44 protein-coding genes, 4 tRNA genes and 1 pseudogene are annotated in these 50,376 nt (G+C 61.7%); 32 read left to right on the top strand and 17 right to left on the bottom strand.

What is annotated here, in order from left to right:
* Window positions 1-226 precede the first annotated feature (226 nt).
* From hemL to MHY08_RS09760, 7 genes are all read left to right on the top strand, one after another.
* A complete protein-coding gene (gene hemL, locus MHY08_RS09790; RefSeq protein WP_239236481.1) occupies window positions 227-1,537 on the top strand; it encodes a glutamate-1-semialdehyde 2,1-aminomutase in 1,311 nt (436 codons plus the stop codon).
* A gap of 22 nt (window positions 1,538-1,559) precedes the next feature.
* Window positions 1,560-2,168 (top strand): histidine phosphatase family protein, encoded by a 609-nt coding sequence (locus MHY08_RS09785; RefSeq protein ID WP_005327918.1) that lies wholly within the window; start codon window positions 1,560-1,562, stop codon window positions 2,166-2,168.
* Complete coding sequence (locus MHY08_RS09780) at window positions 2,168-2,779, top strand: TlpA disulfide reductase family protein (RefSeq protein ID WP_239236479.1); 612 nt, start codon at window positions 2,168-2,170, stop codon at window positions 2,777-2,779. Before MHY08_RS09785 ends, MHY08_RS09780 begins: the two co-directional genes overlap by 1 nt.
* Window positions 2,780-3,583: a cytochrome c biogenesis CcdA family protein gene (locus MHY08_RS09775; RefSeq protein ID WP_239236477.1), complete on the top strand. Its 804-nt coding sequence runs from the start codon at window positions 2,780-2,782 to the stop codon at window positions 3,581-3,583.
* 7 nt (window positions 3,584-3,590) lie between these two features.
* Window positions 3,591-5,222 (top strand): cytochrome c biogenesis protein ResB, encoded by a 1,632-nt coding sequence (locus MHY08_RS09770; protein WP_239236474.1) that lies wholly within the window; start codon window positions 3,591-3,593, stop codon window positions 5,220-5,222.
* A gap of 94 nt (window positions 5,223-5,316) precedes the next feature.
* Entirely contained in the window at window positions 5,317-6,336 is a 1,020-nt protein-coding gene (gene ccsB / locus MHY08_RS09765; protein WP_239236472.1) for a c-type cytochrome biogenesis protein CcsB, read from the top strand.
* A complete protein-coding gene (locus MHY08_RS09760) occupies window positions 6,337-6,597 on the top strand; it encodes a helix-turn-helix domain-containing protein (RefSeq protein WP_005327923.1) in 261 nt (86 codons plus the stop codon).
* Here the strand turns inward: MHY08_RS09760 and MHY08_RS09755 are convergent.
* Window positions 6,594-6,839, bottom strand: a complete 246-nt coding sequence (locus MHY08_RS09755; protein WP_204610314.1) for a hypothetical protein — start codon at window positions 6,837-6,839, stop codon at window positions 6,594-6,596. The genes MHY08_RS09760 and MHY08_RS09755 overlap by 4 nt on opposite strands.
* Window positions 6,840-6,877: 38 nt before the next feature.
* On the opposite strand from MHY08_RS09755, the gene MHY08_RS09750 reads away from it, so the two are divergent.
* Window positions 6,878-7,204 (top strand): DUF4229 domain-containing protein, encoded by a 327-nt coding sequence (locus MHY08_RS09750; RefSeq protein WP_204610312.1) that lies wholly within the window; start codon window positions 6,878-6,880, stop codon window positions 7,202-7,204.
* Here MHY08_RS09750 and MHY08_RS09745 read toward each other — a convergent pair.
* From MHY08_RS09745 to MHY08_RS09725, 5 genes are read right to left on the bottom strand one after another with little or no spacing between them, the layout of a single operon-like run.
* Window positions 7,201-8,127 carry a 1,4-dihydroxy-2-naphthoate polyprenyltransferase gene (locus MHY08_RS09745; RefSeq protein WP_239236470.1) on the bottom strand — a complete coding sequence of 309 codons (927 nt, stop codon included), beginning with the start codon at window positions 8,125-8,127 and terminating at the stop codon, window positions 7,201-7,203. The two genes, MHY08_RS09750 and MHY08_RS09745, sit on opposite strands and share 4 nt — an antisense overlap.
* 38 nt (window positions 8,128-8,165) lie before the next feature.
* Complete coding sequence (locus MHY08_RS09740; RefSeq protein ID WP_239236469.1) at window positions 8,166-8,993, bottom strand: metal ABC transporter permease; 828 nt, start codon at window positions 8,991-8,993, stop codon at window positions 8,166-8,168.
* Window positions 8,990-9,844: a metal ABC transporter permease gene (locus tag MHY08_RS09735; protein ID WP_239236468.1), complete on the bottom strand. Its 855-nt coding sequence runs from the start codon at window positions 9,842-9,844 to the stop codon at window positions 8,990-8,992. Before MHY08_RS09735 ends, MHY08_RS09740 begins: the two co-directional genes overlap by 4 nt.
* Window positions 9,841-10,551, bottom strand: coding sequence for a metal ABC transporter ATP-binding protein (locus tag MHY08_RS09730; protein WP_239236467.1), 711 nt, complete (start codon window positions 10,549-10,551; stop codon window positions 9,841-9,843). The genes MHY08_RS09735 and MHY08_RS09730 overlap by 4 nt, the downstream gene beginning before the upstream one ends.
* Window positions 10,551-11,471 (bottom strand): metal ABC transporter solute-binding protein, Zn/Mn family, encoded by a 921-nt coding sequence (locus MHY08_RS09725; protein ID WP_239194745.1) that lies wholly within the window; start codon window positions 11,469-11,471, stop codon window positions 10,551-10,553. Before MHY08_RS09725 ends, MHY08_RS09730 begins: the two co-directional genes overlap by 1 nt.
* A 108-nt stretch (window positions 11,472-11,579) precedes the next feature.
* Here MHY08_RS09725 and MHY08_RS09720 point away from each other — a divergent pair, with 108 nt between their 5' ends.
* The gene (locus MHY08_RS09720) at window positions 11,580-12,263 is read left to right on the top strand and encodes a metal-dependent transcriptional regulator (protein WP_239236466.1); all 684 of its coding nucleotides are present in this window, start codon (window positions 11,580-11,582) and stop codon (window positions 12,261-12,263) included.
* Here MHY08_RS09720 and menE read toward each other — a convergent pair.
* The 4 genes from menE to MHY08_RS09705 all read right to left on the bottom strand — a co-directional run bounded on the left by menE (window position 12,260) and on the right by MHY08_RS09705 (window position 15,258).
* On the bottom strand, window positions 12,260-13,396 hold the full coding sequence (gene menE / locus MHY08_RS09715; RefSeq protein ID WP_239236465.1) for an o-succinylbenzoate--CoA ligase: 1,137 nt from the start codon (window positions 13,394-13,396) through the stop codon (window positions 12,260-12,262). The genes MHY08_RS09720 and menE overlap by 4 nt on opposite strands.
* Before the next feature lie 10 nt (window positions 13,397-13,406).
* Window positions 13,407-13,532 (bottom strand): hypothetical protein, encoded by a 126-nt coding sequence (locus tag MHY08_RS11685; protein WP_255710484.1) that lies wholly within the window; start codon window positions 13,530-13,532, stop codon window positions 13,407-13,409.
* Window positions 13,532-14,500: a 1,4-dihydroxy-2-naphthoyl-CoA synthase gene (locus tag MHY08_RS09710; protein WP_239230615.1), complete on the bottom strand. Its 969-nt coding sequence runs from the start codon at window positions 14,498-14,500 to the stop codon at window positions 13,532-13,534. Before MHY08_RS09710 ends, MHY08_RS11685 begins: the two co-directional genes overlap by 1 nt.
* Before the next feature lie 296 nt (window positions 14,501-14,796).
* The gene (locus tag MHY08_RS09705; protein ID WP_005322951.1) at window positions 14,797-15,258 is read right to left on the bottom strand and encodes a DIP1984 family protein; all 462 of its coding nucleotides are present in this window, start codon (window positions 15,256-15,258) and stop codon (window positions 14,797-14,799) included.
* Window positions 15,259-15,333: 75 nt separating this feature from the next.
* Between MHY08_RS09705 and MHY08_RS09700 the strand changes: the two genes are divergently transcribed.
* Window positions 15,334-16,374, top strand: coding sequence for an o-succinylbenzoate synthase (locus tag MHY08_RS09700; protein ID WP_370658798.1), 1,041 nt, complete (start codon window positions 15,334-15,336; stop codon window positions 16,372-16,374).
* 3 nt (window positions 16,375-16,377) lie between these two features.
* Here MHY08_RS09700 and MHY08_RS09695 read toward each other — a convergent pair whose 3' ends face one another.
* Window positions 16,378-17,205, bottom strand: a complete 828-nt coding sequence (locus tag MHY08_RS09695) for a hypothetical protein (RefSeq protein WP_239236461.1) — start codon at window positions 17,203-17,205, stop codon at window positions 16,378-16,380.
* 302 nt (window positions 17,206-17,507) lie between these two features.
* Here MHY08_RS09695 and MHY08_RS09690 point away from each other — a divergent pair, with 302 nt between their 5' ends.
* From MHY08_RS09690 to MHY08_RS09665, 6 genes are all read left to right on the top strand, one after another.
* Window positions 17,508-19,910 carry an excinuclease ABC subunit UvrA gene (locus MHY08_RS09690; RefSeq protein WP_239236459.1) on the top strand — a complete coding sequence of 801 codons (2,403 nt, stop codon included), beginning with the start codon at window positions 17,508-17,510 and terminating at the stop codon, window positions 19,908-19,910.
* Window positions 19,911-19,988: 78 nt separating this feature from the next.
* Window positions 19,989-20,735, top strand: a complete 747-nt coding sequence (locus MHY08_RS09685) for a hypothetical protein (protein ID WP_239236458.1) — start codon at window positions 19,989-19,991, stop codon at window positions 20,733-20,735.
* A gap of 57 nt (window positions 20,736-20,792) precedes the next feature.
* Entirely contained in the window at window positions 20,793-22,415 is a 1,623-nt protein-coding gene (gene menD / locus MHY08_RS09680) for a 2-succinyl-5-enolpyruvyl-6-hydroxy-3-cyclohexene-1-carboxylic-acid synthase (RefSeq protein WP_204610292.1), read from the top strand.
* Window positions 22,416-22,886 carry a DUF3592 domain-containing protein gene (locus MHY08_RS09675; protein ID WP_005322928.1) on the top strand — a complete coding sequence of 157 codons (471 nt, stop codon included), beginning with the start codon at window positions 22,416-22,418 and terminating at the stop codon, window positions 22,884-22,886.
* A 60-nt stretch (window positions 22,887-22,946) separates the two neighbouring features.
* Window positions 22,947-24,146: a glycosyltransferase family 1 protein gene (locus tag MHY08_RS09670; RefSeq protein ID WP_034668267.1), complete on the top strand. Its 1,200-nt coding sequence runs from the start codon at window positions 22,947-22,949 to the stop codon at window positions 24,144-24,146.
* 11 nt (window positions 24,147-24,157) lie between these two features.
* On the top strand, window positions 24,158-24,847 hold the full coding sequence (locus MHY08_RS09665) for a demethylmenaquinone methyltransferase (protein ID WP_239236457.1): 690 nt from the start codon (window positions 24,158-24,160) through the stop codon (window positions 24,845-24,847).
* A 33-nt stretch (window positions 24,848-24,880) separates the two neighbouring features.
* On the opposite strand, the gene MHY08_RS09660 is transcribed toward MHY08_RS09665, so the two are convergent.
* Window positions 24,881-26,146 (bottom strand): geranylgeranyl reductase family protein, encoded by a 1,266-nt coding sequence (locus tag MHY08_RS09660; RefSeq protein ID WP_239236456.1) that lies wholly within the window; start codon window positions 26,144-26,146, stop codon window positions 24,881-24,883.
* Between the two features lie 98 nt (window positions 26,147-26,244).
* On the opposite strand from MHY08_RS09660, the gene MHY08_RS09655 reads away from it, so the two are divergent.
* Both MHY08_RS09655 and MHY08_RS09650 read left to right on the top strand, forming a co-directional pair.
* A complete protein-coding gene (locus MHY08_RS09655) occupies window positions 26,245-27,249 on the top strand; it encodes a polyprenyl synthetase family protein (protein WP_005322918.1) in 1,005 nt (334 codons plus the stop codon).
* Window positions 27,250-27,358: 109 nt separating this feature from the next.
* Window positions 27,359-27,440: transfer RNA gene (locus MHY08_RS09650), tRNA-Tyr, on the top strand.
* Window positions 27,441-27,505: 65 nt separating this feature from the next.
* Here MHY08_RS09650 and MHY08_RS09645 read toward each other — a convergent pair.
* A complete protein-coding gene (locus tag MHY08_RS09645) occupies window positions 27,506-27,784 on the bottom strand; it encodes a hypothetical protein (RefSeq protein ID WP_239236455.1) in 279 nt (92 codons plus the stop codon).
* 726 nt (window positions 27,785-28,510) lie between these two features.
* Here MHY08_RS09645 and MHY08_RS09640 point away from each other — a divergent pair.
* The 7 genes from MHY08_RS09640 (at window position 28,511) to rplA (ending at window position 31,896) form a co-directional block, all read left to right on the top strand.
* Window positions 28,511-28,586 (top strand) — tRNA-Thr (locus tag MHY08_RS09640).
* A gap of 38 nt (window positions 28,587-28,624) precedes the next feature.
* Window positions 28,625-28,696: transfer RNA gene (locus MHY08_RS09635), tRNA-Met, on the top strand.
* A gap of 140 nt (window positions 28,697-28,836) precedes the next feature.
* Window positions 28,837-28,909, top strand: a tRNA-Trp gene (locus tag MHY08_RS09630).
* 207 nt (window positions 28,910-29,116) lie between these two features.
* On the top strand, window positions 29,117-29,449 hold the full coding sequence (secE, locus tag MHY08_RS09625) for a preprotein translocase subunit SecE (RefSeq protein WP_204610288.1): 333 nt from the start codon (window positions 29,117-29,119) through the stop codon (window positions 29,447-29,449).
* 128 nt (window positions 29,450-29,577) lie between these two features.
* Window positions 29,578-30,507 carry a transcription termination/antitermination protein NusG gene (gene nusG / locus MHY08_RS09620; protein WP_239236454.1) on the top strand — a complete coding sequence of 310 codons (930 nt, stop codon included), beginning with the start codon at window positions 29,578-29,580 and terminating at the stop codon, window positions 30,505-30,507.
* A gap of 172 nt (window positions 30,508-30,679) precedes the next feature.
* Complete coding sequence (rplK, locus tag MHY08_RS09615) at window positions 30,680-31,123, top strand: 50S ribosomal protein L11 (protein WP_005327961.1); 444 nt, start codon at window positions 30,680-30,682, stop codon at window positions 31,121-31,123.
* 68 nt (window positions 31,124-31,191) lie between these two features.
* Window positions 31,192-31,896 carry a 50S ribosomal protein L1 gene (gene rplA, locus MHY08_RS09610; protein WP_049383568.1) on the top strand — a complete coding sequence of 235 codons (705 nt, stop codon included), beginning with the start codon at window positions 31,192-31,194 and terminating at the stop codon, window positions 31,894-31,896.
* Window positions 31,897-31,980: 84 nt separating this feature from the next.
* Here rplA and MHY08_RS09605 read toward each other — a convergent pair whose 3' ends face one another.
* The 4 genes from MHY08_RS09605 to MHY08_RS09590 are packed head-to-tail and all read right to left on the bottom strand — an operon-like array spanning window position 31,981 to window position 37,017.
* On the bottom strand, window positions 31,981-33,369 hold the full coding sequence (locus tag MHY08_RS09605) for a Y4yA family PLP-dependent enzyme (protein WP_239236453.1): 1,389 nt from the start codon (window positions 33,367-33,369) through the stop codon (window positions 31,981-31,983).
* Window positions 33,366-34,667 (bottom strand): FAD/NAD(P)-binding protein, encoded by a 1,302-nt coding sequence (locus MHY08_RS09600; protein ID WP_239236452.1) that lies wholly within the window; start codon window positions 34,665-34,667, stop codon window positions 33,366-33,368. The genes MHY08_RS09605 and MHY08_RS09600 overlap by 4 nt, the downstream gene beginning before the upstream one ends.
* The gene (locus tag MHY08_RS09595; protein WP_204610279.1) at window positions 34,664-35,680 is read right to left on the bottom strand and encodes a pyridoxal-phosphate dependent enzyme; all 1,017 of its coding nucleotides are present in this window, start codon (window positions 35,678-35,680) and stop codon (window positions 34,664-34,666) included. The genes MHY08_RS09600 and MHY08_RS09595 overlap by 4 nt, the downstream gene beginning before the upstream one ends.
* Before the next feature lie 32 nt (window positions 35,681-35,712).
* Entirely contained in the window at window positions 35,713-37,017 is a 1,305-nt protein-coding gene (locus tag MHY08_RS09590; protein WP_239236450.1) for a deoxyribodipyrimidine photo-lyase, read from the bottom strand.
* 314 nt (window positions 37,018-37,331) lie between these two features.
* Here MHY08_RS09590 and rplJ point away from each other — a divergent pair, with 314 nt between their 5' ends.
* The 7 genes and pseudogenes from rplJ to MHY08_RS09555 form a co-directional block, all read left to right on the top strand.
* Window positions 37,332-37,853 (top strand): 50S ribosomal protein L10, encoded by a 522-nt coding sequence (rplJ, locus tag MHY08_RS09585; RefSeq protein WP_005322886.1) that lies wholly within the window; start codon window positions 37,332-37,334, stop codon window positions 37,851-37,853.
* Window positions 37,854-37,941: 88 nt separating this feature from the next.
* Window positions 37,942-38,331, top strand: coding sequence for a 50S ribosomal protein L7/L12 (rplL, locus tag MHY08_RS09580; protein ID WP_239236448.1), 390 nt, complete (start codon window positions 37,942-37,944; stop codon window positions 38,329-38,331).
* Between the two features lie 134 nt (window positions 38,332-38,465).
* Window positions 38,466-38,798 (top strand): HigA family addiction module antitoxin, encoded by a 333-nt coding sequence (locus MHY08_RS09575; protein ID WP_239236446.1) that lies wholly within the window; start codon window positions 38,466-38,468, stop codon window positions 38,796-38,798.
* A gap of 69 nt (window positions 38,799-38,867) precedes the next feature.
* Window positions 38,868-39,884 (top strand): DUF3068 domain-containing protein, encoded by a 1,017-nt coding sequence (locus tag MHY08_RS09570; RefSeq protein ID WP_239236444.1) that lies wholly within the window; start codon window positions 38,868-38,870, stop codon window positions 39,882-39,884.
* Window positions 39,885-40,268: 384 nt separating this feature from the next.
* A complete protein-coding gene (locus MHY08_RS09565; protein WP_239236442.1) occupies window positions 40,269-43,763 on the top strand; it encodes a DNA-directed RNA polymerase subunit beta in 3,495 nt (1,164 codons plus the stop codon).
* Between the two features lie 107 nt (window positions 43,764-43,870).
* Entirely contained in the window at window positions 43,871-47,866 is a 3,996-nt protein-coding gene (locus MHY08_RS09560; protein WP_239236440.1) for a DNA-directed RNA polymerase subunit beta', read from the top strand.
* A 410-nt stretch (window positions 47,867-48,276) separates the two neighbouring features.
* A pseudogene (locus tag MHY08_RS09555) lies at window positions 48,277-50,376 on the top strand (hypothetical protein); the annotation flags it as partial.

Below are 50,376 nucleotides of genomic sequence, written 5' to 3'. Positions count from 1 at the left end.
TGCCAGGAGGGGGCGTCGGCAAGCGGGGTGGCACCCACCGAGGTAGGCAGCGGCCGCTCGGGTTCGGGCTGGGCGCAGCCGGCGAGGCAGAAAGCGGCCAGGATGGCGAAAATGAGAGTGCGCTGCATTGAAAATCCCCCCGAATTGAAAAGTGCAACGCCCCGAAGTTTAGCGGCTGACTGTGAATCGCGCACTCCAACTTTTGTATAGCGCGCGAATCGCTAGAATGACAGACATGCCTAATACTTCCCAGTCGCAACAGTGGTTTGAGCGTTCCTCCAAGGTGATTCCGGGCGGGGTGAACTCGCCGGTGCGCGCGTTTGGCTCCGTGGGTGGCCAGGCTCGCGTGATTGAGCGCGGCGCGGGCTCTCGCCTGTGGGACGCCGATGGCAATGAGTACGTTGACCTGGTCAGTTCCTATGGCCCGATGATTCACGGCAATGCGCACCCAGAGATTGTGGAGGCCGTGCAGCAGGCGGCTGCGGGTGGCTTGAGCTTCGGCTCGCCCACCGAGGGTGAGGCCTTGCTGGCGGAGGCCATCGTCGCGCGCACCGCGGCCGATAAGGTGCGCATGGTCAACTCCGGCACCGAGGCCACCATGTCTGCGGTGCGCTTGGCCCGCGGCTACACCGGCCGCGCTAAGGTTTTGAAGTTCGAGGGCTGCTACCACGGCCACGTGGATGCACTGTTGGCCTCGGCCGGCTCCGGCGTGGCGACCTTCGCGCTGCCGGATTCCCCGGGTGTTACGGGCGCGACGGCGGCCGATACCATCGTCGTTCCTTATAACGATATCGAGGCCGTGCGCGAGGCATTTGCGCAGCACCCGGGCGAGATTGCCTGCATCATCGCGGAAGCCTCGGCCGGCAACATGGGCACCGTGGCACCAGAGGAAGGCTTCAACGCCGCGCTTGCCGACGTCGCCCATAGCGACGGCGCCCTCCTCATCCTCGACGAGGTCATGACCGGCTTCCGTACCTCCTATAAGGGCTGGTACGGCGTCGACGGCGTGGCGGCGGACCTGGTGACCTTCGGCAAGGTCGTCTCCGGTGGCCTGCCGGCCGCTGCCTTCGGCGGCCGCGCCGAAGTTATGGACTACCTCGCCCCGGACGGTCCGGTCTACCAGGCCGGTACGCTGTCCGGTAATCCGGTGGCCATGGCCTCCGGATTGAAGTCTTTGGAGCTGGCCGATGAATCGCTCTACGAGCGCCTGCAGGCCAACGCGGACCGCCTGACCGGCATGATTTCTTCCGCGCTGTCGGCCGAGGGCGTAGCGCACCACATCCAGCGGGCGTCTTCGATGTTCTCCATCCGCTTTGCCGAGGGCGAGGGCCGCAACTTTGCCGATATGCAGGCGGCCGAGACCTTCCGCTTCACCCCGTTCTTCCACGCCCTGCTGGATAACGGCATCTACGTCGCGCCGAGCCCATTCGAGACCTGGTTTGTCTCGGATGCTCTTACCGACGCCGACTTTGAACTCATCGAAGCCGCCCTCAAGCCCGCCGCGCAGGCGGCGGCCGCCGCGCGTCCCGCACATTAAGTCCCGCACACCAAGGAGAGACATGACACGCACTATCGTTCACCTCGTGCGCCACGGCGAGGTCCACAACCCGGAGAAGATCCTCTACGGTCGCATCCCGGGCTATCACCTGTCCTCGCGCGGGCATTCCATGGCGGCGCGCACCGCGGAGTCTTTCCGCGACCACGACGTGACCTACCTGGCGGCCTCGCCGCTGCAGCGCGCCCAGGAAACCGCGCGGCCGATTGCGCAGGTAACGGGGCTAGACGTGGACGTCGATAAGACGCTCATCGAGTCCGGCAACCGCTTCGAGGGCCTGCGCACAAAAGGCCTGCGTTCCGCGCTGTGGAACCCGCGCCGCTGGCCGCTGCTGGTCAACCCGCTGGAGCCCTCGTGGGGCGAGCCCTATGAGCAGATTGCCGAGCGCATGCTGGGCTCCATCGAACGCGCCCGCACCGCCGCGGCCGGCCACGAGGCGATCTTGGTCAGCCACCAGCTGCCCATCGTGATGGTGCAGCGCACCGTGCTGGGCCAGCGCCTGCCGCACGCGCCGTGGAACCGCGAATGCGACCTGGCCTCGGTTACCTCCCTGCTTTTTGAGGATAACCAGGTCACCGATATCTTCTACTCCTCGCCGGCCCAGGAGATTTAATGGCACTACAACGCAGACGCGCAGTCGGCGCGGTGCTGGCGGCGGCAGCCATCGCGCTGCCGCTTGCCGGTTGCTCGCAAGACGCCGATAATGCTCAAAACGCCGTTGCTACCGGCGGCAACTTCGAGTTCATCACGCCCGGCGGCGAAAAGGTCATCAATTACGAGGAATCCGAGCGCAAGCCGCTGCGCACGTTCTCCGGTGAGGATGTGCGCTTTAGAGATAAGACCATTTCCCTGGAGGACTATGACGGCGAAATCGTCGTGCTCAACTCCTGGGGCCAGTGGTGCGCTCCGTGCCGCGCCGAGGCCGATGACCTCCAAGAGATCCACTCCGAGCTACAGAAGCGGAAGATTGGCACTGTCTTGGGCATCAACGTGCGCGACTATAACCCGCAGGTGTCCAATGACTTTCTCAAGGATAATGGCCTGACCTACCCCTCCATCTACGATCCACCGTTTAAGACCGCGGCGGCCCTGGGCGGCGTGCCCACCTCTGTGGTCCCGACCACCATCGTCTTGGATAAACAGCACCGCCCGGCTACGGTCTTTTTGCGGTCCATCACCGCTCAAGATGTGATGGACGTAGTGGACAAATTAGAAAAGGAATAAATGGACAACGCAGCGAGCATCGGCAACTCTTTTGCCGAAGCCGCGACCTCCGGCCCTCTCATTCTGGGCCTGTTCGCGGCCGCCGTGGCGGGGCTGGTGAGTTTTGCCAGCCCGTGCGTCGTCCCACTGGTGCCTGGCTATATTTCCTACCTGGCCGGCGTGGTGGGCGGCGAGGTTACGTTTGACGGTGAGTTGGGGGTGGGCGTCGGCAAGCGCAGGCAATGGGCCGTGGTACTGGCCGCCGCCTTGTTCATCCTGGGCTTTACCGTGGTTTTCCTGCTGGCGACGGTCTCCGTATTCGGCGCGATTTCCGCGCTTCGGCTCAATGAGGAGACGCTCATGCGCATCGGCGGCGGCGTGACCATCCTGATGGGTGTGGTTTTCCTCGGCGCGATCCCGGCGCTGCAGAAGGACACCCGCATGGCGCCGAAGCGCTGGACCACCTGGCTGGGCGCGCCGCTGCTGGGCGGGATTTTCGCGCTGGGTTGGACGCCGTGCTTGGGCCCAACGCTGGCCGCGATTATTTCCGTATCGGCCGGCACCGAAGGCATGACGGCCGCGCGCGGCGTGCTGCTCATCATCTTTTATTGCCTGGGCTTGGGCCTGCCGTTCCTGCTGGTGGCGCTGGGCTCCGCGCGGGCAATGCGCTCGATTTCGTGGGCCCGCAAGCACTCGCATACCATCCAGGTCATCGGCGGCGTGGCCATGATCCTCGTCGGCTTGGCCCTGGTAACCGGCCTGTGGGGCGAGTTTATTAACTTCATCCGCCAGTGGACCGTGGACTACGGCGCCACCCTGATTTAGGAGAGACGTGAAATATTTCCGCAAAGCCTGGCATTGGCTGACCAGCATGCGCACGGCACTGGCGCTGCTTTTCTTGCTGGCGCTGGCCGCGATTCCCGGTTCCTTGCTGCCGCAGCGCGACCTCAACGAGCAGAACGTGCAGGACTTCATCGAGTCCAACGGCAACGTAGCGAAGATCTACGACAAGCTGCAGCTTTTCGACGTCTTTTCTTCCGTCTGGTTCCAGGCCATCTTCATCCTCTTGGCCATTTCCCTGGTGGGCTGCATCCTGCCGCGCTCTTGGGATCACTACAAGGCGTGGAAGACACCGCCAACGCGCGCGCCGAAATACCTCCACAAGCTGCCGCTGGCGGCCGAGGGGCACTCGGATAAGAGCGAGGACGAGCTATCCGCGGAAATTACAAAGCGCCTGAAGAAGTGGCGCGTGGCCGAGTACGCCCCCGAAGAAGACCGCGCCGGCGTGCATACCTTCTCCGCGGAGCGCGGCTACGGCCGCGAGCTGGCTAACCTCATTTTCCACGTGGCGCTGGTGGCCATCTTGGTCACCGTCGCTGCCGGCCGCTTGGTCAACTATGAGGGCCAGGTCATCGTGGTCACCGAGTCCGGCTCGCAGGGCGGCGGCCAGACCCTGGATCAGTCCACAGAGTTCTGCAATACCTCCACGTCCAACTTTGACTCCTTCCGCGCCGGCCCGCTTTTCGACGGCACCGGTCTCCACCCCTTCTGCTTCATCGCCCATGACTTCGCGGCGGATTACCTGCCCAACGGCCAGGCGGAGATGTTTACCTCCAACGTCTCCTACGCGGAGGGCGAGGACATCTACAAGGATGACTCCGAGTGGAAGGACTATGAGCTCAAGGTCAACCACCCGCTGCGTTTGGCGCACAACCGCGTCTACTTGCAGGGCCACGGCTACGCGCCGACGGTCACGGTGGAATGGCCCAATGGCGAAAAGCGCACCCAGACCATTCAGTTCCAGCCGAATGACACGACCTTCTTCTTGTCCTCCGGCGCGATGCGCTTCGACCCACCGGCCGGCATGCACCCGGATCTCTATGACCGCCGCCAGAACCAGATCGCCATCCAGGGCCTCTTCGCGCCCACGGCCGAATGGGCCGGCGAGAACGGCAAGCTGCTGCAGTCCGCATATCCCGGGCTGCAGGATCCGGCGATGGCCATCGATATCTACCGCGGTGATGCCGGCCTGGACACCGGCACCCCGCAGTCCTTCTTCTCGCTGGACCCGAACCTGGTGCAGTCCGGCCAGCTACAAAAGATTGACCGCGTGAACCTCAACCAGGGCGAGGACGTCACCCTGGACGATGGCACGAAGATCACCTTTGACGGCGCCAGCGAGTTCGCCAACTACCAGGTCTCTTATGATCCTTTCCAGAAGTGGGTGCTGGCCTCCGCGCTGGTGATGCTCATTTCCTTGGTGGGATCGCTAGTGATTAAGCGCCGCCGCGTCTACATCCGCCTGCGGCCGAACGCGGCCGGCGGCACCGACGTGGAAATGGGCGGCCTCGCCCGCACCGACCGCGCCGGCTGGTCCGAGGAGTTCCACGAGCTGCACCGCGCGCTGCTGGAGCTGCCCGACCCAGACGAGGTCGAAGAAGACGAACTTTATACCGACGATTAGCGCCCCGGCCCGATCCAACAAAAGTTGGATTGGGCCGTTTCGCTGAGTAAGGTAATCAGCACTTATCCCGCACGTGTGAAGGCTAGGAGCATTCATGCAGATCGATCAGAATCTGTCTAATTTCTCGGATATCGCGGTGCAGACCGCCTTTGTGGTGTACTGCGTCGCGCTCTTTTTGTCGCTGTTTTACTACGGCCGCATGCAGGGCATCATCGAGGGCCGCCGCGCCGTGAAGTCCGAGGCCGCGAAGGTCTTGGTGGGGGCGGGCGCTGGGGGCGTCGACAAGCAGAGCTATGCCGGCGAGGTTGCCCAGTCTTCTTCCGGAATCACGGCCGATGAGCTGAAGGAAAAGGAGCGCAAGGCCGATAAGCTCGGCGGCATGACCAGCGCGCTGATGTGGGTGGGCATTGCCCTGCACGCCGCGGCGATTGTGTTACGTGGCCTGGCTACCGGCCGCTTCCCGTTTGGCAACCTGTACGAGTACGTGCTGATGGTGAGCTTTGGCGTGCTGCTGGTGGGCAATATTGCCATGCAGCGCAAGGAATGGCGCACCGTGTGGCCGTGGTTGCTCACCCCGACCCTCGCGCTGATGTTTTATGGCTCCACCAAGCTCTATGCCGAGTCCGCCCCGGTGGTGCCGGCGCTGCAGTCGCACTGGCTGCCCATCCACGTCACCGTGGTTTCTTTGGGTGCGTCCATCGGTATTATCTCCGGCATTGTCTCGCTGCTGACGCTGTTCCGTATGGCGCAACCGAAGCATGCCGAGCATGGCTTCTTCGGTGCGGTGGCCCGCCCGCTGCCTTCTGCCGCGAAGATTGACCAGCTGGCCTACCGCCTGGCTGTTATCACCCTGCCGACCTTGGGCTTGGGCATCCTCTTGGGCGCCATCTGGGCCGAGTCCGCCTGGGGCCGCTTCTGGGGCTGGGACCCGAAGGAGACCGTGTCCTTTGCCACCTGGATCCTGTATGCCGCTTACCTGCACGCGCGTGCGACGCCGGCCTTCCGCAAGGCGGCGCCATGGATCAACGTTATGGCGATGGCGCTGATGGTCTTCAACCTGATCTTTATCAATATGGTCGTCTCCGGCCTGCACTCCTATGCGGGGCTGAACTAGATGGCGGAGCATACGAGCCCGCGCCATAAACAGGGAAAGCCGGCCGGCGATAATGCCGTGATTTTGGGCCTTGGCGCCCAATTTGCCGAGCGGCGCCGCGAGTTGGGCATTTTGCAGCAGCAGCTTGCCGACGCCGCCGGTATCTCCCGCTCCACCCTCCACACCATCGAGCACGGTGGTGCGGGCGTGCGTTGGGAAAAGATTACCGCCGTGGCCGAGGCCTTAGGCCTCGAGATGCGGTTTGTGCCGAAGGAAGCCTAGTCATTCTCGCCGTCGGCGTCGCGTTTGCGGCGCTGGCGGCGTTTTTCTTCTTCTGCCTCCTGTGCGCGGCGCTGCTTGAAGCGCTCCTTTTCTAGGTTCCACAGGAATTCCTCGTCATCGTCGGGGCCCTTGATAGCGCGGGGTTGTTCCACCTCGCGCTTTTTCCATGTCGAGGGCCCGAAGGCCTTCCAGACGAGGTAGGCGGCGAGGACAAAGAGTAGGAGGAGGATGATTCGGCCCATGCGTGCGATTCTACCTGCACCGCGTACAATCAACCCCCATGACGCATAACCCTGAGCCACCCAAGCCGGACCCAGAACTGCGCCGCCGTTCGCGCGCGGCGCTGTGGAAGTACGGGCTCGCCCGCGTAGTGCTTTTTATCGCATTGACCGCGGTGATCGAGATTTTGGCCATCACCATCGGCTTTCCCATCCCGGTGCTCATCGCGGCGCTGCTGGCGCTTTTTGTGGCGCTGCCGCTATCGATGCTGATCTTTAAAAAGTGGCGCATCGAGGCCACCCAGACGCTGGCCGAGTACTCCGCCCAGCGCAAGGCCCACAAGCGCTGGGTCCAGGCGGAGCTGGAAGGCCGCGCCGCGCAGGACTAGACGATGATGAGTGCTGCGGCCTCGATCACGGCCCACAGCAGCATCGCGCGGCCGGTCAGACCGAGCACGGGGATAAGCTCTGGGCCTTTGGCGCCGCGGTTGACGGTGCGGATGGCGCGCAGCGCAAGGGGGAAGTAGACCAAGCCGGCGAGCGCGAGCCAGCTGCCGAAGGCGATGCCGATGGTCAGCAAGAATGGCAGCAGGAGCAGCACCGTAAAGAGCAGGCGCGCCTTCTCGTTGCCGAGGCGCACGGCGAGGGTAATCTTGCCGGTCTCGGCGTCGGAAGGAATATCGCGGATATTGTTGACCAGGTTGACGCCGGAGCTCATCGCGCCGATGCCCACGGCCAGTGCGAGGCCCGACCACGATAGGCGGCCGGCCTGGGTGAATTCGGTGCCAAGCACGGCGACGAGACCGAAGAAGATAAAGACTGCGACCTCGCCGAGCCCGCGGTAGCCATACGGGTTCTTGCCGCCGGTATAAAACCAGGCGCCGGCGATGCATAGCGCACCGACGAGGATGAGCCACCACGCATGCGCCGCGAGGGAGAGCGCGATGCCGGCGAGCCCGGCCACGGCGAAGGCGGCAAAGGCCGCGAGCTTTACGTGCTGCGGGCGGGCCAAGCCACCGCCGGTCAGGCGCTGTGGGCCGGTGCGGTCGTCGTCAGTGCCGCGGATGCCATCCGAATAGTCATTGGCGTAGTTCACGCCGATGATAAGCGCCCACGCCACGATGAGGGCGAGGAGCGCGCGGCCCACGTGGCCGCCGTCGATGCCGAATGCCGCGCCGGTGCCCGCAATGACGGGCGCGAACGCGTTGGCCCAGGTATGCGGGCGCGCGCCCTCGAGCCAATCCTGAGCAGTGGCGGGGTAATTACCGGCGGAACGGGCCCCAGAATTCGGGGCAGACTTCGACGCAGACATAGCCACCATTGTGCCACTGCGGCACGCGCGGGCGGCAATTAGCCAAGGTAGGCGCGACGGCGCAGCCGATAGGCAGCTAGTGCCGCGAAGAAAAAAGTGGCATTGGTGACCGTCATCGCGGCGGAGGTGGCCGCATCAAGCCAATAGGCCAGCCAGAATCCTGCGACTGCGCTGAGTGCTGCGATACCGCAAGCGGCGAGCATTAGGGTAGGCACGCGGCGGGTGAAAAGCCGCGCGGTCATGGTGGGAAAGACCATCAAGGCGATTACCAGCATGGCGCCGGCGGCGTGGAAAGCGGCAGTAGCGGTGCAGGCAACTACCGCCATAAAGGTCGTCTGTACAGCGCGGGAGTGGACCCCGCGCACGGTGCAGAACGCAGCGTCAAATGACGTGGCTGCTAGGCGCGGCAGGGCAAACGCGAAAAAGATCGCATTCGCGGCGAGCACGGCGGCCATGACATAGCAATAGTGGGGGTTAGAAAAGGCGGCGAGGTTAACATCGCCAACCAAGACGGCGTGGACGTCGATATGCACGTGGCTCATTCGGGTGGAGATGAGGATGACGCCGGCGGCAAAGAGGGCGGGAAAGATGAGGCCCAGGGCGGCGTCGGCAGTAACCAGCGCGCTGCGCTGCAGCCACCGCGTGCCAAGCGCAACGGTCAGGGCGCCGGCTGCGGCGGTAATAAGCAGCAGCGGGGAGTCGATATCGGAGGTTAAAAGGTAGCCCACGGCGATGCCGGGGAGGACGGCGTGGCCGATGCCGTCGATAAGCATGGCCTGTCCCTGTAGAACTACAAAAGTGCCGGGCAGCGCGCATGCTACGGCGGTAAGGACGGCGAGCAGGCAAGCGGTAGCGGCAAGGGTCATGGTCGAAGCTTTCTGATGACGAGGCTGAACGCTACGGCGGCGGCTTGCACCAGCACGATGATGGGGCCGGTGGGCAGCGGACCGAAGGCGATGGAAAGGTAGCAACCCGCGGCGGCGGTGAGCGCGCCCAGGAAGCCTGCTAGCGCAATGAAGGGAAGCAGGCGGTGAACCCAGGGGCGGGCGGCCGCGGCCGGGCTGATGACTACGGCCACCATGAGGACCACGCCGACCACCTTGACGCCTATAACCGTGACGGCGGTTAAGGAGAGGAAGCTGAGGGCATTTAAGGCCGTGGTGCGAATGCCGGCTACGCGGGCAAAGGGGGCGTCAAAGGCGACGGTGGCTTGCCGAGTGTGTACCGAAGAAAGAATTAGCAAGACGCCGCCGCCAATGACGAGCGCAGAACTCACATCGGCGCGCGTGAGTGTGGACGCGTTTCCCAGCAGGTAATCCTGGATGCCGGCCTTGCCGGGCAAGGGCTGGCGGGAAATATGCTGCATGAGCAGCATGCCGATGGAGAAGAATGTGGTAAGCGTAGCGGCCATCGCGGTGGTCGGGCCGAGCGGGGCCAGCCGTGGAATCAGGTGAATACAGCCGACGGCCAGTGTGCCGGTGAGGATGGCGCCGGCAGAAAGCAGCCAGATATTGCGGCCGTCCCACCCTAAGGCCGTAGCCACGACGAAGGCGACCAGCAGGCCAGGCAGGGAGGAATGCGAGATGGCATCAGCGAGCAGGCTGGTGCGGCGCACATAGACCAGCGGGCCGAGCGCACCGGCGCAGGCTCCGATGAGTACCGTCCCCAAAAGCGCCTGCGTATAGGTGAAATCCTGAAAGAGCTCTAGTGGGTTCATGACGGCAAGCAGAACATGTCGGCGATGGCGGATTCGGTCAGTACCTGGCCAGTAGGGCCGGCGGCGATAAGGCGGCCTTGCCCCACCATGAGGACCTCATCACAGAAATTGGCCACCTCTGCAAGGTTGTGGTGGACCAGCAATATGGTGGCGCCATCGGCGCGCAGATTCTCCAGTACCTCCATGATGGCGCGCTGGCTTGCGGCGTCGACCCCAGCGAAGGGCTCATCCAAGATAATGAGCTCGGGATCGCTCACGAGCGTGCGAGCGAGTAAGACGCGCTGGCGCTGGCCGCCGGACAAGGCCGAAATGGGCAGGTGCGAGTGCTCTTGCATTCCGGTGCGGGCGAGCGCGTCGTGAGCGGCGCGCTTATCGACGCGGCTCGGCCACTGCCACCAGCGCAGGCCGGCGGTACGACCCATAAGCGCGACGTCGAAGGCCGTGGCCGGAAAATCCCAATCGATATCCGCGTGCTGCGGCATGTAACCGAGCCGGTGGCGGAAATGGGCAAGGTTGGTGCCATCAAAGGTGAGCGATTCGCAGTTAAGCGGTGGAAGCAAGCCCACCACGGTGCGCACAAGGGTGGACTTGCCGGAGCCGTTGGCGCCCACGAGGCCGGTGATGGTGGCGGGAGTGAGGGCAAAGGTGGCGTCGGCAAGCAGGGGCGTGCGCGGATAGCCTGCGGTGAGGTGGGTGGCGCGCAGCATTAGCTTAAGGCCTTTGCCACGGTGTGTGCGTTGTGCTCGAAAGCCCCAAGGTAGGTATCGGTGGGCGCGTCGGGTCCGAGGGTATCGGCGAAGAGCTCCTCGTCCGAGACGGTAACCTTCCAGCCGCGGGACTCCACGGCCTGCTGCAGCGAGGTGATGGCCTGTGGGTTGGCTTGATTGTCCTTGAAGATGACGGGGACCTTTTTATCGGCGATGGTATCGGCCAGAGCGGAAATCTCGGTGGCGGATTTTGTGGCCTCGGTGGTGACGAAATCGGTGGCGTGAATGTCAAAGTCGAAGGTCTTGCCAAAGTAGTTGAAAGCATCATGGCCGGTGATGAGCACCCGGGGCTTCGCAGCAGCGAGTTCCTTCTTAGCCTTGTCCTGTGCGGCGGCGATCTGGCTTTCGTAGTTATCGGCGGCAGTGGAGTAGTCCGCGGCGTGCTCGGAGTCGATATCGCCAAGTTTGTCGCCGATGCTCTCGACAGCCTGGCTCCACAGCTTGGGGCTATTCCAGATATGCGGATCATAGAGTTGCTCGCCGCCCTTTCCTTGTTCCGGCCAGGGCAGGAGATCTTGTTCATCGAGCTGATCGCCCACCGCGAGCTGCTTGTCTCCCAGGGACTTGAGCTGGTCCACCATCTGGGCCTCGAGGTGGAGGCCATTCCAAAGTACGAGGTCGGCGTCCTTCATAGCCTCAATATCGTGCGTGGTGGGCTGGTAGGTGTGCGGATCACCGCCGGGGCCGACCATGGTGGTGATATCGGCTTCGGGGGCGAGGTTGGCTGCGGCATCGGCCAAGTAGCCGGTGGTGGCGAAGATTTTTAGGCTATCTCCGTGGTTGTCATCGCCGCTTGAGCAGGCCGTTAGCGTAGTAGCGGCGAGCAGTACGGCGAGGGGAAGTGCGGTGGTTTTCTGCAACGAAAAGTCCTTAAAGTAGAAATGAATACCAAAGTTCAATGGAATGAACTCTGTAAAACATACATATTGAAACTTACGGAAGCAATACGATGAACTACGATGGGGTGAATGCACGTAAGCGAGCTGCCCGAACGCACCCAGGACTACCTCAAGATTTTGTGGAACCACGAGGAAAAGGCGGGTTCTGATACCGCCATGCCGCTCGGTGATCTGGCCAAGGCTGCCGGTCAGAAGCTGCCCACCACCTCCGAGGCCGTCAAGCGCCTCGCGGCCAAGGGCCTAGTGGAGCACGAGCGTTACTTTGGTGTTCGGCTGGTGGAGGAAGGCCGCGAGTTGGCCGTGGCTATGGTGCGCCGCCACCGGTTGCTCGAGACCTTTTTGGTACGCACCTTGGGCTATACCTGGGACGAGGTGCATGAGGAAGCCGAAATGCTAGAGCATGCGACCTCCGATAGGTTTGTCGAGCGCATCGATGCTTTCCTCGGCGCCCCTGCGCGCGATCCCCACGGCGATCCCATTCCGGCGGCCGATGGCACGGCTGAGCCGCTCTCGCGCATTACGCTTGCCGACGTCCCACCCAACTCTCCCGCCACCATGGAACAGGTCAATGACGCCGATGGCGAATTCCTGCGCTACTTGGACAAGCACGGGGTTCGTCCAGGCGTGCGGCTGACCGTCGTTGCCCCGCCGGTAGCCGGCCTCCTAGAGGTTAGCGTGGATAATGGAGCCAGCTTTTCGCTCGGCGAATCCGCGGCGCGCGAGATTGCGGTGCGCGATACGGAAAGTGGCTAAGCGCCGAAGATGCGCGCTACCGCCTGGCGGTCTATCTTGCCCGGCCCTGCGGTGGGGAATTCCGCGAGGCGCTTGATGTCCTTCGGGATCTGCCAGCGGGGGAGCTCGGCATCTTCGAGGGCTTCGAGGATATCGCCGATATCGGCCCAGCCGGTATAGGCCGCCATAATCGCCTGGCCGAGGCGCGGGTGAGGCACGCCGACGACGCAGGCATGGTCCACGCCCTTGACCTTGAGGATTTCGGTTTCTAGCGCCTCTGGGTGCAGCTTGAGGCCGCCGGAGTCGATGACGTTATCCAGCCGGCCGGTGACGGTGAGGGTGCCGGCGTCGATAAAGCCGCCGTCGGACGTGGCGAACCAGCCTGGCTCGCGGAAGGCCTGGTGCTCGGGCGCGTTGCGGTAGCCATGGGCGATGGTGGGCCCGCCCAAGAGGATGCGCCCGTCCTGGACGCGCACCTGGGCCCCAGGAATCGGCCGGCCATCGTAGACGCAGCCACCGGCGGTTTCAGACGACCCATACGTCGCCACCACCGCAATGCCCAGTTCCTCGGCCGCTGCGCGCAGGCGCGGGTTGATGGCCGCGCCACCGACAAGGATGGAGTCAAAGGTGCGCAGCGCGTCGATGCCTTCGACCGAATCCATGGCCTTAGCCAGTTGTAGCGGGGTGAGCGCGGTATAGGTGCGGTCCCCGGTACGGTCGAGATCTGCGGCCGCGCGGGCGAAGGTGGGTATATCGAAGCCCTCGCCGAGATCCATGCACAGCGGGTCGACGCCCGCTACCAGCGAGCGCACCAGTACCTGGATGCCGGCGATGTGGTGGGCCGGCATGGCGAGCAGCCACTGGCCGGTGCCGCCGAGCACCTGGTGGGTGGCATCCGCGCTGGCCACCAGGTTTGCTGGGGTGAGCTGCGCGCCTTTCGGCGTGCCAGTGGAGCCAGAGGTGGACATCACCAGGGCGATGCTGGAGTCGATGGGCTCGCCGGCGCGTTGAGTATTGCGCAGGAGGGTGGCGCGGGTGGCGTCGGCAAGCGGGAGCGGCAAAAAGCACCCTTGGCCAGCAATGGCGGCCTCCAAATCGGGGAGGATGCTGGCCGGGTTATGTGGATCAACCGGAAGCGGGGAGAGGATAGTCACGGAGGCGATTTTAACCGTCGAAGGGGCGGGTTTCGTTCTTTTCTGCCTTGCGTATGCCGCGCAGCAACACGATGCGCCCAACGACGAGCGCACCCGTGGCAACGACGGCAATGCCGATACAAAAAGCGATAAGCATTAGTAGTAGTACGGGAAGCTATCCCAGTTGGGCTCGCGCTTTTCTAGGAAGGACTCCTTGCCCTCGACGGCCTCGTCGGTCATATAGGCCAGGCGGGTGGCCTCGCCGGCGAAGACCTGCTGGCCCATCAGGCCATCATCGGTGAGGTTGAAGGCGAATTTCAGCATGCGCTGGGCGGTGGGGGACTTCATGTTGATCTCCTGGCCCATGCGGATGGCGGCGTCTTCCAGCTCGCCGTGGTCCGCGACCTCATTGACCGCGCCCATTTCGTACATGCGCTGGGCATCGTAGGTGCGACCTAAGAAGAAGATTTCGCGGGCGAATTTCTGGCCCACCATCTTGGCCAGGTACGCCGAGCCATAGCCGGCGTCGAAGGATCCCACGTCCGCGTCCGTCTGCTTGAAGCGTGCTTCTTGGCGGGAAGCGACCGTCATATCGCAGACCACGTGCAGCGAGTGCCCTCCGCCGGCCGCCCAACCATTGACCACGGCGATGACCACCTTGGGCATGGTGCGGATCAGGCGCTGGACCTCGAGGATGTGCAGGCGGCCGCCCTCGACCTTCTCGCGGGCGGTGTCCACGGTGGATTCATCCGCAGTGGCGTCATCGTGGGCGTGCTCGGTGGCGTAGCGGTATCCGGAGCGGCCGCGAATGCGCTGGTCGCCGCCGGAACAAAACGCCCAGCCGCCGTCCTTTGCGGAGGGGCCATTGCCGGTGAGCAGGATCGTTCCCACATCTGGCGTGCGGCGGGCGTGGTCGAGGGCGCGGTAGAGCTCGTCTACGGTATGCGGGCGAAACGCATTGCGCACCTCCGGGCGGTCGAAGGCGATGCGCACGATGCCGTTCTTGCGGCCCTCGCCGTTGAGCCGGTGATAGGTGATATCCGTCAGGTCCTCAAAACCTTCTACGGCATGCCACAGTTCCGGGCGGAACGGATTATCGGTGCTGTATTTTTTCTGCTCGCTCATGATGGCCAGCTTAGTGGCAAAAGAAGAATAGTCCCCATTCCCAACCCTCACCCACACACGCTGCCCAGCAGGCCGGTAATAATCAATACGCGATACTGCGAGGTTGTTGCCCCGCACAATACCCGTGTACGCCATACCAGCGCGGTACTCCATGCCATGGGGAGACTCGAACTCCCCCGCCCCTTAAAAGCGCTAAAGGGGGCCTGCATTCCCTCGACTTTCCCCTCCAGGGTGGGGGCCTGCTCGCTGCAGGCGTGTGGGCTACCATCGCGCGCTCTAAGCAGCGCGCGATATGACTATCCGTTTTTCAGTTCGGTATTCCAGTTCAGCTGCTGGATGCGGGTATCCAGCTCGCGGTACTGCTTAGACAGATCGTCGACGCGCTTGCGCAGATCCGCCACCGGGATGGTGGAGACAAACTTAATCTCAGTGCGGGAATAGCGATCCGAGCGCGTGCCCGCCCTCTGCGCCAGGTCGTGGTAGATGCGGCGCTTGCGCAAGAGGCCGTCGCGAAGCGCGAGGGCTTCCATCAAGTTCCTCTTCTCATCAAAGGCGGTGGCGATATTCGTCGCATTGATGGCCTGCACCAGCTCATCGATGCGCCCGGCCACGCCGTCGAGCTCGCGCAGCAGCTCCTGCGGATCCTCATCCGGGGTATCGCCCTCCTGCACGCGGGCCACGGTGAGCAGCCGCTCGTGCAGGCTATTGAGGCGCTCCTGCGCCTGCGCACGCTCCGCCAATGCCTCAGCTAGCAGCATAATTCCTCCTTTATTGGTATAGGTTCCCAAAATAGCGCAGAGCGGGGGAGGGGTCAACGGCCGGCGGGCGCTACCATGAAGGCCATGCATATCGATGACGTCCTCGACCGCGCCCACGTAGTCTCCCTCCCCCTCGCCGTGCGTTTCCGCGGCATTACCACTAGGGAAGCCCTGCTCATCGAGGGGCCGGCCGGCTGGGGCGAGTTCGCGCCCTTCCTGGAATACGGCCCGGCCGAGTCCGCCGCGTGGCTGCGCGCCGGGCTCGAGGCCTCCTACGAGGGTTTTCCGGAGCCGGTGCGCGATTCCATCGAGGTCAACGCCACCATCCCGGCCGTACCCGCCAGCGAGGTCCCGGCCGTGGTGGAGCGCTACCCCGGCTGCCGCACCTTCAAAATCAAGGTAGCGGAGAAGGGGCACACGCTTGCCGACGACGCCGCTCGCGTCCGCGCCGTCCGCGACGCCGTCACCCAACGCGGCGATATCCCTATCCTGCGCGTGGACGCCAACGGCGGCTGGACCGTCGATGAGGCGGTCGAGGCCGCGCAGATGATGATGCCGCTGGACTATATGGAACAGCCCTGCGCCACCACCGAGGAGCTCGCCCAGGTCCGCGGCCGCCTTATGCGCGCCGGCCTCTTTGTGCGCGTCGCCGCCGATGAATCCATTCGCAAGGTCGCCGACCCCTATCGCGTCGCCGAATTGCAGGCGGCAGATGTCGCCGTGGTCAAGCCCGCCCCACTCGGTGGCGTCCGCCGCGTCCTCGAGGTGGCCCAACACCTACGCCAGCGTCATATGGATATCACGGTGGCCTCCGCGCTCGATACCTCCATTGGCATCAATATGGGCCTTGCAGCCGTCGCCGCGCTCCCGCGCATCTACGACGACGAGGACATCGACGTCACCCCAGCCGCAGCCGGCCTTGCCACCGGCTCCCTTTTTGAAGAGGATGTCACCGCCCCGCGCCCGCTTGTCGATGGCCACCTTCCCGCCGATATCCTCGCCCCCGACCCAGACCGCCTCGCTGCGCTCGCCGCCCCCGCCGGCCGCCGCGACTGGTGGTTCGACCGCGTTCGCGCCTGCTGGCCGCACCTTGCTGAATCGCACCTTTCTGACTAGGTCCTAGAGCAAGCTCTGGTGAAACCTCCACGCCGGAGTCGCCAGTGCCCGCCGCACCTTTTGCGGCCTGCTCTTTAGCCCGCGCACACTGCGGCGATGCGCCACCGTCTCCTGCACCGTCTCCACCACCAGCTTGAGGTGGTAGTCGGTGCACTCATCCGTAAACTTCAGTGGCGCCCATCCGTGCTGCACCGCGTGGTTGGTCTTCCATGTCCCGATGAGGAATTCTCGGTGATTATTCTCCGGCGTGTGATAGAACAACGAGTCCAAGTCCACCACCGTCGTTCCCGCTTCGAAGCCTAAATCCCAGGTATATGGTCCTAGCCGGAAATTCGGCACGGGCTTGAGACCCACCCGCCGCATCTCGCGAAACATCCGCTGCTCCCACTTCGATGCCGTCCCCACCGGCGCCCTTTCTGCTAACTCGCGCACCGCGTCCCTTTTCTTGCTGGTCACCAGCTCTAAATCAGCCGCGAATCTCCCCCTTCCGTTGAGCCCGCGGTAGGCCTGCGCCAGGGCCTCTTTGAGCAGCCACTTGTCACAGCGCTCGAAGCTCAGCGCATCTGCCACCGCCTGCGCGGGCAACGCCATCTTTACGCCCTTTACCCGATTTACCGGCACCGGCCGCGACCTCACAGTACGCACCAGCCCATCCGCCCGTGCCCGGCGATTGTTATCTACCCGAATCGTTGCCGGCAGCTGCACCTTACAAAAGCCATAGGCTGCGAGCGCGGCCGTTCCCGTAAACACCGCATCCGGATAAAGCTGCGCCACCGCGGCGAGCTTATCCTTCGCACTCGCCTCCGCCGCGATGTAACAGTTGCGCCGCAAGCGTACAAGCGTTCCCTCACTAATCCTGCAGCGGATTTGATAGTCAGTAAGGCCTAAATCTAGTAATTCATTTCTCGTCCACATGTCTCATTGGACTGGAAATCTTCCAGGAAGGTTCCACTTTCCTCGTTTCAACGATTTCGTCCATCTAAAACACCTAAATCGTCGACGATTTTCGCCATATGTATGGACGAAATCGTTGAAAACCGGTGAACCAGGAAAGAAAACCGGTGAATCGCTAAAGGAGACTGCTGTCAGACTTCAGACTGCCCAACCCACCACCTGTGCGTACGCTAGAGGACATGTCTACTATCAAGGTCCGCGATGCCCACCTGCACAACCTGCGCAACGTCGACGTCGATATGCCCCGCGGCAAGCTCGTTGCGGTCACGGGTGTGTCTGGTTCGGGCAAGTCTTCGCTGGCATTCGGCACGATTCACGGTGAAGGCCAGCGTCGCTATCTCGAATCGGTGGCGCCCTTCGCCCGTCGCCTCATTAGCTCGGCCGTCGACCCGCAGGTCAGCCAGGTAGAGGGCCTGCCGCCGACGGTCGCGCTGCAGCAATCCACCTCCGGCGGCGGTGCGCGCTCCACGGTGGGCACCGTCTCCGCGCTCTCGAATAGCGTGCGCCTGCTCTATTCGCGCGCCGGGGATAACCCGGAGGGCTTGTACTCGGATTCTTTCTCTCCGAATACCCCGGAGGGTATGTGCCCGCAGTGCCACGGCACGGGCGTGGTCCACGAGCCGACCGAGGACTCCATGGTCCCGGATCCCACCCTCTCTATCGAGGAAGGCGCCATCCAAGCATGGCCCGGTGCCTGGGCCGGCAAGAACTTTCACGACATCCTGATGAATCTGGGCTATGACCTGGATTCGCCCTGGCATGACCTACCGCAAGAAGACCGCGACTGGATCCTCTTCACGGAAGAGCGCCCCGTCGTCACCGTGAAGCCTCTACGCGGCAAGGACCAGATTCAGCGCAATTATGAGGGCACGTGGCGCTCGGTGGCCAGCTACCTCAATAAGACGCTGGCGGAGACCCAATCGGATACGCTGCGCAAGCGCACCCTGTCCTATATGGAATCCCGCGAATGCGAGACCTGTGGCGGCCGCCGCCTCAACCCGGCCGCACTGAAGGTGACCTATGCGGGCATGCCTATCGATGAGCTGGGCGCGCTGCCGCTGGATAGGGTGCATGAGGTGCTCAGCAAGCAGAACCCAGAGGAGAACTCGGCCGAGGATTTGCTCCTGCGGCAGATTCTGCCGGCATTGACCTCGGCGCTGGAGCTCGGCTTGGCGCACCTCAGCCTGGATCGGCCGACGCAGAGCCTGTCCGGCGGCGAGATGCAGCGCATCCGTTTGGCGGCGCAGCTGCGCTCCGGTCTCTTTGGCGTGGCCTATGTGCTCGACGAGCCCTCGGCCGGCCTGCACCCCGATGAGCGCGACGCGGTCATGGATATGTGCCGTCGTTTCATCGCGGCCGGCAACTCCGTGCTCTTGGTGGAGCATGACATGGATTTGGTCGCGCAGGCGGACTGGCTCGTTGACGTCGGCCCGCTGGCCGGCGAGCGCGGCGGCAACGTGGTCTATTCGGGCCCGGTCGCAGACTATGACGCGGACACCCCTACCGCCAATGCGCTGGCTAATCGCACGCTCGCGCTTGCCGACGACCCCCGCACCCCCTCCTCCCACCTCACCCTCCGCGGCATCAACGCACGCAGCATCGACAACCTGGATGTGGACTTTGGCTTGGGCCAATTCACGGCGGTAGCCGGTGTCTCCGGTTCGGGCAAGTCCACCCTGGTCAGCACGGTGCTGGCTGGCCTGCTGCGACAGTCCGCCACGGCCATTTCCGATGAAGAGGAGACCGAGGACAAGGGCTGGTCCGTGGAGAGCACGGAGGGCTTTGATCGAGTAAAGCGCGTCGTGCAGATTACCCAGAAGCCCATCGGCCGCACCCCGCGTTCCACGCTGGCAACTTATACCGGGCTTTTCGATAACGTTCGCAAGCTCTTCGCCTCCACTGATGAGGCCAAGCAGCGCAAGTGGACGGTCTCGCGCTTTTCTTACAACGTAAAGCAAGGCCAGTGCCCCACCTGCGGCGGCGCGGGCAAGATCGAGGTGGAGCTGGTCTTCTTGCCGGGCTCGTACACCACCTGCCCGGAGTGCGGCGGCGCCCGCTTCAACGACGAGACCTTGGAGGTGACCTGGCAGGGCCGCACCATCGCGGACATCTTGGAGCTCACCGTAGATGAAGCGGCCGAGGTCTTTGCCGAAGAAGAAAAGATTTACCGCGCCATCGCCACGTTGCAGGCCGTCGGCCTGGGCTACCTCCGCTTGGGCCAGGGCGCGCCGGAGCTGTCTGGCGGCGAGGCCCAGCGCATCAAGCTGGCCACGGAGCTGCAGCGTTCCCGCAACTCGCGTCGCGGCCACACGGTCTACCTGCTGGACGAGCCCACCACGGGACTGCACCCAGCCGATATCGACCTGCTCAATACCGAGCTGCATAAGCTGGCGGATGCGGGCCATACGGTAATCGTCGTCGAGCATGATCTTTCGGTCATGGCGCATGCGGACCGCATCATCGAGATGGGCCCGGGCGCTGGCGAAGACGGCGGCCGCATCATCGCGGATGCCACCCCGGCGCAGGTCGCCGCCGAGGATACCGCCACCGGCCGTGCTTTGAGCGCACGCCAAGCGCACTAAGCGGCGAGCCTCCGCTGCCCGTTAGCTGTGGGAGTCCTCTCTAGGATCTCACAGCAAAATGGGGTAGAGGTAGAGGGTATGACTTCTAAAGGCCCTCATGGCGATAATAATGAAACCCGCAGCTGGTCCAGCCCGGCGGATGATGCCACGCGCCAGATAGGCCGCGTGCCCGATAATGCCGCCGGCCCCAGCCGCGACCAAGCGCGCCGCGAGCACCCCAAGCAGTACTTCCCAGGCGAGCAGCAGCCGCAGAATGAGACTCGTCAATTCGATGCGGCCGCCGGCTACCAGCAGGGCTCTGGCTATCAGCAGGGCTACGGCCAGAACTATCAGCAGCCGGCCGGGCAGGCATATGGCCAGCAATACGCGCAGCAGCCCGAGTACGAGCCGGTGCCGTCGAACTATGATCCGGACCAGCCGGAAAAGCGCAAGAAGAAGGGCAGCGGTGGCGGGGCTATGGCCGGCGTCTTCGCGGCCATCGCGGTACTTGCAGTACTGGCCGCGGCGGTGTTGTTTTTCCTGTGGCGCAATGCCGCGGACGAGGCGGATAAGCCGGACCCACAGCCGGTGACGGAAACGCTGACCACGGAAGTTCCCACCACCGTGACCCAGACCGAAGAGCCGGATTCGCAGGATGAGAACTCCAATAATCTGCCGAAGCTGCCGGACTTCCAAAATGACCTGCCGTCCGATATCCCGACCGAGCTGCCACCAGAGGTACAAGACCAGCTGGATAAGGGCAGCGATGTGGACATTGAGGGCCTCCTCAATGACCTCCTGGGCGGCGGCGAGCAGCCGGCCAACCAGCAGGGCGCTCAGAACTAAGCGCCTAGCACCTGCCCGGTAAGGGAAATGGCGCGCGGGCAGGTAAAATCGGGCGGCATGAATGAATCGATGCAGTTGGCTGAGAAGGTAGCCGCCCAACTGGCGCGCCACCTCACGGATGTCGTCTTGTGCCCTGGTTCGCGCAACGCGCCGCTGTCGCTGGCGCTATTGGCGCGTGACGATATCCGCGTACACACCCGCCTGGACGAGCGCGGGGGAGCGTTTACCGCCCTGGGCATGGCGCGGGTGCAGCGCCGCCACGTGGGCGTGGTGATGACCTCGGGAACTGCGGTGGCCAATACTCTGCCAGCCGTGGTGGAGGCACACTATTCTCATACGCCGCTAGCCATCATTAGCGCGGACCGGCCGGAGCGCCTGGTGGGCACGGGGGCGTCGCAGACCATCGAGCAGCAGGGCATCTTCGGCGTCTATGCGGACACCACCCAGGTCACCGGCGCGGACGATATCGCGGCGATGGCCCAACGCTTCCGCGAAGACCTACAGGTACACATCAATGTGGCCTTTGATGCCCCGCTTGTCGACGCCACCCTGCCAGACCACACCTCCGGCGACAGCGTGCGCGAGCCCGCACCAGCCTTCGTGGACCACGGTGAGGTGGCCGTGGATTTGAGCAAGAACACGCTGGTCATTGCGGGTGATGAGGCCTGGGAGGTAGAAGGCCTCCAAGACGTGCCGACCATTGCGGAGCCGAGCGCGCCGGGCCCGTATCATCCGGTGCATCCAGCGGCGGCGCATATCTTCCGCAAGGCGCAGGTCTCCGCGAATGATTATGTGGTCAACACCAAGGTAGAGCAGGTCATCGTCGTGGGGCATCCGACGCTGCACCGTGGCGTGCTAGCGCTGATGAATGATCCGGATATTGAGCTGGTGGTGCTCTCGCGCACCAAGGACTTCACCAACCAGCGTGGCGAAGAGGCCCGGCTTGGCACCACCGTCAAGGTCACCGGTGAGCCGAGCCGCGAGTGGATGAAGATCTGCGAAGGCGCAACCGATATGGCCGGGCAAGCGGTGCGCGAGACCCTCGAGGATGAGGAACTGGGATTCACCGGGCTGCACGTCGCGGCCGCGGTGGGCGATACGCTCTCCGTCAATGACACCCTGGTGCTCGGCGCTTCGAACCCGGTGCGTGACGCCTCCATGGTGGGCCTGCCGTTCGATGGGGTGGATACGTACTCACCGCGCGGGGCGGCCGGCATCGACGGCACCATCGCCCAAGCCATCGGCATTTCCCTGGCCACGCAATCGCTGGATCCCACCAACTGGCGCGCCCCGCGAGTAATGGCGCTCATGGGCGATGTCACCTTCTTGCATGATGCGAATAGCCTGCTCATCCCGGAAGACCAGGCGCGACCGGAAAACCTCACCATCGTGGTGGCCAATGACAACGGCGGCGGCATCTTCGAGACCCTGGAACAAGGCGCCGATGCGCTGCGCGAGTCTTTCGAGCCGGCGTTTGGAACGCCGCATGGGGTGGACGTCGGCAAGCTGGCAGAAGCCTATGAGGCAGACTACCGCGAGGTGACCACCCCGCAGGAGCTATTGGATACGCTGGCGGAGCTGAAGGAATACTCCACCGGGATTACCGTCGTGGAGGCCAAGACCACCCGTGCCACGCGCCGGGCGCTTAATGAGAAGCTCACCGCAAAGGTAGGCCAGTAAGTGGCCCCGCCGCAGCATAAGCCGCACGCGGCCGTGGTGCCGCGCTATACGCCCGCGGTCTATCGCCGCCGCCTGCACCAGCTGACACTGGCGCTGTATCTGGCTGCGCTGGTGGGCGTGGTGGGCATGGTCATCGGGCCGGCGCTGAATGACCACGCCATCGCCAGCCACCCCGCGCGCGCTTTGGCCACGGTCAAGGATGTGGGCATGCTGCGCACCACGGTGGATTTCCAAGACAGTGAAGGGATTTACCACACCCCACAGCACGGGCTGCTCTATCCCAGTGGGCTGGGCGAGGGCCAGCAGGTGTGGGTGCAATACGCCCAGGACGACCCAGACCTGGTCAAGGTCGAAGGCCGCGAATGGACGCTGGCTATCATCCCGGCGCTTTCGGTAGGGGTAGTTGCCACGCTCATCGCGGCCGTGCTGTGGAAGCTAATTAGCTTCTTTACCCGCCGCGCGGAGAAATAATTAACCAAGATTTTCCGCTGGCTTCACCATAAACTTAAGAAGATGGGCCATGATGGTGGCATGCGTGTTGCGATCGTGGCTGAATCCTTCCTCCCCAATGTCAATGGTGTGACCAACTCCGTGCTGCGCGTTTTAGAGCACCTGCACGAGACCGGCCAAGAGGCCATCGTCATCGCGCCGGGCGCCCGTGAGGGACAAGAAGAGATTCCGGACTACCTAGGATTCCCCATCTACCGCGTGCCCACCGTGCGCGTGCCGCTGGTGGATTCGCTGCCGGTGGGCGTTCCTACCACGGCGGTCGATGAGGCGCTGCGCGATTTCAAGCCGGATATCATCCACCTGGCCAGCCCCTTCGTACTCGGCGCGGCTGGCGCTTTCTCCGCCCGCCAGCAGCGCGTTCCCGCCGTGGCGTTGTACCAGACCGATGTTGCCGGTTTTGCCACCAAGTACCATGCCTCCGCGCTGGCCTATGGCGTGTGGGAGTGGCTGCGCACGATTCATAACTCTTGCCAGATGACCCTGGCGCCGTCCTCGCTGACCATCCGGGACTTGGAAAAGCACCACATTAAGAACGTGCGCCACTGGGGTCGTGGCGTGAACGCGGAACTTTTCCACCCGTCCAAGCGCTCTGAGGAGCTACGCCGCAGCTGGGATCCGAGCGGCACCAAGAATGTGGTCGGATTCGTTGGGCGCCTCGCCGCGGAAAAGGGCGTGCACCGGCTTTCGGCGCTCAACGGGCGCGAGGATATCCAACTGGTCATCGTGGGCGATGGCCCGGAGCGGCCGCTGTTGGAGGCGCAGCTTCCCGGCGCCGTCTTTACCGGTGCCCTTTCTGGCGAAGACCTCGCCGCCGCCTATGCCTCCTTGGACGTCTTCGTCCACGCCGGTGAGTTCGAGACCTTCTGCCAGTCCATCCAGGAGGCGCAGGCCTCCGGCGTGCCGACCATCGGGCCGCGGGCCGGTGGCCCGGTAGACCTCATCGACGAGGGCTATAACGGTCTGCTGCTGGAGGTAAAGACCTTTGTGGAAGACCTCCCCAATGCCGTGGACGCTCTGCTCAATCCGGAGATCCACCAAGAGATGCGGGACAATGCCCGCGAGTCCATTTCCTCCAAGACGTGGAAGGCGCTGTGCGAGCAGCTCGTGGGCTATTACGAAGAGGTGCTGGAGGATACTCGCCGGGTGCCGCTGACCATTCTGGGCCAGCGTCCCGAGCTGCCGCGATGGGCGGCTCGTGCCCTTGGCGCCCGCGTAGCCTAGACTGATCATTTGTGTCTAAGGCAGATCTGGATAAAAAGCCCTTCGATGTGGCGCGCATGTTTGACGCCGTGGGCGAGAAATACGACCTCACCAATACCGTGCTGTCCTTTGGGCAGGACGCGCACTGGCGCAAGCGCACCCGTGAGCGTTTGAACCTTAAGCCGGGCGAGAAGGTCCTCGACCTTGCAGCGGGTACCGCTGTGTCCACCGTGGAACTTTCCAAGTCCGGTGCGTGGTGTGTGGCGTGTGATTTCTCCCGTGGCATGCTGGCCGCTGGCCGTGAGCGCGACGTGCCCAAGGTGGCTGGCGATGGCATGAAGCTGCCGTTTGCGGATAACACCTTTGACGCCGTGACCATCTCTTATGGCCTGCGCAATATCCACGACTTTGAGCTCGGCCTGTGCGAAATGGCGCGCGTGACCAAGCCGGGCGGGCGCCTTGCGGTGGCGGAGTTTTCCACCCCGGTGGTACCGATTTTTGGCACCGTGTACAAGGAATACTTGATGCGTCTGCTCCCGCCGGTAGCGCGCCTGGTCTCTTCTAACCCGGAGGCATATATCTACCTCGCGGAATCCATTCGCGCGTGGCCCGGGCAGGAGGAGCTTGCCGCGGTTATCAATCGCAATGGCTGGGCCGAGGCCGGCTGGCAGAACCTTACCTTCGGCATCGTGGCGCTGCACTCGGCGGTAAAGCCAGCCTAGGCGCTGCTCCGCCCGTGCCTAGGGGAACAGGGGTTACGCCGCGGTCGAATCCCAGAGGGGCGTATCGCGGCGAAGGGACGAGACCGTGCGGCCGGCGGCGCGCCAGGTGCGTGCGATGAGGTCGCGGTCATCGTCAGTAATGAGGTTGCCCATCAGGCGCGCGGCGGCCGGCATGAGCATGCGGCCGACGGGCCCGCGCAGGGCCAGCGGGCCGGCCAGCGGTAGGAACTGAGGATAAGTAAGCAAGCGCGCGGCCGTGCGGGCCAAGAGGAAGGACTCGCCGTAGTGCTCGCGCAGGACGGCCGGCCAGGCCAGGGTGAAATCCTTCGGGCCGAGTAGGGCTACGGCCAGCGCAGCCGTCTCCAAGCCGTAATCGATGCCTTCGCCGTTGAGGGGATTGATGCAGGCAGCGGCATCACCAATGATCATCCAATTGGCGCCGGCCACGTTGGATACCGCACCGCCCATGGGCAGTAAGGCAGAGGTAACGTGCTCAATCTCGCCGAGTCCCCACTCGGGACGTTGTTGGGCAGCGTAGAACTCGAGCAGCTTCTTGGTGTTGATCTTGGCGGGGCGCTGCGCGGTTGACAGCGCGCCGAGGCCGATGTTGACCTGGCCTAGCTCGGGGCCGAGCGGGAAGATCCAACCGTAGCCGGGCTGCACATCGCCTTCCTCGTCCTTGAGCTCAACGTGAGAGTGCATCCAGGGCTCATCGGCATGCGTGGAGGAAGCATAGGAGCGCGCGGCGATGCCATAGACCTCCTCGCGGTGCCAGGTGCGGCCGAGCTTCTTGCCAAAGGTAGAGCGCACGCCATCGGCCACGATGACCCACTTGGCATGCACGGTGACCTCTCCCACGCAGAAGGAGGTTACGCGGTTGCCCTCGAGCACCGGATCGGTGGCGGGGGTGCCGGTGAGGAGGGTGGCGCCGGCTTCCCGGGCGGCGTCGGCAAGCAGGGCATCAAAGCGGAAGCGCGGCAGGGCCGTGCCCACCTGGGAGGGATAGGTCTCCGGCCAAGGCGCGGTAATATCGCCGCCGTAGCCGTGCAGCTTCAGGCCGCGATTGCGATAGGAGGCGTTGACCGCAATGCCGAGCTCATCGAGCTGGTGCATCGCGCGCGGGGTAAGCCCGTCGCCGCAGGTTTTATCGCGGGGAAATGTAGCGGAATCAATAAGGAGGGTGTCATAGCCGGCGCGTGCGGCATGGATCGCGGCGGCGGCTCCGGCAGGCCCAGCGCCAATGATGGCGACCTCGACATAGGTTTGGGAATCGATCTGCTCCGACATGAGGACTATCATTGCATGAGTTCGACCCCTCGAGTGTGTTTAGGGGCGCAGTTTGGACTACGGTAGGTAATCGATTATCTCTGGCTTTTAGTTGCAAGGAACACTATTTAATGACTCACGGTCAATCGCATGCCACGCACGTGGATCTTGGTGATCCGCAGCTCAACGAGCGCATTGGTGCGGGCATGGAAGCAGTAGAAGACAAGCTGCGCAGTGAAATCGACCGCGGCCAGGACTTCTTAAAGGACAAGGTTAGCCACCTGTCTAAGGCCGGTGGCAAGCGCTTTCGCCCCATGATGGCGCTGCTGGCCTCCGAGTATGGTCCGCGTCCGGGCTGCGAAGAGGTGGTTAAGGCCGCCACCGTCGTGGAGATGGTGCACGTCGCCACCCTTTATCATGACGATGTCATGGATGAGGCGGACCGCCGCCGCGGCGTGGAATCTGCCAATTCGCGGTGGAATAACTCCGTGGCCATCCTCGCCGGCGATGCGCTCTTGGCGCATGCCTCCCGCTTGATGAGTGAGCTGGATACCCACACCGTGGGCCACTTTGCCGATACCTTTGAAGAGCTGGTGACCGGTCAGATGCGCGAGACCATCGGCGCGGGTGAGGCCAATGCCGTGGAGCACTACACGGCCGTTATCCGTGAAAAGACCGCGGTGCTCATCGCCTCTGCTGGCTACCTGGGTGCCTACCACTCCGGCGCCTCGGCCGAGCATGCCGCAGCCCTGCACCGCATTGGTGGTGCCATCGGCATGATCTTCCAGATTGTGGACGATGTCATCGACATCTTCTCTGACCCAAAGGAGTCCGGCAAGACCCCGGGCACAGACCTGCGCGAGGGCGTATTTACCCTGCCGGTTCTTTACGCCTTGGAAGAAGAGGGCGAAGTGGGCGATAAGCTGCGTGAGCTGCTTACTGGCCCGCTGCATTCCGACGCCGAGGTGGAGCGCGCCATCGAGCTCCTGCACCAGTCTGGCGGCCGTCAGAAGGCGCTGGAGGACATCAATGCCTACCTGCGCACGGTGGAGGAGCAACTCGCCGTGCTACCGGAGAACTCCGCGAGTCAGGCCTTGCGGCAATTAGCGGATTACACGGTGCGCCGCGTGGGCTAGCTGCTTCGTTAAGTCCCTCTCTATAGCCCCATTCGCCCCTACTACGCTGGCGATTTGTGGGTGGGAGGGTGGTTCGTAGTAAAGTACTTACTCGCACCACACAGTGCATGCCAGGTTGCCCGAGCGGCCAAAGGGAGCGGACTGTAAATCCGCCGGCATTGCCTTCAGAAGTTCGAATCTTCTACCTGGCACAGAATGAACCTCGCAAGCAGATGCTTGCGGGGTTTCAAGCGTACCTGCAGCTGTGAGGCGGGATCTACTGGCTGGGCTCCTGGCTGCGGGAGCTTTTAGCCTTGTGCCACACCGCATAAGCACTGGCGAGGAAAACAACTAAGAAAACCCCAGCGATCTTGAAGTAGAAAAAGCCTTTTCCTAGCCTGCGAGAAATATCTGGCAATGAGGTGGAATCCGATTCAGCTAGGGCCTTGGCAACGTACATCGCATTCAAACCGCCGATGAAGTAGCCGAGGCAGAGCAATAATGAAATAACGGCCGTAATCAATACCAAAACTGCTAAGGGTGAATGGCGGGACATTGTTCTCATCTAACTCCTCTCATCGCGGCCTAAAGGACCAGCAAAGTACACCTTTCTAAGGCGCTTGGTACTAACAGGTTTGCTCTCCTGTCTTATCATCCCTCACGGGCTGCCATCAGAGGTCTTCACAAAGTCCGCCTGGGCGGCTGCGGCGGCTTGCCTGGCGATGACAATGAGGCGACGGAAAGAGCGGCGGGCTCGATGATGATCTTGACACCTTACCGGGGGTAGCATCGCGTGGGCTGGGAAATGGACGCGGAGTGGAGGTCTTTGGTGGAACGCTCTGTATGCGAGTGGCCGCCCTTTGTCCTGCACGATCTCTGCGCCTTTGGGGGCCGCCGCCGCAGGTGGGAGGAGCCGGCGCTGCCAAGATCCGCCAGGGGGGAACCTAGGGGGCGGGGTGGCGGTCACGCGACCGTCGGCAAGCGCAAAGCACTTAAACAGCTGACCTATCCCTTTATCGGAGTGCTCGCGCGGATCAGTAATGCTGATGCTGGCGAAGCCGAAGTTGTAATACAGCTTTGTAGCATCGCTGGATTGGCGATCCTCGTCATCCAACACGCCCTTCATTCAAGCACGTTTACATCGCGTAAAAAGAAGCCACTTGAACTGTATATTTATGGGGTCTGACGTGGCGATTTGTGTAAAACGTTGAAAGCAGGTTAGATTATTGGAGTCCGCAACGGAGAGCACAACGAAATAGCGATGTGTTCAACGCTAGGATGTGCCCCCTTAGCTCAGTCGGCAGAGCGTTTCCATGGTAAGGAAAAGGTCGACAGTTCGATTCTGTCAGGGGGCTCCATTCATGTTTGGAGGAAGGGACTCCTCCAAGGTGAATATGGCGGTGTAGCTCAGTGGTAGAGCAAGCGACTCATAATCGCTGTGTCGCGAGTTCAATTCTCGCCATCGCTACCGGGAAAGAAAGGCGCCCGCAGGGCGCTTTTTTATTACCGCGCTGAAGGCAGTCCAGGCTGTGCCTAGTTTCGGATTGGAACTATGGCTCTGGTAAGGTCTTCAACGCTTGATGCTGAGGCATTGAGGAATAAAAGAATAGGGGCGTGGCGCAATTGGTAGCGCAACGGTCTCCAAAACCGTAGGTTGCAGGTTCGAGTCCTGTCGCCCCTGCATAGTAAACCCCGTCACCTCAGGTGGCGGGGTTTCTTCATACCCTATTTTCTTCGTGACGCTTAGCCCGCCCACATGTTGTCAAGGCCACGTCCGGCAAATGCCGTGGTCAGCTTTTCATGCTGTGCAAGCTTTGCTAGGGTTGACAAAGTTATGGAGGTGCGCGTTAAGCGCCCTATTAGATTTAGTTCCCAAGGAGGGTTAGCTGTGAGCGATGAGCAGCAGCCGAAGAATTCGGGTGCATCGCGCCCGACCGGTAAGCGTCAGCTCTCTGGTGCGGCTACCACGTCCTCCGCGGACTACGCCGATAAGCACGTCGTCCGCGTCGAGGATAAGAACCACGATGACACCCCAGGTGGTGGCGTAGCCGCCTTCCCGGGCGAGGTAGCATCCGAGATGAAGAAGGTGGTGTGGCCTACCGCTAAGGAGATGCTGCAGTACACCCTCATTACCTTTGCGTTCCTTATCGTGCTGACCGTTTTGGTCTGGGGCGTTGACACCCTGGCTGGTCTCGGAGTTGAGCAGGTTCTCTCAGATTAGTAAGATAAGCGCATAATCTTTTATCCCGCTGTTTCCGCTTAAAGGAACGGCGGGATACTTTTTGCCCATACGCGGGCGGGTAGGCTGGTCCTACGCAACGCGCCGAGGAATTTTTTGGAGTAAGAATTATGAGCGACGAGAACAACGTCGAAACCGTAGGCACCTCCCTGGAAGAGGCAATGCAGTCCAACGTGCAGGAGCAGGCGGCAGAGCACGCTAGCTCCGTAGAAGAAGCACAGCAGGAGGACGCTACCCCAGCCGCTCCGGCAGCGGAAGAAGCTGAAGGAACGGCTGAGTCCACCGAGGCTGCAGGCGAGTCCGCCGAGTCCACCAACGCGGCGGAACCGGCAGCGACCGAAGCAGAGGCAGAGGGCACAGCCCCTGAGGCCAGCGAAGACGAGTCCGAGGATGCCGCCTACCGCAAGCGCCTGCGCACCTTTACCCGCGAGCTGAAGAAGCAGCCGGGCCAGTGGTACATCATCCAGTGCTACTCCGGCTACGAAAACAAGGTAAAGACCAACCTGGACATGCGCGCCCAGACCCTCGAGGTAGAAGACTCCATCTTCGAGGTCGTAGTTCCTATTGAGCAGGTCCTAGAGACCAAGGACGGCAAGAAGAAGATCGTGAAGCGCAAGCTGCTACCGGGCTACGTCCTGGTTCGCGCTGAGCTTAACGACGCCGCATGGTCCGTCATTCGCGAAACCCCAGGCGTGACCTCCTTCGTGGGCAACGAAGGCAACGCCACCCCGGTCAAGACCCGCGACGTGGCAAAGTTCCTCATGCCCAACGAGGCGCCGTCCACCAAGGGCGATGCTGCCCCGAACGAGGCAGAGGGCGAGCAGGTTGTGGCTATGCCGGAGAAGGAAGTGGCCAAGAAGTACGCGCACGATTTCGAGGTGGGCGAGGCCGTGACCATCCTGTCCGGCCCGCTGGCCGCCGTATCTGCGACCATTTCCGAGATCGACCCGGAGACCGGCAAGATGCAGGGCTTGGTATCCATCTTCGGCCGAGAGACCCCAGTGGAGCTGTCGCCGACCGAGATCGAGCGCATCTCCTAAAAAGTGATTTTGTGCAGGGCGCACGGTGTTCTAAACTGGAACGCCGTGCGCCTTTGGCGTGCGTATAAGAAAACGTTTCATCCTCCGGTGGCCCACTAAAGGTGAGCATCCGGACGGGATCCCGTTATTCATCGTGGCGGACATCCCGGTAACACAGGAAAGAGGTAATTCGATGGCTCCTAAGAAGAAGGTATCCGGCTTCATCAAGCTGCAGATCGAGGCAGGCGCCGCTAACCCGGCACCGCCAGTTGGCCCGGCACTGGGTGCCCACGGCGTCAACATCATGGAGTTCTGCAAGGCTTATAACGCCGCTACCGAGAACCAGCGTGGCAACGTGGTTCCGGTTGAGATCACCGTCTACGAGGACCGTTCCTTCGACTTCAAGCTGAAGACCCCGCCGGCAGCTAAGCTGCTGCTGAAGGCCGCTGGCATCAAGAAGGGCTCCGGCGTCCCACACACCGACAAGGTCGGCTCTGTGTCTTGGGATCAGTGCAAGGAAATCGCAGAGACCAAGTTTGCGGACCTGAACGCACGTGACATCGAGAACGGCGCTCGCATCATCGCCGGTACCGCCCGCTCCATGGGCATCACCGTTGATGGCGCACCGGAGAAGTAAAAACTTTATGTGGTAGGGCCAGCTACGGCCCGCCGAACACCACACCAATCCAGAAAAGGAATTGTTAAATGAGCACCAAGTCTAAGGCTTATAAGGCCGCTGCGGAACTGGTAGATAAGTCCCGCCTGTACCGTCCGATCGAGGCCACCAAGCTGGCCAAGGAGACCTCCTCCAAGAACTTCGACGCCACCGTTGACGTAGTCTTCCGCCTGGGCGTTGACCCGCGCAAGGCTGATCAGCTGGTTCGCGGCACCGTTTCCCTGCCTAACGGCACCGGTAAGGACGTTCGCGTTGCTGTCTTCGCTGAGGGCGAGAAGGCTACCGCCGCTCAGGAAGCTGGCGCTGACATCGTTGGCACCGCTGAACTGATCGAGCAGATCAACGAGGGCAACATCGATTTCGACGTTGCTATCGCTACCCCGGATCAGATGGCCAAGGTTGGCCGCGTTGCTCGCGTCCTGGGGCCGCGTGGTCTGATGCCGAACCCGAAGACCGGCACCGTTACCGCAGATGTTGCTAAGGCAATCTCTGAGGTTAAGGGCGGCAAGATCTCTTTCCGCGTTGATAAGGCTGCTAACCTGCACGCCATCATCGGCAAGGCATCCTTCGATGCTGAGAAGCTGGCTGAGAACTACGGCGCCCTCATGGACGAGATCCAGCGCCTGAAGCCTTCTTCCGCTAAGGGCATCTACATCAAGCGCGCTACCATCTCCACCACCTCCGGCCCGGGCATCCCGGTTGACGGTTCCGTGGTTAAGGGCTACACCGAGTAAATCGGTTTAGCGCACTGCGCTTAAAGCTAAAGGGCTTCCAGGAAATCCTCGAAGCCCTTTTCCTATGCTGTGAACCGTCGATAGTTATCTGGCGTCAATATCGTCTGGCGCCCAGTCACCGCCGTCGGAGTAGACGTTGCGCGCCAAAGGAATTTGGTGCGAAGCAGACTCCAGGATGTGCATAAAATACCCGGCTGTATTCGGAATGGCGAGGGTATCTCCTACAGCAATGCCATCCGGGAAGTCCAGTTCGCGGCGCAGGATAACCTCGTCTTCAATGCAGTAGGCACCCACCACAAACCCGGTGCGTGGCTCGCGGGAGATTTCCTTTGCCGGGCCGGCCGTGGGTACCAGGAGGGGGTCGAGCAGGATGTCATCTGCGGCGGTCCGGCATTGGGTGCGATTCATCGCCACGCCGATAAGGGGCAGGCCATCAGAGCGTTCTTTGAGGAAGCTCACCTCGGCGAGGATGACTCCGCAGCCGTCGAGGAGGCTGCGGCCTGGCTCCAGGTGAAGTGCGATGTCCCGCTCGCGCAGCGCTGTGCCAGCGGTGCCGTAGCCGGGGACCTCACCGTAGAGGAGCTGGTCCAACCACTGACCGCGCGTCGGTTCCTGCCAGAAAGGGTAAGTATTGGGTAGCGGATCCGCCTTCCACGTGAATGGTTCACCGGTACCAGCACGTTGGGAAGCGATGCGCTCGAGGTAATTCTCCCACTGCTCGCGGGATTCCAGGTAGCTCATGGGCACCCCGCCGCCGATATCGATGAAACCTGCGGGCTGGCCCAATGCGCGTACGTGCTCGACCAAGGCAATTGCCTCTGCTAGGGCGGTCCGACGGTCGGCTTCGCTATAGCCATGCAGGTGCACGTGGGCGCCCACAACTCGAAGTTCCTTAGGCCACTCGGCTTGCCGCCATGCCGGCAGCCTCTCGCCAAAGCGGGTGGGAGGAAGGGAGTTCGGATCTGGAGCCAGGCGTGGTGCCACGTGGGCGGTGGTTTCTAAAGCCCGCGCGATGGCGGCGATGCGGTGGGATTCGGCGCGAGAATCACAAGAGATAGTGACTCCCCGCGACACCGCGAGGCGGAGCAAGCCATCGGTTTTAATAGCGGCGCTGAGGATGATGCGCTCGGGGTCGACACCGCGGTCGAGCACTTGGCGGAGCTCGTTCTCGCTAGCTACATCAACCCCGAGCCCGGCATCGCGTGCAGCATCGACAAAACACAGCGCCTTATTGGCTTTGCGTGCGAAAAACACCTGAGTGTCCACGCCGTGGGAAGCGCCCGCATCGAGCAACTCCTGGGCATTGTGGCGCAGCGGAGCGGGATTCAACACGTTCACCGGAGAACCGTAGCGCGAGGTCAATGCGCTGACGTGCTGCGGGTTTCCGACGAGCTCGCGCATCCACCGTTCCCACCGGGCGCGCAAGGGGACGGTGCCGTTTACGGGTAGTGGTTCTACAGGGGTGGTGGTCATGGGTTTCCTACTTTCTCCGCCCAGCGGGGGATGTCATCGTGCACGGAACGGTTAAGGGAGTCATGGCCGGGCAGGGAGAGCTCATTCATCCGGCCAATTTCCACCACGCCAGGAACGTCGTGGAAGGGGGAGGGGGTGGCTTGGGGAGCAACGGTGGCGTCAATAAGCAGGTCCACGCCGCCCTTTTCCTGCCAGGAATCTATCTGCCCCGGCGTGCCTAGGTAGTCGGTATTCACCACACCGGAGTGGATCAGCTCGAGCAGACGCCTAGCTGTGACCGGTGGCGGACCAAAAGCCACGCGCTCAAGGGTGCGTGAAAGCTCACGGAAGCCGGGCATAGGGCCATGCGCCTTGTGCCAATCGACGCATTCTTGGAATACCCCACGAAACGCCGCGCCCACGGCCGCAGCCGGGGTGAGCGGACCGGTACCTTCGGCCGCACGTAGGGAAGCCTCAAGCTCAGCGACGGCATCGCCAGTGAAATCCTGACCGTCGATAACGGCGCCGAGTTCTGCAGTTGAGAAGTCACCGAATTCGCCTGCAGCCCCAATGAGGATCTCACGCAGCTCCGCAGCGTTGTCGATATGCGCGCAGGCATGCCGCCACCGCGGTGACACCTCCGGCAGCGGTGTCTCCGGGGAGGGCTTTACCTCCATGAAGCGCCCGCTGCGGCTAACCGGGTAGATGGTTTCGGAGGTATCGCCATACAACAGGCACACATCGATGAAGCTTAGGGCGGCACCGCGTACGCCGATCCGCCGTGCGGAGCTCTGGAGATCGGCACCGAAGTAGAGACCGGTGACCGGTACGCACGAGGCCTCATAGGCCAAGGAACCGGCGTGGAGATGGTCGTGGCCGGTGCAGACCAGGACTTCGTCGAAGGGGGCGCCATCGACCATGAAACCTTCTCCGTCGGCGCTTACCGCGGTCACGCGGTGCGGCAGGTGCCGGATGCGAACGTGGGCCGGCGCGCGGCGCACTGCGGCGGACCAGGTATCGGCGAGAAACTGGCCCACCTGAGCCCGCGGTGGGAAGGCATCGGTGGTGTCTGCACCGCGGCGGGTGCGCCAAGCGTTGAAATTATCGTGGGCCGTGGTGACGATGGCGCAGTTGACGTTGAGGCGCCACTGCGGCGGCTGCTGCGGACGGTAGACGGCGCCCGCACCGGCGGGGTAGGGGTCAAAGACGGTCACATCAAGGGGAACGCGGGCGCGCTTGATGAGTTCCTCTACGGCCCAAAGTCCACGCGGTCCACCTCCAATGATGGCAATGCGGCGGGCAGAACGAGAAGAGGTCACTGCGCCGACCCCTCGATGCGCGCGGCAAGTTCAGCGGGCGAAATGTCAAAGTTTTCGCACACCCAGGAGTCGTTATAAATGGTGTCCAGGTAAGGCTGGCCGGCGTCGTGCAGCACGGCAACCACTTCGGCCCCTGCCGGTAGGGAGGGTGCGAGGCTCTGGAAGGCGGCGATGACGGCACCGCCGGAAGCGCCAGGCAGCAGGCCCTCTGCTTGGGCGAGTTGTCGGGCGGCAACGATGGCATCGAGATCTGGAACCCTCTCCACGGAAGAAGGCGAAAACTTGGTGGATAGCTCGGTCACGATACCTGCGCCGTAGCCGGGCAGCATGCGGGTACCGCGCTCACCACCAAAAAGCACGGAGCCTTCCGCATCAACGCCGATTGTGTGGGTATCGGCGCCCAGCTCGGAGAGCTTGCGTACGCAGCCGCCAAGGGTTCCGGTGGTGCTCATAGCCACGAGTAGATGGCTAGGGGCCTGGCCGAGCTGGTCCACAATCTCAGTCATGGTGCCTTCCGCGTGGGCGTGGAAGGCGGCTTCATTGGAATACTGGTTGAGGTTGAAAGAATCGGGGATCTCTTCCAAAAGCTCGGCCACGCGGGTGCGGCGGGCGGTGAGCCAATCGCCGGTTTCTGGATCGGGGTGGTCGAGCAATTCCACGTGTGCGCCGTAGGCCCGCATGGTAGCCACCGTGGAGGCGTTGACCCGCGGATCCACCACGCAATGGAACTTCATGCCTTGTAGCGGGGCTTGGCGAGCTAGAGCCATGCCCAGGTTGCCGGAGGAAGATTCCACCAGCGTCGAACCAGGACGGATATCGCCGGCTGCAAGCGCCGCCTGGATCAGTGCTCGTGCCGTCCGGTCTTTTGCAGAACCGCCGAGGTTGAATTGTTCGAGTTTGAGATAGAGGTGGACATCCGGCCGGGGACTAATCGCCTCCACTCGCATGAGTGGGGTATTGCCAATGGGCGGGTGCGCTTGAGAATGAATCCTGGGGCTCATCATTGGCCCCATGGTAGACCTTTGCGTCCACCTTTTCCGCCGGCTTAATCCTTGATCTCCGCATAGGCATCGAGCGCGGCTTGGCGCGATTCCTTCAGGTCGACGATGGGTGGGGCAGACAGCGCGGGTGCCCAGCGGCGCACGTACTCGCCGTCGGGGTCGAAGCGTTTGGCCTGCGTTTCGGGGTTGAAGATGCGGAAGAAGGGCGCGGCGTCATCGCCGCAGCCGGCCACCCACTGCCAATTAAAAGGGTTGGAGGCGGCATCGGCGTCCACCAACGTGTCCCAGAACCATTCCTCGCCCAGGCGCCAGTGGATGCCCAGGTTCTTGGTGAGGAAGGAGCCGACTACCATGCGCACGCGATTGTGCATGTACCCGGTGGCCCATAGCTCGCGCATTCCGGCGTCGACAAGCGGAATTCCGGTAGTGCCGGCCTGCCAGTCCTTGAGCCGCGGGTCATCCCAGGACCAGTCGAAGCGGTCGAATTTCTCCCGCACGTTCTCGGTGGCGAGATTGGGCAGGTGGTAGAGGCGGTGCCAGGCAAAGTCGCGCCACAGCAGCTCGGAGTGGAACTTGGCGGCTTCGGGCTCCTCGGCCGCCGCGAACCACACCTCGCGCGGGGAGACCTCGCCAAAGCGCAGGTGGGGCGATAGTAGGGAGGTGGCATTGAGCGCGGGGATATCGCGCTCCTCGGCATAGTTGGCCAGGTCCAGCTGGGCTAGTCGCTCGCGCGCGCCGGCCTCGCCGGGCGTCCAGTGCTCGGCCAGCGATGCCGCCCATGCCGGTTCGGCGGGCTGGGGCCAGGCAGATGCATTGCTTGCCGACGCCCCCATCTCCGGCACCCCCTCCGGTTCATCTCCCGCCACCTGGGAGGCGGCGGCCTTGGAGAAGGGAGTAAAGACCTTATAGGGCTGGCCCTGGCCATTGGTGACCTCCCAGGGTTCGACAAGGGTGAAGCCGGGCGAGGAGGTGGCGGTAATGCCTCGAGCAGTCAAGGTTTCCTTGACCGCGGCATCAACCTCACGCAGCGGGCCGTGGTAGCGGCGGGTCCACGTGACAGTGGTGGCGCCCAGTTCGGCGGCGAGGCGGGGGATCTCATCGCGGGCATCGCCGGCGGCGCGAATGAGCTCCACGCCGTGCTCGGCAAGGTCATGTGCCAGGGCATAAAGGGAGCGCTCGCGCCACCACGTGCTCGCGCCGCCCAGCGGGCGGGTGCCGGGATAGGCAGGCTCGTCGAGGACGACGGCGACCAAGGGGACGTCGCCAAGCGAGGCGGCCTCGGCCGCGCGGGAAAGGGCCTGGTTATCGTGCAGGCGCAGGTCATCGCGGAACCACATGAGGCAGGTCATGGCGGCCATCCTACGCGGCGAAAACGTGGATTTGGAGAAACGCAGTCGAGAAGGTAGTGTTTTCCTCGAAGTTTGAACGGCCGCATCACGGCCGAGTCAAAGTTCACCGAAGACCGTTGGTCATCCATTTCGGATCGAAGGTTCTCCATCCTAGGAGGCGGCCCACGCAGGAGACACTTTGCGATTAATCGCGGCATTCTCTTATGTCGCGCGCCCTGTGCTCTTGCACGGGGCTTTTGTTGTTTCGGGCAACCGAAGCGAGGAAGGTCCCGGCGGAATAATAAAAGAGATGTTTTGGAAGGAGGCGAGAGACAATGGCAAACCCAAAGAACACTGCAGACCTGGCAGAGCTGAAGGAAAAGCTGGCTGGCGCTAACTCTGTTGTATTGACCGAGTACCGCGGCCTGACCGTATCCCAGTTGCAGGAGCTGCGTAACGATCTGGGCTTTGACGTTGAATACTCCGTCGCCAAGAACACCCTTTTCAAGATCGCTGCCAAGGAAGCTGGCATCGAAGGTCTTGATGATTTGCTGACTGGCCCGACCGCAATTGCGTTCATCAAGGGCGAGGCAGTGGATGCTGCGAAGGTCATCACCAAGTTCGCTGATGACAACAAGGCACTCATCATCAAGGGTGGCTACATGGACGGCAACGCACTGTCTGCCGACCAGGTTGAGGCCATCGCCAAGCTGGACAACCGCGAGACCACCCTCGCAAAGCTGGCTGGCGCTATGAAGGGTTCTATGGCGAAGGCAGCCGCTCTCTTCAACGCTCCTGCAACCAAGGCTGTACGCACCGTCGCAGCTCTGCAGGACAAGAAGGAAGCAGAAGCTTAAGTCGTCACAAAAGACGCACAATTACAACACCGTGTGCGCGGCCTAAATCACGCGCAGCGCACACACAACACAGAAAGGACTTGCCATCATGGCTAAGCTCACCAAGGACGAGCTCATTGAAGCTTTCAAGGAAATGACCCTCATCGAACTGTCCGAGTTCGTTAAGGAATTTGAAGAGGTATTCGACGTTGAGGCTGCTGCTCCGGTTGCTGCTGTTGCAGCTGGCGCTCCGGCTGAGGGCGGCGCTGGTGCCGCTGAGGAGAAGACCGAGTTCGACGTCGTTCTGACCGACGCTGGCGCTAAGAAGATTGGCGTTATTAAGGCTGTCCGCGAGATCGTTTCCGGCCTGGGCCTGAAGGAAGCTAAGGAAATGGTCGAGGGTGCTCCTAAGGCTATCCTCGAGGGCGCTTCCAAGGACGACGCTGATGCTGCTAAGGCTAAGCTGGAAGAGGCTGGCGCTTCCGTCGAGCTCAAGTAATTTCACTGAGCTTTACGCTTTCAAATCCCCACTTCTGCCGCTCCGCGCGGTGGGAGCTGGGGATTTCCTCGTTTTGTGTTTGCGAGCGCAGTGGAGAGTAGTCTTTCGATGGACAGGGAAAGGAGCTGTGGACGTTGACTTCATCGATTATCACAAATGAGGGAGAGGAAGACTCGGATATCATTTCCGTTCCACACCCTGGGGAGGTCCTGCGCGAGGAGTTTCTGGAGCCGCTCGGACTTAGTCAATACCGCTTAGCAAGGGATATTTTTAGCTCCAAATCCCAAATTTCAAAGCTGGTCCGTGGGCGCATTGGGATTAGTGCGGAAATGGCGCTTCGTCTTTCTGCCTATTTTGGCAATTCGGCAGAGTTCTGGCTGAGACTGCAGGAAGAGTTTGATCTTTGGTGCGCGCGCCAAACCACGGATACGAGCAGCATCGTTGCTTGGAATAAGCACACAGCTTAAAAATCAATCCGGCGTAGCGGGGCCTGTAGAAACAAGGAATCGCCGCCAAGGGCTGTAGAATTAGCCCCCATGCTGCCCAAGTCCCGCATTTTTTCCGTCCTGCTTTTAGGCCTCGGCGTCGCGCTCATCGCCGCCGGAATTGTGGCGCCGGCGTTTTTGGATTACTCCCCGCGGCTGCCGTTGAACCTGAAAAACAGTACGTGGACACTGCACGATGATTCTGCGGATTCGCAGCAGCTGTCCAAGGACGGCACACAGCCGTATTCGGGCCCCATGACCTACCAAATCAACATGGATATCCAAGAACCCTCGGACGAGGAGAAGGCCACCTTGCGCATTGGCGAAACCCGCATGCGTGGCGACGGTGAGGGCCTCAATGACCTAAGCCAAGCCCAGGTGTGGAGCTACCCGGTCGACCGCCTGAGTGGTGAGGCGCTGGGGGAGGCATCGCTTAGCCATACGCTTGCTACGCCTTCGGACAAAGTAACGGTGGATGGCTACTGGCTCAAGTTCCCAGCGGACGCGGAGAAGACTAACTACCCGGTCTTTGACCCGACGCTGCGCAAGGCCGTCGATGCGGTCTTTGAAGAAGAAACCACGATGGACGGCCGCACGGTCTACCGCTACCACCAAGAGATCGAGCCGACCAACGTCGCGCAGCTCTTTGCGGCCGATGGCAATACCACCAGCTTGCCCAAGGAAGGCGGCGGCGAGGAGCAGGGCTACCTGACCCACTCCGGCAGCCGTGACTTCTATGTGGACCAGCAAACCGGCCTCGTGGTGGGCATGGATATGGATATCGATGATTACTACGCGGACCGCGAGGGCGTGGGCCGTGAGCGCGCCTTCGTCTTTAATGGCTCTACCTCCGAAGAGGACCAGCAGGCGCTGCTCAAAGAGGCGGCAGAATTCCCGCGCGACCGCGTGGCGGAGATCGTGCGGTGGGGTGCCATCGGCCTCGGTGCACTTTTAGCCCTGCTCGGAATCATTGGCGCATTGGGCCTATTTGGCGGCAAGAATAAGCATGCCCGCTCGCGCCATAACCGCGGGCGCATCGGCGGGAGCGCGGTGCCGGCGAGCCGGTAAAAGCGCAGCTGGAAAACAAAATCGCCGCCGGGGTTGCGGTGTATTGAGATTTTAGTGGTAGGGTGCTCGGTGGTTGTCGCGCACAGTCGCGCGACGGGGACGCGTTAGCGCCGCGGCGAGCACGAGCTTGCCCCCTAGCGCGGTAGCGACACGCCCCAAGAGTGGTGTGTCTTTACATGGCAGGTCTTTTCCTATAAGCTGTTTCGTTGCGCTGGAATCTGGATCTTCGGTGCACATTTAGCCTTTCAGGCCGGTGATGGCAAAACCGACTTGACAAGGTGATTTTGTGCATTCTGAACCCAGACACTCCACAGCAGACCGAATGCTAGAATTACCAGCGGTTTTGCGGCTCGTCGGCCAGGGCGAGCTGGCAATCCGCGTGAGGTGCTGGAAGGACCCATCTTGGCAGTCTCCCGCCAGACCAAGTCAGTGGCCAATATCCCCGGAGCCCCGAAGCGATACTCGTTTGCAAAAATTAGCGAGCCTATCGCCCTGCCGGGTCTCCTTGACGTACAACTTGATTCCTTTGCTTGGCTCGTCGGCGCGCCGGAGTGGCGCGAGCGCGAGCAGGCTGAGCGCGGCGATGACGCCCGCGTGACGAGCGGCCTCGAGGATATCCTTGAAGAGCTCTCGCCGATTGAGGACTACTCGGGCAATATGTCCCTGTCCTTGTCGGAGCCGCGCTTTGAACCGGTGAAGAACACCGTGGATGAGTGCAAGGAAAAGGACATCAACTACTCCGCGCCGCTGTACGTGACCGCAGAGTTTATTAATAACGACACCCAAGAGATTAAGTCGCAGACCGTCTTCATCGGCGATTTCCCGATCATGACGGATATGGGCACGTTCATCGTGAACGGTACCGAGCGCGTCGTCGTCTCTCAGCTGGTGCGCTCCCCGGGCGTCTACTTCGATCGCTCGATCGATAAGTCCACCGAGCGCCCGCTGCATTCCGTGAAGGTTATTCCTTCCCGCGGTGCATGGTTGGAGTTCGATGTCGACAAGCGCGACACCGTCGGCGTGCGCATTGACCGCAAGCGCCGCCAGCCGGTAACCGTGCTGCTTAAGGCACTGGGCTGGAGCGAGGAGCAGATCAGGGAACGCTTCGGCTTCTCCGAGCTCATGATGTCCACCCTGGAGTCGGACGGTGTAGCGAACACCGATGAGGCACTGCTGGAGATTTACCGCAAGCAGCGCCCAGGCGAGCAGCCTACCCGCGAGCTGGCACAGTCCCTGCTGGATAACTCCTTCTTCCGTGCAAAGCGTTACGACCTGGCAAAGGTCGGCCGCTACAAAATCAACCGCAAGCTGGGTCTCGGCGGCGACCACGATGGTCTGATGACCCTGACCGAGGAAGACATTGCCGTCACCCTCGAGTACCTGGTCCGCCTGCACGTAGGCGAGCGCGAGATGAAGGCACCAAACGGTGAGATGATCGCCCTGCACACGGATGACATCGACCACTTTGGTAATCGCCGCCTGCGCACCGTCGGTGAGCTCATCCAGAACCAGGTCCGTGTGGGCCTGTCCCGCATGGAGCGCGTTGTGCGCGAGCGCATGACCACCCAGGATGCGGAGTCCATCACTCCAACCTCCCTGATTAACGTGCGCCCGGTCTCTGCTGCTATCCGCGAGTTCTTTGGTACCTCGCAGCTGTCCCAGTTCATGGACCACAACAACTCGCTGTCCGGCCTGACCCACAAGCGCCGCCTGTCCGCACTGGGCCCAGGCGGCCTGTCTCGTGAGCGCGCCGGCATTGAGGTGCGAGACGTTCACGCTTCTCACTACGGCCGTATGTGCCCGATTGAGACTCCCGAGGGCCCGAACATTGGCCTCATTGGTGCGCTGGCGTCCTACGCCCGCGTGAATGCTTTCGGCTTCATTGAGACCCCGTACCGCAAGGTTGTGGACGGCAAGATCACCGACCAGGTGGAGTACCTCACCGCCGATGAAGAGGACCGCTTCGCTATTGCTCAGGCCGAGGTCGAGCAGGACGCAGAGGGCAACCTCACCGGCGAGCGTATTGAGGTCCGCCTGAAGGACGGAGATATCGGGCTTACCGATGCCTCCGGTGTGGACTACGTTGACGTCTCCCCGCGCCAGATGGTTTCCGTGGGTACGGCCATGATTCCGTTCTTGGAGCACGACGATGCTAACCGTGCCCTCATGGGTGCGAACATGCAGAAGCAGGCCGTGCCGCTGGTGCGCTCCGAGGCTCCGCTGGTGGGTACCGGTATGGAGCAGCGCGCTGCGTACGACGCTGGCGACGTTGTTATCACCCCGAAGGCCGGTGTGGTCGAAAACGTCACCGCTGATGTCATCACCATCATGGATGATGAGGGCCAGCGCGATACCTACATCCTGCGTAAGTTCGAGCGCACCAACCAGGGCACCAACTACAACCAGACCCCGCTGGTTTCCATGGGTGAGCGCGTAGAGGCCGGCCAGGTTCTGGCCGATGGCCCTGGTACCCACAATGGTGAGATGTCCCTCGGCCGCAACCTGCTGGTTGCCTTCATGCCGTGGGAAGGCCACAACTACGAGGACGCTATCATCCTCAACCAGCGCATCGTGGAAGAGGACATCCTGACCTCCGTCCACATCGAAGAGCACGAGATCGATGCCCGCGATACCAAGCTGGGCGCTGAGGAAATCACCCGCGAGATCCCGAACGTCTCTGAGGACGTATTGAGCGATCTAGACGAGCGCGGCATCATCCGCATCGGTGCCGACGTTCGCGCCGGTGACATCCTGGTGGGTAAGGTCACCCCGAAGGGTGAGACCGAGCTGACCCCGGAGGAGCGCCTGCTGCGCGCCATCTTTGGCGAGAAGGCTCGCGAAGTCCGCGATACCTCCATGAAGGTTCCGCACGGTGAGGTGGGCAAGGTCATTGGCGTTGCTCGCTTCTCCCGCGATGATGATGACGATCTGGCCCCTGGCGTCAACGAGATGATTCGCGTCTACGTGGCCCAGAAGCGCAAAATCCAGGACGGCGATAAGATGGCCGGCCGCCACGGCAACAAGGGCGTTGTGGGCAAGATTCTGCCGCCAGAGGATATGCCGTTCATGGAAGACGGCACCCCGGTAGACATCCTGCTGAACACCCACGGTGTGCCGCGTCGTATGAACATTGGCCAGGTCCTCGAGGTTCACCTGGGCTGGTTGGCACATGCCGGCTGGAAGGTTGACACCGAGGATCCGAAGAACGCCGAGTTGCTCAAGACCCTGCCGGAAGAGCTGTACGACGTCCCTGCGAATTCCTTGACCGCTACCCCGGTCTTCGATGGTGCTACCAACCACGAGATCGAGCGCCTGCTGGCTTCCTCCCGTCCTAACCGCGACGGCGATGTGCTGGTGGATGAGAACGGCAAGGCCACGCTATTCGACGGCCGCTCGGGCGAGCCGTACAAGTATCCGATCTCTGTCGGCTACATGTACATGCTCAAGCTGCACCACTTGGTCGATGAGAAGATTCACGCCCGTTCCACCGGTCCTTACTCCATGATCACCCAGCAGCCGCTGGGTGGTAAGGCCCAGTTCGGTGGCCAGCGCTTCGGCGAGATGGAGGTGTGGGCAATGCAGGCATACGGCGCTGCCTACACCCTGCAGGAGCTGCTGACCATCAAGTCCGATGACGTCGTCGGCCGCGTGAAGGTCTACGAAGCCATTGTTAAGGGCGACAATATTCCAGATCCGGGCATCCCTGAGTCCTTCAAGGTGTTGCTCAAGGAGCTGCAGTCCCTGTGCCTGAACGTGGAGGTTCTCTCCACCGACGGCACGCCGATGGAGCTGTCTGGCTCTGATGACGATGACATGGACAGCCCATCGCTTGGCATTAACCTGTCCCGCGATGAGGGTTCCTCCGCTGACATCGCCTAATTAGTTTCTTGGTCCACCGCGGGGTAAGTCCCCGCGGTAGGGCATAAACGTTCCATTCATACAAAGCCATCAATTCCTCGACAACGAGGATGAAAGGGAGACATTACGTGTTTGACGTAAATCTCTTCGACGAGCTCCGCATCGGTCTGGCCACCGCAGACGATATTCGTCGCTGGTCCAAGGGCGAGGTCAAAAAGCCTGAGACCATTAACTACCGCACCCTGAAGCCGGAGAAGGACGGCCTCTTCTGTGAGCGCATCTTCGGCCCCACCCGTGACTGGGAGTGCGCTTGTGGTAAGTACAAGCGCGTCCGCTACAAGGGCATCATCTGTGAGCGCTGTGGCGTTGAGGTCACCAAGTCTAAGGTCCGCCGTGAGCGCATGGGCCACATTGAGCTGGCCGCTCCGGTAACCCACATCTGGTACTTCAAGGGAGTTCCTTCCCGCTTGGGCTACCTGCTGGACCTGGCTCCGAAGGATCTCGAGCGCATCATCTACTTCGCAGCCAATATCATCACCTCCGTGGATGAAGAGGCTCGCCACAACGATCAGTCCACCCTGGAAGCAGAAATGCTCCTGGAGAAGAAGGACGTTGAGGACGATACCGAGTCCGAGATCGCCGAGCGCGCCTCCAAGTTGGAGTCTGATCTGGCCGAGCTGGAAGCAGCCGGTGCCAAGGCAGATGCCCGCAAGAAGGTGCAGAATGCTGCCGATAAGGAAATGCAGCACATCCGCGAGCGCGGCGAGCGCGAAATCGCCCGCCTCGATGAAATCTGGAATACTTTCATCAAGCTAGCTCCGAAGCAGATGATCATTGATGAGACCATCTACGAAGAGCTGGTGGACCGCTACGAGGATTACTTCACCGGCGGCATGGGTGCAGAAGCCATCCAGACCCTGGTCCGCAACTTCGACCTCGAGGCTGAGGCCGAGGAGCTGCGCGAGATCATCAACAACGGCAAGGGCCAGAAGAAGATGCGTGCCCTGAAGCGCTTGAAGGTTGTTGCGGCCTTCCTACGCTCCGGCAATGATCCGGCTGGCATGGTGCTGGATGCTGTCCCGGTTATTCCACCAGAGCTGCGCCCGATGGTGCAGCTGGACGGTGGCCGCTTCGCTACCTCCGACCTGAACGACCTCTACCGCCGCGTGATCAACCGCAATAACCGTTTGAAGCGCATGATCGACCTGGGCGCTCCAGAGATCATCGTGAACAACGAGAAGCGCATGCTGCAGGAGTCTGTAGACGCGCTCTTCGATAACGGCCGCCGCGGCCGTCCGGTTACCGGTCCGGGTAACCGTCCGCTCAAGTCTCTGTCTGACTTGCTCAAGGGCAAGCAGGGCCGCTTCCGCCAGAACTTGCTGGGTAAGCGCGTGGACTACTCTGGCCGTTCCGTTATTATCGTTGGTCCGCAGCTGAAGCTGCACGAGTGTGGTCTGCCGAAGCTCATGGCTCTCGAGCTATTCAAGCCATTCGTCATGAAGCGCTTGGTAGAAAATGACTACGCCCAGAACATCAAGTCCGCCAAGCGCATGGTTGAGCGCCAGCGCCCAGAGGTGTGGGACGTTCTGGAGCAGGCCATTTCCGAACACCCAGTGATGCTCAACCGTGCGCCTACGCTGCACCGCCTGGGTATTCAGGCCTTCGAGCCGAAGCTGGTTGAGGGTAAGGCTATTCAGCTGCACCCGCTGGCTTGTGAGGCGTTCAACGCTGACTTCGACGGTGACCAGATGGCAGTCCACCTGCCGCTATCCGCTGAGGCTCAGGCTGAGGCCCGCGTCCTGATGCTGGCTTCCAATAACATTCTGTCCCCGGCATCCGGTAAGCCGCTGGCCATGCCACGTCTGGACATGGTTACCGGCCTGTACTACCTGACCATGGACAAGGCCGAGGACGAGATCGGTGGCAATGGCCGCTACCGCGAGGCGGAAGAGGACAAGCCGGCAACCGGCATCTTCTCCTCCTACGCTGAGGCCCTCATGGCCTACGACCGCGGCACCGTTGGCCTGCAGGCCCCGATCAAGGTTCGCATCGATCACCTTCGCCCGCCGAAGGAAATCGAGGAAGAGCAGTTCCCGGATGGCTGGTCCAAGGGCCAGGCGTGGATGGGCTACACCACCATTGGCCGCGTCATGTTCAACGAGCTGCTGCCATGGAACTACCCGTACCTCGAGGGCATCATGGTCCGCAAGGGCGGCGGCTCCGGCAATAAGGTCCTCATCGGTGACGTGGTCAATGACTTGGCCAATAAGTACCCGATGATCACCGTGGCTCAGGTGCTGGACAACATGAAGGATGCCGGCTTCTACTGGGCAACCCGTTCTGGCGTGACCATCACCATGTCTGACGTTCTGGTTCTGCCGAATAAGACCGAGATCCTCGAGTCTTATGAGAAGGAAGCAGAGCGCATCGAGCGCAAGTACTGGGAGCAGGGCGCCCTGACCGAGCGCGAGCGCTACGATCGCCTGGTTGAGCTGTGGAAGGACGCTACCGATACCGTCGGTGAGGCCGTCGAGAACATGTACCCGGATCACAACCCGATTCCGATGATTGTGAAGTCTGGTGCGGCCGGTAACATGCGTCAGATCTGGACGCTGGCCGGTATGAAGGGCATGGTTGTGAACTCGCACGGTGATTACATCACCCGTCCGATTAAGACCTCCTTCCGCGAAGGCCTGTCCGTGCTGGAGTACTTCAATAACTCCCACGGCTCCCGAAAGGGTCTGGCCGATACCGCTCTGCGTACCGCTGACTCCGGTTACCTCACCCGCCGTTTGGTGGACGTGGCCCAGGACGTCATCGTCCGCGAAGAGGACTGTGGCACCCGCCAGGGTGTTCGCGTTCCAATCGGCGAGGTTTCCGGCGACAAGGTGGTTCTCTCCGAGCTGTGGGAGACCTCCGCATCCGGCCGCGTTCTCGCAACCGATGTCAAGGACGACAACGGTGAGGTCGTGGCCGAGGCCGGCTCCGACCTGACCGAGGAGCTCACCCAGAAGCTGCTTGACGCCAAGGTCACCGATGTCAAGGTTCGCTCCGTGCTGACCTGCCAGACCCCGGCCGGCGTATGTGCCAAGTGCTACGGCAAGTCCATGGCTTCCGGCCAGCTGGTCGATATCGGCGAGGCTGTCGGCATCGTGGCTGCGCAGTCCATTGGTGAGCCGGGTACCCAGCTGACCATGCGTACGTTCCACCAGGGTGGTGTCGGTGGCGATATTACCGGCGGTCTGCCGCGTGTTCAGGAGCTCTTCGAGGCCCGTAACCCGAAGAACCGCGCTCCTATCGCCTCCGTTGACGGCACTGTCTCCCTGTCCGATGAGGGCAACTTCTGGACCCTGACCATCACCCCGGATGACGGTTCTGATGACGTGGTCTATGAGAAGCTCTCCAAGCGTCAGGGCCTGGCTCAGGTCCGGCGTCCAATGGAGTCCAACCCGGATGCCATGATTGAGCGCTCCCTCAAGGACGGCGACCACGTCCAGACCGGTGACCGCCTGATGCGTGGTGCGGCCGATCCGCACGACGTTCTCGAGGTTCTCGGCCGTCGTGGTGTGGAGCAGCACCTCATCAATGAGGTTCAGGCTGTGTACCGTACCCAGGGTGTGGCTATCCACGATAAGCACATCGAGATCATTATCCGCCAGATGCTGCGCCGTGGCACCGTCATCGATGCGGGTACCACGGACTTGCTGCCGGGTAACCTTATCGACCTTTCTGAGGCTAAGCAGCTCAATGCTGCTCAGGTTGCAGAAGGTGGCGAGCCGGCTCAGCTGCGCTCGGAGATTATGGGTATTACCAAGGCTTCCTTGGCTACTGAGTCCTGGTTGTCTGCTGCATCGTTCCAGGAGACCACTCGCGTGCTTACCGACGCCGCTATTAATAAGCGCTCCGATAAGCTCATCGGTCTCAAGGAGAACGTCATCATTGGTAAGTTGATCCCGGCTGGTACCGGTATTTCCCGTTACCGCAATATCTCCGTTAAGCCGACCGAGGCTGCGCGCAACGCTGCATACTCGATTCCGACTTATGGCGATTCCATCTACGGCGATGATGGCTTCGGTGAGTTCACCGGTGCTTCCGTCCCGCTGGATGAGGACTTCACCTTCTAGGTAAAAGCGAGGGCAGCAACGCCGTAAATGCTGCACAAAAAGAAGCGTGTCTGGATTCCCAGACACGCTTTTTCATGCGAAAAAGGTGGACAGCTTAGAGAAGGCGTACTGATCTCCAAGAGGGGCATTTAGCTGATTCATCACGTATTTAAGTGGCGCGGACAATCCGAAGAGCCACTGACTAGGTAGATCTTCCGTACCTAGGAAATGTATACGGTGTTAACCATAGATAATAATAAAATTAAATACAGGTATCGGTTGTTAAGGGTGGTTGATTTCAATAACGTTAGACATTGAGGACAGTCAGAACTCAGCTAAAAATTAGATGTTCGTACGCCCAGGTCAAGAGTGGAGGGCATGCTCCTGTTCTCTGTGTTCGCAATTTGTATAAGGAAGGACTTTTCATGAAAATGAAGAGTTTTAACGGCGTAACTCGCCGTCGCGGCACTACGGTCGCTGCCGCGGCTCTCTCTGTAGCTCTCGTGACTCCATTTGTTCATCCAGTTGTAAATCCGGGGGCCTCGCCGGTTGCTGCTGCTCAGGATGCAGCATCTGCGCAGGATCGCAGCGTTGATTCGCGGGGCACCTCGGAAGCAACTGCTATCCGTGCGGATGGTACTTGGGGTCAGAAGAAGGGCTACCAAGGAACGGTCTACTTGGATCGTGATGGAAGTCCAGATGACCAGGATGATGCTGACGAGGCCATGCCTGGTGTAAAGGTCTTCTTGCAGTATGCTAACGGTAAGGGGCAGGTTTCTCCTATTTACTACACCACCTCGGATTCCGAGGGTAAATTCGTCTTCAACTTGTCCAAGGCGCCGAAGGATGGTCTGGGCAATCCGGTCGAATTCAAGTTGGCAGGCGATGAGAAGTTCCGGGTCCGCACGTGGGCTGAGAACCCGAACCCTGCAAAATACACGTTAGCGGCCGGTGGCGACATGTACACCGGTCGCTTCCATAACCGAACGACCCGTAAATGGGAGAGCTGGGACTTTACGGCCGGCATTAACCGCATTGTCGGTTCTAAGGTCGTATTCCAAGAACGTCCGAACGTAGATGGCTGGCTTGCAAAGCCTGAGGCGGAGTGGACTGAGGCTCCGACTGCCGATAAAAAGTGGCCCGAAGGTGGAGATTATGGCACGGCTCGTGGCAATGTCTGGTGGGAAAATAATGAGGCCGAAGGCTCTCTGTCAAACCAGTACTACAAGGGTCCTTCAGACCGAGCTGCTACCAACGTTAAGGTCGTCGGATCTTATGTTAACGATGAGGTAGCACGTAAGTTTGACGCTTGGAAGGCCGCAAACAAGAACTACACTCGTGAACAGTTCCGCGTTGCCCAAAAGGAAATCGTTGACAAATACCAGGCTGAGCACGGCGCAGGCTCCCATATCGCAGAGTCTCGCGTAGCTTACCTAAAAGACAACGGTTCTTTCTACCTCCCTTTTGCTGGTTTGTATGGCATTGACCGCAACAAAAAGGGCAGCAAAACCACTGACGAAGAATGGGGCACGCTCGTCTCCAAAAAGGACGAAGAGCACGGAAACCTAATGCAGTGGAACGGCACCCTAGGCCAGCGTCACCGCCACATCAACTCGGACTATATGTACTTGTATCCGGTTGTCGGTGATAACCGTGACCTATGGATGGGAAATTACCAGGACAACATGTTCCAGCCCCCGCATGGCGGAAACCTCGGTATTGAGCTCGAGTCAGCGAACATTGTTTTCCAGAACTTCGCGTTGCTGACTCCGCGCCCACTTCATGACGTTTACAACTTCGACAACACTTCTTCCCTCGCAGCTCCTGGTGATACCGCCAAGTCGAAGACTACAGGCCTGGTTCCTAACCAGACGTATGCTATTGAGTGGTTTGCGGACGGTCAGTCAACTGGTAAGACTTGCACTGTTAAAGCTAACGAGAAGGGTGAGCTGGAGTCCTGTGACCTCACCGTCCCGAAAAATCTATCCAAGGCGACTGTGTACTCTTCTCAGGTATTCGCCGCCGATGCTTCGGGTAAACCCACGGGCACGCTACTTCTGGCGGATTCTTTCCTGGCAGACCCGACCTTCGTTCGTTACGAAGACACCACGGGCACAGCCAAGGAAAAGGATCTTGAAGCGAAGCCTTCTTTTGACAACCCGAATACTGACGCGGTCGAAGAAAAACCGGAAGGTGCAACCTTCGAGTTCGCGGATCCCGCTGCTGCTGAGAAACTTGGGCTGAGTACTGATGATATTGATCCTAAGACCGGCGCAGTTAAATGGCCTGCGGATAAACAGGTTGAAGGCGAAAACGAGGTGCTCGTAAAGGTCACATGGACCCCTGCTGAGGGCGCTGACTCAGTATCGCGAGAAGTTCCTGCGAAGTTTATCCTAGATGCTCCTGCTCCTGTTCCTGCTCCGTCGATTGCTGCTGGTTCTGAGACGGATGAGGTTCCGGCTGATGGTTCGGAGAAGACCTTGGATGACAAGGTTGAGAATCCGACTGATGGCATGACTGGTGAGGTCCTG

It is taken from the genome of Corynebacterium sp. ACRPJ (assembly GCF_022347345.1).
Lineage (GTDB): Bacteria > Actinomycetota > Actinomycetes > Mycobacteriales > Mycobacteriaceae > Corynebacterium > Corynebacterium tuberculostearicum_D.
This window is presented reverse-complemented; position numbering and strand designations above follow the sequence as displayed.

Bases quoted from the DNA above. Each gene is read 5' to 3' on its own strand.
- hemL (WP_239236481.1), top strand. From the start codon at position 227: ATGACAGACATGCCTAATACTTCCCAGTCGCAACAGTGGTTTGAGCGT.
- MHY08_RS09785 (WP_005327918.1), top strand. From the start codon at position 1,560: ATGACACGCACTATCGTTCACCTCGTGCGCCACGGCGAGGTCCACAAC.
- MHY08_RS09780 (WP_239236479.1), top strand. From the start codon at position 2,168: ATGGCACTACAACGCAGACGCGCAGTCGGCGCGGTGCTGGCGGCGGCA.
- MHY08_RS09775 (WP_239236477.1), top strand. From the start codon at position 2,780: ATGGACAACGCAGCGAGCATCGGCAACTCTTTTGCCGAAGCCGCGACC.
- ccsB (WP_239236472.1), top strand. From the start codon at position 5,317: ATGCAGATCGATCAGAATCTGTCTAATTTCTCGGATATCGCGGTGCAG.
- MHY08_RS09760 (WP_005327923.1), top strand. From the start codon at position 6,337: ATGGCGGAGCATACGAGCCCGCGCCATAAACAGGGAAAGCCGGCCGGC.
- MHY08_RS09755 (WP_204610314.1), bottom strand. From the start codon at position 6,839: ATGGGCCGAATCATCCTCCTCCTACTCTTTGTCCTCGCCGCCTACCTC.
- MHY08_RS09750 (WP_204610312.1), top strand. From the start codon at position 6,878: ATGACGCATAACCCTGAGCCACCCAAGCCGGACCCAGAACTGCGCCGC.
- MHY08_RS09745 (WP_239236470.1), bottom strand. From the start codon at position 8,127: ATGTCTGCGTCGAAGTCTGCCCCGAATTCTGGGGCCCGTTCCGCCGGT.
- MHY08_RS09740 (WP_239236469.1), bottom strand. From the start codon at position 8,993: ATGACCCTTGCCGCTACCGCTTGCCTGCTCGCCGTCCTTACCGCCGTA.
- MHY08_RS09735 (WP_239236468.1), bottom strand. From the start codon at position 9,844: ATGAACCCACTAGAGCTCTTTCAGGATTTCACCTATACGCAGGCGCTT.
- MHY08_RS09730 (WP_239236467.1), bottom strand. From the start codon at position 10,551: ATGCTGCGCGCCACCCACCTCACCGCAGGCTATCCGCGCACGCCCCTG.
- MHY08_RS09720 (WP_239236466.1), top strand. From the start codon at position 11,580: ATGCACGTAAGCGAGCTGCCCGAACGCACCCAGGACTACCTCAAGATT.
- MHY08_RS11685 (WP_255710484.1), bottom strand. From the start codon at position 13,532: ATGCTTATCGCTTTTTGTATCGGCATTGCCGTCGTTGCCACGGGTGCG.
- MHY08_RS09710 (WP_239230615.1), bottom strand. From the start codon at position 14,500: ATGAGCGAGCAGAAAAAATACAGCACCGATAATCCGTTCCGCCCGGAA.
- MHY08_RS09705 (WP_005322951.1), bottom strand. From the start codon at position 15,258: ATGCTGCTAGCTGAGGCATTGGCGGAGCGTGCGCAGGCGCAGGAGCGC.
- MHY08_RS09700 (WP_370658798.1), top strand. From the start codon at position 15,334: ATGAAGGCCATGCATATCGATGACGTCCTCGACCGCGCCCACGTAGTC.
- MHY08_RS09690 (WP_239236459.1), top strand. From the start codon at position 17,508: ATGTCTACTATCAAGGTCCGCGATGCCCACCTGCACAACCTGCGCAAC.
- MHY08_RS09685 (WP_239236458.1), top strand. From the start codon at position 19,989: ATGACTTCTAAAGGCCCTCATGGCGATAATAATGAAACCCGCAGCTGG.
- menD (WP_204610292.1), top strand. From the start codon at position 20,793: ATGAATGAATCGATGCAGTTGGCTGAGAAGGTAGCCGCCCAACTGGCG.
- MHY08_RS09670 (WP_034668267.1), top strand. From the start codon at position 22,947: ATGCGTGTTGCGATCGTGGCTGAATCCTTCCTCCCCAATGTCAATGGT.
- MHY08_RS09660 (WP_239236456.1), bottom strand. From the start codon at position 26,146: ATGATAGTCCTCATGTCGGAGCAGATCGATTCCCAAACCTATGTCGAG.
- MHY08_RS09655 (WP_005322918.1), top strand. From the start codon at position 26,245: ATGACTCACGGTCAATCGCATGCCACGCACGTGGATCTTGGTGATCCG.
- MHY08_RS09645 (WP_239236455.1), bottom strand. From the start codon at position 27,784: ATGTCCCGCCATTCACCCTTAGCAGTTTTGGTATTGATTACGGCCGTT.
- nusG (WP_239236454.1), top strand. From the start codon at position 29,578: ATGAGCGACGAGAACAACGTCGAAACCGTAGGCACCTCCCTGGAAGAG.
- rplK (WP_005327961.1), top strand. From the start codon at position 30,680: ATGGCTCCTAAGAAGAAGGTATCCGGCTTCATCAAGCTGCAGATCGAG.
- rplA (WP_049383568.1), top strand. From the start codon at position 31,192: ATGAGCACCAAGTCTAAGGCTTATAAGGCCGCTGCGGAACTGGTAGAT.
- MHY08_RS09605 (WP_239236453.1), bottom strand. From the start codon at position 33,369: ATGACCACCACCCCTGTAGAACCACTACCCGTAAACGGCACCGTCCCC.
- MHY08_RS09595 (WP_204610279.1), bottom strand. From the start codon at position 35,680: ATGGGGCCAATGATGAGCCCCAGGATTCATTCTCAAGCGCACCCGCCC.
- MHY08_RS09590 (WP_239236450.1), bottom strand. From the start codon at position 37,017: ATGACCTGCCTCATGTGGTTCCGCGATGACCTGCGCCTGCACGATAAC.
- rplJ (WP_005322886.1), top strand. From the start codon at position 37,332: ATGGCAAACCCAAAGAACACTGCAGACCTGGCAGAGCTGAAGGAAAAG.
- rplL (WP_239236448.1), top strand. From the start codon at position 37,942: ATGGCTAAGCTCACCAAGGACGAGCTCATTGAAGCTTTCAAGGAAATG.
- MHY08_RS09570 (WP_239236444.1), top strand. From the start codon at position 38,868: ATGCTGCCCAAGTCCCGCATTTTTTCCGTCCTGCTTTTAGGCCTCGGC.